Origin of the sequence: Nonomuraea sp. NPDC026600, assembly GCF_040638335.1 — a bacterium.
Classification (GTDB): Bacteria; Actinomycetota; Actinomycetes; order Streptosporangiales; family Streptosporangiaceae; genus Nonomuraea.
Genome location: NZ_JBEZYD010000018.1, coordinates 51,158 through 105,532, shown reverse-complemented (window position 1 = coordinate 105,532; position 54,375 = coordinate 51,158). Strand labels below are relative to the sequence as shown.

At 68.0% G+C, this 54,375-nt stretch carries 67 protein-coding genes (2 of these 67 only partly in view); 10 read left to right on the top strand and 57 right to left on the bottom strand.

Features of this window, described 5'->3' with window-relative positions; translation table 11 throughout:
• The 3 genes from AB0F17_RS34865 to AB0F17_RS34855 all read left to right on the top strand — a co-directional run.
• Window positions 1-1,331: the 3' portion of a fibronectin type III domain-containing protein gene (locus AB0F17_RS34865; protein ID WP_358031617.1), read on the top strand. Its footprint begins 1,150 nt before the window's first position; 1,331 of the gene's 2,481 nt are visible here — the last part of the coding sequence; its start codon lies beyond the left edge, outside the window; its stop codon occupies window positions 1,329-1,331.
• 19 nt (window positions 1,332-1,350) lie between these two features.
• Window positions 1,351-1,773, top strand: a complete 423-nt coding sequence (locus AB0F17_RS34860; RefSeq protein ID WP_358031616.1) for a hypothetical protein — start codon at window positions 1,351-1,353, stop codon at window positions 1,771-1,773.
• Between the two features lie 143 nt (window positions 1,774-1,916).
• A complete protein-coding gene (locus AB0F17_RS34855) occupies window positions 1,917-3,212 on the top strand; it encodes a hypothetical protein (protein WP_358031614.1) in 1,296 nt (431 codons plus the stop codon).
• A 154-nt stretch (window positions 3,213-3,366) separates the two neighbouring features.
• On the opposite strand, the gene AB0F17_RS34850 is transcribed toward AB0F17_RS34855, so the two are convergent.
• From AB0F17_RS34850 to AB0F17_RS34805, 10 genes are all read right to left on the bottom strand, one after another.
• Complete coding sequence (locus AB0F17_RS34850) at window positions 3,367-3,750, bottom strand: hypothetical protein (protein ID WP_358031613.1); 384 nt, start codon at window positions 3,748-3,750, stop codon at window positions 3,367-3,369.
• A gap of 613 nt (window positions 3,751-4,363) precedes the next feature.
• Complete coding sequence (locus tag AB0F17_RS34845; protein ID WP_358031612.1) at window positions 4,364-4,699, bottom strand: hypothetical protein; 336 nt, start codon at window positions 4,697-4,699, stop codon at window positions 4,364-4,366.
• A gap of 79 nt (window positions 4,700-4,778) precedes the next feature.
• Window positions 4,779-5,120, bottom strand: a complete 342-nt coding sequence (locus tag AB0F17_RS34840) for a hypothetical protein (RefSeq protein ID WP_358031611.1) — start codon at window positions 5,118-5,120, stop codon at window positions 4,779-4,781.
• A gap of 101 nt (window positions 5,121-5,221) precedes the next feature.
• Window positions 5,222-5,428 carry a hypothetical protein gene (locus AB0F17_RS34835; protein ID WP_358031609.1) on the bottom strand — a complete coding sequence of 69 codons (207 nt, stop codon included), beginning with the start codon at window positions 5,426-5,428 and terminating at the stop codon, window positions 5,222-5,224.
• A 106-nt stretch (window positions 5,429-5,534) separates the two neighbouring features.
• Entirely contained in the window at window positions 5,535-6,440 is a 906-nt protein-coding gene (locus tag AB0F17_RS34830; RefSeq protein WP_358031607.1) for an AAA family ATPase, read from the bottom strand.
• A 1-nt stretch (window position 6,441) separates the two neighbouring features.
• The gene (locus tag AB0F17_RS34825) at window positions 6,442-7,122 is read right to left on the bottom strand and encodes a nucleotidyltransferase domain-containing protein (RefSeq protein WP_358031606.1); all 681 of its coding nucleotides are present in this window, start codon (window positions 7,120-7,122) and stop codon (window positions 6,442-6,444) included.
• Complete coding sequence (locus tag AB0F17_RS34820; RefSeq protein ID WP_358031604.1) at window positions 7,119-8,318, bottom strand: RNA ligase; 1,200 nt, start codon at window positions 8,316-8,318, stop codon at window positions 7,119-7,121. Before AB0F17_RS34820 ends, AB0F17_RS34825 begins: the two co-directional genes overlap by 4 nt.
• Window positions 8,319-8,448: 130 nt before the next feature.
• On the bottom strand, window positions 8,449-9,132 hold the full coding sequence (locus tag AB0F17_RS34815; RefSeq protein WP_358031602.1) for a hypothetical protein: 684 nt from the start codon (window positions 9,130-9,132) through the stop codon (window positions 8,449-8,451).
• A gap of 63 nt (window positions 9,133-9,195) precedes the next feature.
• Window positions 9,196-9,618: a hypothetical protein gene (locus tag AB0F17_RS34810; protein ID WP_358031601.1), complete on the bottom strand. Its 423-nt coding sequence runs from the start codon at window positions 9,616-9,618 to the stop codon at window positions 9,196-9,198.
• Between the two features lie 204 nt (window positions 9,619-9,822).
• Entirely contained in the window at window positions 9,823-10,647 is an 825-nt protein-coding gene (locus tag AB0F17_RS34805) for a DNA adenine methylase (RefSeq protein ID WP_358031599.1), read from the bottom strand.
• A gap of 153 nt (window positions 10,648-10,800) precedes the next feature.
• Between AB0F17_RS34805 and AB0F17_RS34800 the strand changes: the two genes are divergently transcribed.
• Together AB0F17_RS34800 and AB0F17_RS34795 are read left to right on the top strand one after the other, a co-directional pair.
• Window positions 10,801-11,319 (top strand): hypothetical protein, encoded by a 519-nt coding sequence (locus tag AB0F17_RS34800; RefSeq protein WP_358031598.1) that lies wholly within the window; start codon window positions 10,801-10,803, stop codon window positions 11,317-11,319.
• A 240-nt stretch (window positions 11,320-11,559) separates the two neighbouring features.
• Window positions 11,560-12,177: a hypothetical protein gene (locus tag AB0F17_RS34795; RefSeq protein ID WP_358031597.1), complete on the top strand. Its 618-nt coding sequence runs from the start codon at window positions 11,560-11,562 to the stop codon at window positions 12,175-12,177.
• On the opposite strand, the gene AB0F17_RS34790 is transcribed toward AB0F17_RS34795, so the two are convergent.
• Window positions 12,174-12,410, bottom strand: coding sequence for a hypothetical protein (locus AB0F17_RS34790; protein WP_358031596.1), 237 nt, complete (start codon window positions 12,408-12,410; stop codon window positions 12,174-12,176). The two genes, AB0F17_RS34795 and AB0F17_RS34790, sit on opposite strands and share 4 nt — an antisense overlap.
• 199 nt (window positions 12,411-12,609) lie before the next feature.
• Here AB0F17_RS34790 and AB0F17_RS34785 point away from each other — a divergent pair, with 199 nt between their 5' ends.
• Window positions 12,610-13,731 carry an IS630 family transposase gene (locus AB0F17_RS34785; RefSeq protein WP_358031595.1) on the top strand — a complete coding sequence of 374 codons (1,122 nt, stop codon included), beginning with the start codon at window positions 12,610-12,612 and terminating at the stop codon, window positions 13,729-13,731.
• 238 nt (window positions 13,732-13,969) lie between these two features.
• On the opposite strand, the gene AB0F17_RS34780 is transcribed toward AB0F17_RS34785, so the two are convergent.
• The 3 genes from AB0F17_RS34780 to AB0F17_RS34770 form a co-directional block, all read right to left on the bottom strand.
• Window positions 13,970-14,893, bottom strand: a complete 924-nt coding sequence (locus tag AB0F17_RS34780; RefSeq protein WP_358031594.1) for a ParA family protein — start codon at window positions 14,891-14,893, stop codon at window positions 13,970-13,972.
• On the bottom strand, window positions 14,890-16,422 hold the full coding sequence (locus AB0F17_RS34775) for a hypothetical protein (protein WP_358031592.1): 1,533 nt from the start codon (window positions 16,420-16,422) through the stop codon (window positions 14,890-14,892). Before AB0F17_RS34775 ends, AB0F17_RS34780 begins: the two co-directional genes overlap by 4 nt.
• Before the next feature lie 292 nt (window positions 16,423-16,714).
• A complete protein-coding gene (locus AB0F17_RS34770) occupies window positions 16,715-17,515 on the bottom strand; it encodes a hypothetical protein (protein WP_358031591.1) in 801 nt (266 codons plus the stop codon).
• A 112-nt stretch (window positions 17,516-17,627) separates the two neighbouring features.
• Between AB0F17_RS34770 and AB0F17_RS34765 the strand changes: the two genes are divergently transcribed.
• A complete protein-coding gene (locus tag AB0F17_RS34765) occupies window positions 17,628-18,071 on the top strand; it encodes a hypothetical protein (RefSeq protein ID WP_358031589.1) in 444 nt (147 codons plus the stop codon).
• Window positions 18,072-18,195: 124 nt separating this feature from the next.
• Here AB0F17_RS34765 and AB0F17_RS34760 read toward each other — a convergent pair whose 3' ends face one another.
• The 3 genes from AB0F17_RS34760 to AB0F17_RS34750 are packed head-to-tail and all read right to left on the bottom strand — an operon-like array spanning window position 18,196 to window position 19,563.
• Window positions 18,196-18,615 carry a hypothetical protein gene (locus AB0F17_RS34760; protein WP_358031587.1) on the bottom strand — a complete coding sequence of 140 codons (420 nt, stop codon included), beginning with the start codon at window positions 18,613-18,615 and terminating at the stop codon, window positions 18,196-18,198.
• A gap of 25 nt (window positions 18,616-18,640) precedes the next feature.
• On the bottom strand, window positions 18,641-18,946 hold the full coding sequence (locus AB0F17_RS34755; RefSeq protein ID WP_358031586.1) for a hypothetical protein: 306 nt from the start codon (window positions 18,944-18,946) through the stop codon (window positions 18,641-18,643).
• A 59-nt stretch (window positions 18,947-19,005) separates the two neighbouring features.
• The gene (locus tag AB0F17_RS34750) at window positions 19,006-19,563 is read right to left on the bottom strand and encodes a hypothetical protein (protein WP_358031585.1); all 558 of its coding nucleotides are present in this window, start codon (window positions 19,561-19,563) and stop codon (window positions 19,006-19,008) included.
• Window positions 19,564-19,664: 101 nt separating this feature from the next.
• On the opposite strand from AB0F17_RS34750, the gene AB0F17_RS34745 reads away from it, so the two are divergent.
• On the top strand, window positions 19,665-20,294 hold the full coding sequence (locus AB0F17_RS34745) for a hypothetical protein (protein ID WP_358031583.1): 630 nt from the start codon (window positions 19,665-19,667) through the stop codon (window positions 20,292-20,294).
• A 20-nt stretch (window positions 20,295-20,314) separates the two neighbouring features.
• Here the strand turns inward: AB0F17_RS34745 and AB0F17_RS34740 are convergent, their stop codons facing one another.
• From AB0F17_RS34740 to AB0F17_RS34705, 8 genes are all read right to left on the bottom strand, one after another.
• The gene (locus AB0F17_RS34740; protein WP_358031581.1) at window positions 20,315-20,608 is read right to left on the bottom strand and encodes a hypothetical protein; all 294 of its coding nucleotides are present in this window, start codon (window positions 20,606-20,608) and stop codon (window positions 20,315-20,317) included.
• Between the two features lie 194 nt (window positions 20,609-20,802).
• Complete coding sequence (locus AB0F17_RS34735) at window positions 20,803-21,177, bottom strand: hypothetical protein (RefSeq protein WP_358031579.1); 375 nt, start codon at window positions 21,175-21,177, stop codon at window positions 20,803-20,805.
• Between the two features lie 309 nt (window positions 21,178-21,486).
• The gene (locus AB0F17_RS34730) at window positions 21,487-21,885 is read right to left on the bottom strand and encodes a DUF3307 domain-containing protein (RefSeq protein WP_358031578.1); all 399 of its coding nucleotides are present in this window, start codon (window positions 21,883-21,885) and stop codon (window positions 21,487-21,489) included.
• A 161-nt stretch (window positions 21,886-22,046) separates the two neighbouring features.
• Window positions 22,047-23,837 (bottom strand): DUF2637 domain-containing protein, encoded by a 1,791-nt coding sequence (locus tag AB0F17_RS34725; RefSeq protein WP_358031576.1) that lies wholly within the window; start codon window positions 23,835-23,837, stop codon window positions 22,047-22,049.
• Between the two features lie 248 nt (window positions 23,838-24,085).
• Window positions 24,086-26,146 (bottom strand): hypothetical protein, encoded by a 2,061-nt coding sequence (locus AB0F17_RS34720; RefSeq protein ID WP_358031574.1) that lies wholly within the window; start codon window positions 26,144-26,146, stop codon window positions 24,086-24,088.
• 49 nt (window positions 26,147-26,195) lie between these two features.
• Complete coding sequence (locus AB0F17_RS34715; RefSeq protein WP_358031572.1) at window positions 26,196-26,492, bottom strand: hypothetical protein; 297 nt, start codon at window positions 26,490-26,492, stop codon at window positions 26,196-26,198.
• A gap of 37 nt (window positions 26,493-26,529) precedes the next feature.
• Window positions 26,530-26,811: a hypothetical protein gene (locus tag AB0F17_RS34710; RefSeq protein WP_358031570.1), complete on the bottom strand. Its 282-nt coding sequence runs from the start codon at window positions 26,809-26,811 to the stop codon at window positions 26,530-26,532.
• Between the two features lie 20 nt (window positions 26,812-26,831).
• Window positions 26,832-27,233, bottom strand: a complete 402-nt coding sequence (locus AB0F17_RS34705) for a hypothetical protein (protein WP_358031569.1) — start codon at window positions 27,231-27,233, stop codon at window positions 26,832-26,834.
• An 88-nt stretch (window positions 27,234-27,321) separates the two neighbouring features.
• Here AB0F17_RS34705 and AB0F17_RS34700 point away from each other — a divergent pair, with 88 nt between their 5' ends.
• Window positions 27,322-28,080, top strand: a complete 759-nt coding sequence (locus AB0F17_RS34700) for a GntR family transcriptional regulator (protein WP_358031567.1) — start codon at window positions 27,322-27,324, stop codon at window positions 28,078-28,080.
• A gap of 575 nt (window positions 28,081-28,655) precedes the next feature.
• On the opposite strand, the gene AB0F17_RS34695 is transcribed toward AB0F17_RS34700, so the two are convergent.
• Together AB0F17_RS34695 and AB0F17_RS34690 are read right to left on the bottom strand one after the other, a co-directional pair.
• Window positions 28,656-28,901, bottom strand: a complete 246-nt coding sequence (locus tag AB0F17_RS34695) for a hypothetical protein (RefSeq protein ID WP_358031566.1) — start codon at window positions 28,899-28,901, stop codon at window positions 28,656-28,658.
• A 581-nt stretch (window positions 28,902-29,482) separates the two neighbouring features.
• Window positions 29,483-29,794 carry a hypothetical protein gene (locus tag AB0F17_RS34690; protein WP_358031564.1) on the bottom strand — a complete coding sequence of 104 codons (312 nt, stop codon included), beginning with the start codon at window positions 29,792-29,794 and terminating at the stop codon, window positions 29,483-29,485.
• Window positions 29,795-29,957: 163 nt separating this feature from the next.
• Between AB0F17_RS34690 and AB0F17_RS34685 the strand changes: the two genes are divergently transcribed.
• Window positions 29,958-31,277 carry a helix-turn-helix transcriptional regulator gene (locus AB0F17_RS34685; RefSeq protein ID WP_358031562.1) on the top strand — a complete coding sequence of 440 codons (1,320 nt, stop codon included), beginning with the start codon at window positions 29,958-29,960 and terminating at the stop codon, window positions 31,275-31,277.
• Between the two features lie 36 nt (window positions 31,278-31,313).
• Here AB0F17_RS34685 and AB0F17_RS34680 read toward each other — a convergent pair whose 3' ends face one another.
• The 30 genes from AB0F17_RS34680 to AB0F17_RS34535 all read right to left on the bottom strand — a co-directional run.
• Window positions 31,314-32,678 carry a hypothetical protein gene (locus AB0F17_RS34680; RefSeq protein ID WP_358031561.1) on the bottom strand — a complete coding sequence of 455 codons (1,365 nt, stop codon included), beginning with the start codon at window positions 32,676-32,678 and terminating at the stop codon, window positions 31,314-31,316.
• A gap of 102 nt (window positions 32,679-32,780) precedes the next feature.
• Entirely contained in the window at window positions 32,781-33,236 is a 456-nt protein-coding gene (locus AB0F17_RS34675) for a hypothetical protein (RefSeq protein WP_358031559.1), read from the bottom strand.
• A 150-nt stretch (window positions 33,237-33,386) separates the two neighbouring features.
• Entirely contained in the window at window positions 33,387-34,301 is a 915-nt protein-coding gene (locus AB0F17_RS34670; protein WP_358031557.1) for a hypothetical protein, read from the bottom strand.
• Window positions 34,187-34,900, bottom strand: coding sequence for a hypothetical protein (locus tag AB0F17_RS34665; protein WP_358031555.1), 714 nt, complete (start codon window positions 34,898-34,900; stop codon window positions 34,187-34,189). Before AB0F17_RS34665 ends, AB0F17_RS34670 begins: the two co-directional genes overlap by 115 nt.
• A gap of 296 nt (window positions 34,901-35,196) precedes the next feature.
• Window positions 35,197-35,949: a hypothetical protein gene (locus tag AB0F17_RS34660; protein ID WP_358031553.1), complete on the bottom strand. Its 753-nt coding sequence runs from the start codon at window positions 35,947-35,949 to the stop codon at window positions 35,197-35,199.
• Between the two features lie 305 nt (window positions 35,950-36,254).
• The gene (locus AB0F17_RS34655; protein WP_358031551.1) at window positions 36,255-36,893 is read right to left on the bottom strand and encodes a hypothetical protein; all 639 of its coding nucleotides are present in this window, start codon (window positions 36,891-36,893) and stop codon (window positions 36,255-36,257) included.
• 304 nt (window positions 36,894-37,197) lie between these two features.
• Window positions 37,198-38,640 (bottom strand): hypothetical protein, encoded by a 1,443-nt coding sequence (locus tag AB0F17_RS34650; protein ID WP_358031549.1) that lies wholly within the window; start codon window positions 38,638-38,640, stop codon window positions 37,198-37,200.
• Between the two features lie 93 nt (window positions 38,641-38,733).
• Window positions 38,734-39,195: a hypothetical protein gene (locus AB0F17_RS34645; RefSeq protein ID WP_358031548.1), complete on the bottom strand. Its 462-nt coding sequence runs from the start codon at window positions 39,193-39,195 to the stop codon at window positions 38,734-38,736.
• A gap of 215 nt (window positions 39,196-39,410) precedes the next feature.
• Entirely contained in the window at window positions 39,411-39,590 is a 180-nt protein-coding gene (locus tag AB0F17_RS34640; protein ID WP_358031546.1) for a hypothetical protein, read from the bottom strand.
• A 109-nt stretch (window positions 39,591-39,699) separates the two neighbouring features.
• Window positions 39,700-40,149 (bottom strand): hypothetical protein, encoded by a 450-nt coding sequence (locus AB0F17_RS34635; protein ID WP_358031544.1) that lies wholly within the window; start codon window positions 40,147-40,149, stop codon window positions 39,700-39,702.
• Complete coding sequence (locus tag AB0F17_RS34630; RefSeq protein ID WP_358031542.1) at window positions 40,146-40,319, bottom strand: hypothetical protein; 174 nt, start codon at window positions 40,317-40,319, stop codon at window positions 40,146-40,148. Before AB0F17_RS34630 ends, AB0F17_RS34635 begins: the two co-directional genes overlap by 4 nt.
• Complete coding sequence (locus AB0F17_RS34625; protein WP_358031540.1) at window positions 40,312-40,668, bottom strand: hypothetical protein; 357 nt, start codon at window positions 40,666-40,668, stop codon at window positions 40,312-40,314. Before AB0F17_RS34625 ends, AB0F17_RS34630 begins: the two co-directional genes overlap by 8 nt.
• Window positions 40,661-41,293 (bottom strand): hypothetical protein, encoded by a 633-nt coding sequence (locus AB0F17_RS34620; RefSeq protein WP_358031539.1) that lies wholly within the window; start codon window positions 41,291-41,293, stop codon window positions 40,661-40,663. Before AB0F17_RS34620 ends, AB0F17_RS34625 begins: the two co-directional genes overlap by 8 nt.
• Before the next feature lie 172 nt (window positions 41,294-41,465).
• A complete protein-coding gene (locus AB0F17_RS34615) occupies window positions 41,466-42,170 on the bottom strand; it encodes a DMT family transporter (protein WP_358031537.1) in 705 nt (234 codons plus the stop codon).
• Window positions 42,167-43,555, bottom strand: coding sequence for a hypothetical protein (locus AB0F17_RS34610; protein WP_358031536.1), 1,389 nt, complete (start codon window positions 43,553-43,555; stop codon window positions 42,167-42,169). The genes AB0F17_RS34615 and AB0F17_RS34610 overlap by 4 nt, the downstream gene beginning before the upstream one ends.
• Before the next feature lie 79 nt (window positions 43,556-43,634).
• On the bottom strand, window positions 43,635-44,615 hold the full coding sequence (gene hemB / locus AB0F17_RS34605; protein ID WP_358031534.1) for a porphobilinogen synthase: 981 nt from the start codon (window positions 44,613-44,615) through the stop codon (window positions 43,635-43,637).
• A gap of 187 nt (window positions 44,616-44,802) precedes the next feature.
• Window positions 44,803-45,660 (bottom strand): hypothetical protein, encoded by an 858-nt coding sequence (locus AB0F17_RS34600; protein ID WP_358031533.1) that lies wholly within the window; start codon window positions 45,658-45,660, stop codon window positions 44,803-44,805.
• The gene (locus AB0F17_RS34595; protein ID WP_358031531.1) at window positions 45,657-46,070 is read right to left on the bottom strand and encodes a hypothetical protein; all 414 of its coding nucleotides are present in this window, start codon (window positions 46,068-46,070) and stop codon (window positions 45,657-45,659) included. Before AB0F17_RS34595 ends, AB0F17_RS34600 begins: the two co-directional genes overlap by 4 nt.
• Entirely contained in the window at window positions 46,067-46,765 is a 699-nt protein-coding gene (locus tag AB0F17_RS34590) for a helix-turn-helix domain-containing protein (protein ID WP_358031529.1), read from the bottom strand. The genes AB0F17_RS34595 and AB0F17_RS34590 overlap by 4 nt, the downstream gene beginning before the upstream one ends.
• A gap of 62 nt (window positions 46,766-46,827) precedes the next feature.
• Window positions 46,828-48,414, bottom strand: a complete 1,587-nt coding sequence (locus tag AB0F17_RS34585) for a hypothetical protein (RefSeq protein WP_358031527.1) — start codon at window positions 48,412-48,414, stop codon at window positions 46,828-46,830.
• Window positions 48,411-48,665, bottom strand: a complete 255-nt coding sequence (locus AB0F17_RS34580) for a hypothetical protein (protein ID WP_358031525.1) — start codon at window positions 48,663-48,665, stop codon at window positions 48,411-48,413. Before AB0F17_RS34580 ends, AB0F17_RS34585 begins: the two co-directional genes overlap by 4 nt.
• The gene (locus tag AB0F17_RS34575; protein ID WP_358031523.1) at window positions 48,662-49,264 is read right to left on the bottom strand and encodes an HNH endonuclease; all 603 of its coding nucleotides are present in this window, start codon (window positions 49,262-49,264) and stop codon (window positions 48,662-48,664) included. Before AB0F17_RS34575 ends, AB0F17_RS34580 begins: the two co-directional genes overlap by 4 nt.
• A 236-nt stretch (window positions 49,265-49,500) precedes the next feature.
• Window positions 49,501-49,866, bottom strand: a complete 366-nt coding sequence (locus tag AB0F17_RS34570; protein WP_358031521.1) for a hypothetical protein — start codon at window positions 49,864-49,866, stop codon at window positions 49,501-49,503.
• The gene (locus AB0F17_RS34565) at window positions 49,863-50,255 is read right to left on the bottom strand and encodes a hypothetical protein (RefSeq protein ID WP_358031520.1); all 393 of its coding nucleotides are present in this window, start codon (window positions 50,253-50,255) and stop codon (window positions 49,863-49,865) included. The genes AB0F17_RS34570 and AB0F17_RS34565 overlap by 4 nt, the downstream gene beginning before the upstream one ends.
• Window positions 50,252-50,446: a hypothetical protein gene (locus AB0F17_RS34560; RefSeq protein WP_358031518.1), complete on the bottom strand. Its 195-nt coding sequence runs from the start codon at window positions 50,444-50,446 to the stop codon at window positions 50,252-50,254. The genes AB0F17_RS34565 and AB0F17_RS34560 overlap by 4 nt, the downstream gene beginning before the upstream one ends.
• A 212-nt stretch (window positions 50,447-50,658) precedes the next feature.
• Window positions 50,659-51,480 carry a phosphoadenosine phosphosulfate reductase gene (locus AB0F17_RS34555; RefSeq protein ID WP_358031516.1) on the bottom strand — a complete coding sequence of 274 codons (822 nt, stop codon included), beginning with the start codon at window positions 51,478-51,480 and terminating at the stop codon, window positions 50,659-50,661.
• Window positions 51,481-51,489: 9 nt separating this feature from the next.
• Window positions 51,490-52,071, bottom strand: coding sequence for a hypothetical protein (locus AB0F17_RS34550; protein WP_358031514.1), 582 nt, complete (start codon window positions 52,069-52,071; stop codon window positions 51,490-51,492).
• Window positions 52,072-52,137: 66 nt separating this feature from the next.
• Window positions 52,138-52,644 (bottom strand): VUT family protein, encoded by a 507-nt coding sequence (locus AB0F17_RS34545; protein ID WP_358031512.1) that lies wholly within the window; start codon window positions 52,642-52,644, stop codon window positions 52,138-52,140.
• An 808-nt stretch (window positions 52,645-53,452) separates the two neighbouring features.
• Window positions 53,453-53,680: a hypothetical protein gene (locus AB0F17_RS34540; RefSeq protein ID WP_358031511.1), complete on the bottom strand. Its 228-nt coding sequence runs from the start codon at window positions 53,678-53,680 to the stop codon at window positions 53,453-53,455.
• Between the two features lie 7 nt (window positions 53,681-53,687).
• On the bottom strand, window positions 53,688-54,375 hold the 3' portion of the coding sequence (locus AB0F17_RS34535; protein WP_358031509.1) for a hypothetical protein. The gene runs 419 nt beyond the window's last position; 688 of the gene's 1,107 nt are visible here — the last part of the coding sequence; its start codon lies off the right edge, out of view; the stop codon is at window positions 53,688-53,690.

The window sequence follows — 54,375 nt, the reverse complement described above, 5'->3', positions numbered from 1 at the left end:
CCGTCACCCTGGCGTGGGACGCCTCCACCGACGACAACGTAGGGGTCGCCGGGTACGGCCTGTGGCTGGGGTCGCGGCTGATCGCACAGGTGCCGTCGCTCGTGTTCACGTTCGTCGGGCTCAGCCCCGGCATCACGTACCCGCTGTCGGTGGACGCCGTCGATGAGCTCGGCAACAGGTCTGAGAAGGTGACGGTTCACGCCAGCACGCTGGAAGACACATCGGGGGCGGCGCCGCCGTACGAGTGCGTCTTCTACGACTGGTCGACGCACGAACCGATCGACTCGCTGCCGCTGCAGAACCTGTCGTTCGAGCTGACCTTGGGCGCAGGCGGCCAGCTCTCCGCGGAGATCCCCCTGTATGACGAGGCGTACAACGTTGGCCGGGTCGAGGCAGCGGCGCGCCCTGAGCGGACGATCGTTGTGGTGTACCGCGGTGAGCGGCCCGTGTGGATCGGCCGAGTCTGCGACCCTCAGGACTACGAATCCGACACCGGCGTTCTGCACATCACGGCCGAGGAGGTCGTGGTCATCTACGGCCGGCGTTTCGTGAGCTTCACAGGCGCCAGGACGGCAACGAAAGCGGACACGGAGATCGACTGGCTGCTGGATCTGGTGTCGCAGCCGGCCGACAAGCGGTGGCTTCGCACCGCTGGCGTGGCCGGCACGATTGCCGTGGACCGCGAATACCGCAGCGAAGACTTCGCCCCGATCCTGGACGCCGTGGCGGACATCGCGGGCGCACCGGGCGGGTTTGAATTCTGGTGCAAACCCGACTGGGACCAGGTCAACGACCGCCCTCAAGTTGAGCTTCGCCGCGTGGACCGCGACAACCCTCCCAATTCCGGCCTCGTCCTGGAGTACCCAGGCAATGTCCGCCGGTTCCGCCGGACTACCCGCAGAGCGATTGCGACGGTCGTCCACGGCAAGCTCTCCCTCCCGTCAGGAGGGGTGCTACTGGCGAAGGTTGTGCAGGACGAGTTACATGCGAACGGCTGGCCACGAATGGAGGAGGCCTACACCTACGACGGGCTCACGACCCAGGCGGCGCTCCAGGCGGAGACGCAGCGCGCCGCAGACGCCAGCCGCGGAGCAAAGCAAGTGTTCGAATTCCAACTGGCCATCTCGCCGGACGTGCGCTGGTGGGAGTGGGAACTCGGCAGCAACGCGCAAGTGGTGATCACCGACCACATGTACCCAGAGCGGTCGGACGGCTCCGCCGGCTTGGACCGGCTGATGAAGATCGTGTCGCTGAGCGTCGAGCCCTCAACGGACGCGGGCGAGCTGGTCACGGTCACCACCGCTGAGCTGACCACCACCGTGGACGCGTAGAGAACAGGAGGCATGCCAAATGTCACGGATCAACGCAGGTGACCTGACGCAGCAGACGCTGGTCGAGTACATCCTGGACTTAAGGGCAAGGGTCAAGGCGCTGGAGCTGCAGGTCGGCATGCGCGCAGTGGCGTTCTCTCCGCTGCTCACGTCCGTGTCGGGAACCACTTTCGAAGCCGTGGCCTTTACCGTGTTTCCCCGCTCGGGCTCCAGCCTGGCGGTAGACGTGAACGGCAGCGCCGCCCTGGAGGTCCAAGCGACCGTGGACGGCGTCCCCATCGGCCCCACGGCCACGACCACCGCAGCGGGCGCCGTCACCCTCCAGGGATTCCTGCCGGAAACGTGGGCATTCGGCGACCGCAAACGCGTGGAGATCAAAGCCCGCAGGCCGTCCGGAACCGGTAGCGTCACCGTGACCGTGTTGGGCGGTTGGCATCGGTAGCAGTCTGCCTGCCGGAGGTGGGACGGCAGATTGGGCTCTCCCAGCCGGGGCCGACCCTCGTGACACGACGCGGGCCGCTCCAGCGTTAACGCAAGGACAGCGCCGCGAGACGTAAGCCGCGTTCTCGTGTACGGTCCGCCGCCGTGACGTCCCCCACGATCAAGAACGCCAAGTCCAGAAAGCGCTGGCCGGCAGTCCGGGCTCCGCGCACGTGGAGCCCCGCCGCCGCGGTGAAGCTGCGGGAGAGCGGCTGGACGTATGCCGCGATTAGCCGCCACTACGAGGTGCCTCTCACTACGGTGCGGAACGCGATCGACCCGCCGCCTGTCCGCCGCGCCGATCGGCCGCCGTTCGACGTGGATGCCGCAGCCGTCCAGTACCGGTCCGGAATGACCATCCGGGAGATCGCCCGGGTATCCGGCTATTCACGGCAGCACGTGCATACCGCGCTAACCGGGGCGGGCGTGCAGATGCGGCCGCTGTCGGCGCCCCGTGCCTCCCGCATCTCGCCGGCGAAGCGGGCCGCCATCGTCGCGTTGTGGCATGAGGGCACGTCACCGCATCAGATCGCCACCCGGGTCGGCAGCACAGGCGAGACGATTCGCAAGGTTCTCACTGGCGAAGGCATCGACGTGACGAGCCGGATTCACCGTATCGACCACAATCGCGCGCGGGAGCTGCGGCTGGCCGGATGGACCCTGGAGCAGGTCGGCCAGGAACTGGGCACGTCGGCCCAGTACGTGTGGAACATCACCCGCGGCGTGAAGGGGGTACCTGACCGGCGCGGACGTGCCCGGATTGTTCCTGAGGTAGCCGTCCGGATGTATCAGGAAGGCGCGACGATGGAGCAGATCGGGCAGCGGTTCGCCACAGGCCGGTACGCGGTGCGAGCAGTGCTCGAGGAGAACGGGGTCGTTATTCGCCATGGCGGGCAGCAGCGGCTCAAGCTCAACTTGGATCATGCCCGGCAGCTGCTCGCTCAGGGAGCGTCGCTGCGGCAGGTCGGGCAGGTTCTGGAATGCAGCGCCTCGACGCTGAGCGCCCACCTGAAGGAGGCCGAACGGGGCAGTCAGCCTCGACCGTGTCCGGGAGGGGTCAGCTTGGCGAAGCGGCGGGCGATCGTACGCGCTTGGAAAGCCGGACGGTCGATCACCTACATTCGCAAGCATGTGCGTGTTTCGTACACGACGGTGGTGAGGGTCGTGCGCGAGCTCGGCGAGGATCCCGCTCGAGCGCGGCAGCGTGGTCAGCGTGGTCCGCGCCTTTCAGCTCGCCGTTTGAATCACCGGCGGATGGCCCGTCTGCACACGCGGGGCTGGTCGGCTGCCGCGATCGCGCGAGAACTGGGCGCGTCGCCTCAGTACGTCGCCAGGGTGCTGCGCAAGGCCAGGGAACGCCTCGGACAGGAGCGTAGCGGGGGCGTGGCCGCCTCCGCCTGAGGGCTGGCCAGCGAAAGGGCAAGCACGCTGGGTGGGGTGTCACTCCTGCCGCAGGCTCCGCTGGCGGGGTGGCCGTTGCGAAGGCTGGCGAGCGGGAGCGATGCAGCAGGAGGCGAGGAGGAGCAGGGTGTCCGCTCCTCCTCGCCTCCTCTCGTCATTCGTTGCTTTCGTCGTCTTCGTCCTCGACGGTGATCCTGCCGCCGAATACGGTCACGGTCGTGACTGCGCCAAGGTCGTCCCCGGCCATGATCAGTTCGCCGCTGAGGACATGCTCGGCGTGGTAAACGTCCATGAGGGCGCGCAGTTCGCCTTCGATGTCGCCCATTCTGCGCTGGTGGTCAGGACCAGCGGGGACGATTCGGGTGGCGACCGCTTCTCCGCCACTGGAGTCGATCTCGAAGAGCAGGTCGACGGGGTGGTCGTAGGGGGCGGCGTCGTTGTAGTTGGCGGGTAGGTGCGGGCTGTCAGCGGGGATCTTCGAGACGGGGATGGGATGGTCGAAGGTGAACCCGCCCTCGTAGGTGTAGTTGATGCCCATGTGTGCCGCTCCTGTGTAGTGAGTCAGGGGGCACCCTTGTTATTGTATGTAAATAGTACAGGATCATTAGTCAGTAGGCGAGAGTGCCGAGATCGATGACGCCTGGTCAAGGTGTCACGAGACCCACCTTCCTGCCGCATCCCAAGCGGGACGGTGGGTCTGCGTCCCGTGGCGGACCGCGTAACTCGCGGGGCCGCCTCTCAGCAACCGGCGTCCGCTTCTGGATTGTTAGGCGCTGCCGGTCTTTCTTTATGGTCGGAACAGCCGGGCCACCAGCCCCGGCAGTCGGTGGCGGCGCCGTGGCTGACGCGCGCCCTCTCGCCTTTGACGCACTTGGGAAAGGACCGCGAGCGCGTGCCCACCACCTGGCGGAAGACGCAGGTCCCGCATCGGCGTCCTTCGGCTCGGCGCTGGTCGTACGGCGCGGCCTCGGCATGAAGGCGAAGCGGGCGGGTGAGGACGAGCGTCAGCGGGTGCTGGCCGGCGACCAGCAGTTCCCTCTGTCGGCGAGTCAGCGAGCGCCCCTTTGATTCGCGAGATGGCGGATCGGAGGGTGTGGGGCCCTCGAAGAGGGCGAGCTCTGAGGGCGGTTCGCCGTCTCGCGCCTCGGGTGTCACCTGGGGCCGCCGCCGAGCTGGTCGGTATCCCAGCCGCGCTCGGTGGCTTCCTGGCGCAACCTGGCGGTGATCGGCAGGCCGAGCGCCTTGTCCAGGTGGTAGCGGTGCCGACGAGCCTCGTCGGCGAGGGCCTCACAGTCGGGCTCTCCGCTGTCGGCCGCAGTTGCGGCGCGACGTGCGGTGTTCTCCCACAGGAGGAACGCCGCGCGTACCTTGGCACGAACGGCGTCGGCGATGGCGACGTCAGCGCCGGGCGCCCGAGTCGGCTGCTTGCGCGCGATCGGGTTCATCTTGTGCACGGGCGGGGCGATGAATTCGGCGATGGCCGCCATGAGGGTGTCTCCTTGCGTTGTACGAGGTGGAAAAGGGAAAGGCCCGCAGGGCGGGCCGGTGATTTCGGAAGTGGCTGGTCTACTGCCCGGGCGGGTATGGCTTGCGGGGTGTGTCATCGATCGCGCCGAGGTCGCGGAGTATCCTGGCCACGTCGACGAGCCTGGCCGGCTGCCTGGCTGTGATCGCGTCGAAGAACTCGGGAAACCGTTCGACAGGCGTGCATTCGTCGCCGTGGACCGCCAGTGCACCGTGGACCTCAGCGGGGTCACTGCTGTCGCTCCCTTGCCGGATGCGGAACGTCCAATCGAGGCCCTGGTCGCTCTCGGAGGTGACATAGATGTCGGGTACGGGCACCACCTGGGCATAGCGCGCCTCGCTGGAGATGACAAAGGTGAGCCGGTGGCCAGGCTTCAGGTCCATGGGTGTCCTTCCCGGCGGGCTACCAGAACCCGCCATAGCGTTATAAAGAATACAGCATAGTTACTTTGAGTTGAGCGGGCATCTGTCCGCCGCGCGGAGCGTCAGGGCTTGCGAGTGCCTACCTTCCGGCGGATCGCAGCCGGCCCCCTGCCCAGCCAGAGCGCCGCCTCGGCGATGGAGGCGAACAGGGCGAGGAGCGCTACGCCCAGGCTGTACAGCACGACCAGTCCTCCGATGACCCCCCAGAGGGCTAGGAGGGCCATCATCATCCAGTAGAAGATCTGCTCCGGCAGGCTCACTTCGGTCACTCTCCATCCATCCCGTTAGCTACTAGAAAAGAGTACATGATGGTTATTTGTTTGGGAAGTCGGCGACCCTGATGACTCCCCTGACGCTCCGCCGACTCCCCACCTGTCAGAAGCCCCCCTCCCCCACCTGAAAGACCGGCAGGCCAAGGGCGCGCCACATCCTCACCACTTGATCCCTGTCGTCAAACACGTAGTCGACGTCGAACACATGACGCACGTGCTCGTCGAACAACCCCACCTTCACGACAGAGTCAGGGCGGCGATCTCCGTGACAGCGCATGAACGGGCCGACGAACGGCACGCGAAGATGCTCCTTCAGCCACAGCGTGGTGCCCTCCTCACACGCGGTCGTACGGGCCGACATGACGATCACCTCGCTGCCGTCGGCGGCCGCCGCACGTACCGCGTTGATCACCGGCATGTTGGGCCGGTCCTCCCCCACGCGGGACTCGTCGTACGGTGACCGATCACCCATCAGCGCCAGCGTGCCGTCCACGTCCGCGATGATGGCGCCCCGGCCGGTGCCAGGTTTCGTGTACGGCTCCAGCACCACGGCGGGCGCCTCCACCGCCGGGACGGGCAGCGGCAGCGTCCGCCCAGCGAGGAAGCGCCGATGCATGGAGCGGATGACGTCGGCGCCGACGCTGCGCTCGCGGGCCGCGTCACGCTCGATGCACACCCGCAACGGCACGTGGGTGAAGTCGTGCACCTCGAAGCCGGCGCGTGAACGCGCCGCCAGACGGGCCAGGTTGCGAACAATGCGAGCGGGCAGGTTCGTGTCGTCGCACGCCACGTCGATGCCCCGCCCAAGGAGTTCGGCGATGAGGTTGTCGCGGGCGGCCACCACATGCCGCTCGGTCACGTGCTCGACGAAGACACCGTTGTGCAGCATGGCGCGCAGGTCGTCGCGGTTCACGCGGGCGCGCTCCCCCACGTTCGCCGCCGCCCAGGATTTCGCCCACGTGGACTTCCCGGACCCGGGCAGGCCACGCGTGATACGCAAGACCGGCATGTCATACCTCCCAGTGAGCGATGCGGACGCGGCGCAGCCACTGTTCGGCGGCCTCTTCGCGGGGGTGGTCAGGCAACGGAGACCGGATGGAAGCGAACGCCTCGTCGGCTTCGGCGAGCAACTGCTTCGCCCGGTCGAGGCGGCCTTCGGCGACCTGCTCGCCGAAGGCCACATGCCGCGCCGGGTCCTGCAGGACGACGGTCAACCGGCCGCTCTCATACAGGCTGCGGCCCTGCTCGATGAGCCGTGACAAGTGGCGGGCCCGTTTGGCGACGCGCGCCCGCCGGTCAGCGGGGTCGTGGTCGCCGTCGTCGCCCAGGCGGCGGAGCTGGCTGACGGCGTATCCGAAGTAGGCGCTGCGTACACGCGGAGCCGACAGCAGCTCCGCGCGGATGCCGAGCAGCTCCGCCCCCAAGTTTGTGCGGACCTTATACAGGTGAGAGGGCAGCCACAGCAGTTCCGTGACCGTTGGATTGCACGACAGCATCAGCCGTATCGCCTTGGCCGCCTCGTGCACCGTGAGGTCCGGCTTCGTCATGACGATCGACTCCTTGGGGCGGTTCAGCCCCGTCAGGTCGATCGTCGGCGCGGCGAACACGCCGAGTCTGTCAACGTCGGAGCCGGCGTGCGCCAACCCATACGCGGTCGAGCCGACGACGCCGGCCAGCAAGACCTTGTTCATGCCACGTCCTCGCTGACCGTCAACCACGGCTTGTCGGCGTCGGGATAGACGGCCCGCCAGGCGTAAGCGGAGATGTCTGAGCCGTCGATCAGCTCGAACACCGCGCCGTAGTGCGGATGAGCGAGCACCTCGGCCGCCATCGCCTTGCGGTCGCCGTCGTAGACGTAGCTGGCCAGCTCGGCGAAATCGGTCACGTTGGCGACGATTGCGGCGACGTGCGCGTTGAGCGCGTCGATCACGGAGCGCAGCCAAGCATGGAACTCGTCCGGCACGCCCTCGACCAGCGTCGGCAGCCAGTCGTCGCCGTGGGCGAGCACCTCCTCGGCCCGTGCCGGGTCCAAGGTGAGAAGCGACGCCCATTCCTTCCGGTGGATGATCAGGTGCTTGCAGGCGTTGACGGCCAGGTACTCCCACACGGTGCGAGCCGTCACCATCGTGAAAATCTTGTGAAGTGCCTTGTAGTCCTCCTGCTTGATCTTCACGGTGGTCGGCTGGCCGCCGTCCTGCCACACCTGGACGACGAACCCTTCGGCGTCGGCGCGGGCGGGCGCGGTGAGCGCCTGGCGCAGCGTCGTGTACGCGAACACGGGCACCTTCGGCCCTGGCCAGTCGAGGCGCTCGGCCGGGACGTGCGCGCCTGTGAGGATGTCGACGCCGCCGAGCAACACCAGGTCATCCATGCCGTGGTAGTCGATGACGATCCGCCCGGCCGGGTAGATGATCTCGAACAGGTACGTGACGGCAGGGTCGACGGTGACGCGGGCGGCGTACCTGCCGCGCCACACGCTGGTGGCGTGCAGCGCCTGCGGCGAGGTGAACGAGCCGCGCGTGGCGATCGCGTACCCGCCCGTGTCGGCGTCCGGATAGAGAACGCCTAATGAGCCGTCCATCTTGTCCGTGACGGTTGCTGGCGCGTCCAGGTCGAGCTCCCCGTTGAGCGGGTCGCCGAAGTTGAAGAACTTCGGGAACGGCCTGGCGACGATGGAGCCTGCGTCGTCGGTGATGAGCCCACGGCAGGTGCGGGTGACGGGCGTCCACAGCCGGTCGTACTGTGCGACTTCGGTGTAGTTGTAGATGTGCAGGGGTAAGCGCGGGTGGCGCTGGCGGCGCACATGGCGCTCCTGCAGGGCATGCTCCAGCGCCGACAAGTCGAGCAGGTCGGACAGGCGAAGCTGGGCCACCGCGGCGGCGGGCATGGCAGGTCCTTTCAGAAGAAGGGCTAAGAGCAGGCGCACGCAGGGATGCGTGCGCCCAAGGGGGTGGAGCGGCTCGGCCGTCGGCTCTGGGCATCCGCGGGTGGATCCAGGCCAGGGAGGGGTGAACGGGTCAGGCGGACGCGGGGGCGCGGTCGCTGACGTGGACGACCGGGGTGCCCGCAACGGCCTGCACGACGACGTCCACGTCCACGCGTGCTCTGCCGCCGGTCAGCGCGGCGTCGTACCTGCCTGCGCAGATGAGCACAGGGCGGCCGTGAGCGGTGACCTTGCCGTAGACGGCTGCGTCATGTGTCGGCTCGTGCGGAACGTCGGGGGCAAGGTCGCGGACGGTGGCGGTGCAGGCGTTGCAGTACAAGCCGACGCCGCCGTGCGGGTAGAGGTCCGTCTGCCAGGCGTGGCCGGAGGTCTGGGCGGCGCACGCCGCCCGATGCGCCAGGCGCTCCTCATCGGTGGCCTCGCGGTACGCCATGAACGCGGCCGTCCAGCCGCCCGGGCTTCCTGGCGGGCACATGACGCTGTGGGTGCGGCATCGCTGGGTGGAGCAGGCCAGCCCGTCGCACTGGACGTGCTGGAACGTGTCCATGCAGGACGGGACGCCGCCGAGGAGCGTGAGTCCGTGGCGGCGCGCGTAGGCGTTGCCGCGCTCGTATACCTCCAGCGCGGTCGCGCCAGGCACGAGGAGGAACGTGTGATCCTCGTCCTCGAACAGGACGGGGCTGATGGGGGGCGAGAACAGCCACGGCAGGCCGGGCAGGGTTGCGGGCAGGGTGTCGCCCCACGTGGTGGAGGTCAAGGCAGGGGATCCTTCGATGACGGCGGCGGCACGCGTAGGGGTGCCGCCGCGCGGGTGTGCAGGTTAGGGGCGCTGGACGATGAGGCGGGTCAGATGCGCCGTTACCTCCGCGCAGAAGCGCGGTCCCAGCGTTCGCTGGCCCCACCACTCGAGCGAGATGTCCTTGTGGTCGAGGTAGGAGAGCAGGTCGGCGGCGGTCGGCTCCCAGTGGATGCTGCCGAAGACCTGCTCGTGCAGCTCAGCGAAGTCAGCGGGCGTCTTGCATGCCTGGAGCGCGTCGCATTTCGAGCAGGATGCCCAGCCGAAGGTGAGCAGTCCGAAGCGCCCGTCGTGGTGGCGGACGAGGCTGAAGGTGTCGCCTTCGCTGTTGGCGCCCTCGCTGACCTCGTGCAGCACGGTGATCGGCATGGTGGCGAGCAGCGACTCGTACGACCACTTGGTCACGTCGAGAATGTCGAGCGGTGCGGTGCGGCGGGCGCTGGTCATCGCTGCTCCAAGAGAGGGAAGTTTGGCGGGGCGACCCGAGAATACCCGGTGTCACGCAAATAAAAGTACAAGATAGTTAATTACAAGTCGAATCAGCGTTGGCCGTCGGCTGCGACGCTGCTCCCAACTGCGGACGAGCCAGCATTCGCGCCCGGCCACTCCCCTGCCGTGCAATGTGCAGAGCTGGGCGAGGCCATGGCGCTGTCACGCATCCGCCTCGGTGAACAGCGCGGGAGCGACGGCGGGAAACGGCCGGTTCGCCCACAGCACCTCGGTGCGAGCGTGATAGCCGGTGCTTTGCCCGGTCGCTGCGGCGATCTCCGTGCGGTGCCAGCCGTCGTACAACTCGCCGTACAACGGTGAGTTGTACCCGGACAGCACGACCGTTGCCCGGCAGCGCCGAACATGCTCGGCCAGCTCACGATGCTCGGCCTCGCTGGACATCTCGACCTTGTAGTTTCTGGCGCGCGTACTGCCCAAGTACGGCGGGTCCAGATACAGCAGCACGCCCTCGTGCCGCCCATAGGAGTCGATCAGGTCCAGCGCCGGCCTGGATTCCAAGCTGACGCGTGCCAGGCGCTCCGCAACGGCCGCCATCCTGCCGACGTACCCGGCCAGATATCCCGGCATCGACGAACTCGATCCTGCGGGGTCGCAGTAGTACCGCCAGCCGGTCTTGCGCAGCGTGCCGGCGCGGCCCTGCGTGAGCAGCACCCACACGCGGCGGGCCCGCTCCATCTCGTCGGCCTGGCCGCCGAGATCGTAGGCGCTGGCGTGTTCGGAGCGGCCGTGCGGCGTGAGCGCGCACACCCGGGCCAGCTCGGCGGGCCTGTCGCGCAGCACCCGCCAGAACGTCATCAGGTCCCGGTCGAGGTCGTTCACGGTCTCCATCCGCGACGGCGCTTTGGCCAGCAGTACCGACAAGCTGCCGGCGAACGGCTCAACATAGTGATCATGCGGCTGCAGAAGCCGCACGATCTTGCTGGCGATCATGACTTTCGCGCCGTAGTAGGCGAAAGGCGGCTTCACCTGCGGCCTGCCGTCAGGCAGGCGTACACGGCAGGCGAGTCAGCCGATTCGGGCCGGGGACTGTGAGGGGTCAAGAGCACGCCGCGACGTAAGCACAAGATTGTGCTTAGGTCTGGCGACACAGGGCGAACACATCCCGGGAAGGTGGGCACGGTGCCTCCACGCGCACGCAGGACCAGCCAGCCAGGCGCTGGCGAGCAGCCGAACGGCACACCCGACGCGCCCGCCCTCGAACCCGAGACGCAGCCAGACGATCAGCCCGAGCAGGCATCCCCAGCTCCGTCGGCGATCGTGCAGACGCCGGCGGCGCCCCTTACACCGCCCTCTCCCCCGGCCCATGCCCAGCCCGGCCCTGAGGGCGCCGACACCGACGGCGGCCCCGTTCTACCAGCGGCGCCCGAGGCCGACTTCATCGACCTGCTGTGGGGAGACGCCGATTCAGGCGAACCGCTCCCTCTGGCGGACCCGGACCACCTCTTCCATGACCCGGGCGACCAGTTCGGATTCGTGTTCGTCGCACGATCGCTGGTTGCCCGACGGCTGCTGCCCGGCACGACCGACAGGACCGGCGACCAGCTGATGGCGCAAAAAGGCCGGCGCATGGACAGGGACGCCGCCGAGCGGCTCCAGGACGTGCTAAGGGCGATCCGGGCCAGGCAGCAAGCCACCTGACTTCGCGGCCCGCCGGACTCCCAGGGCTCGGCCGGAGGTGATGATCGGCATGGGGGGCGAACATCACCCTGGTCAGGGAGACAGCGGGCCGCGATCTAGTCCTGGGCGTGCCATGAGCGCTCGCAGCGGACGTGTGCCGCGCGCTTGGTGGGGACCCTGCGCGGACACATCCCGCGGGAACGACGCGCATGGCACGCCCAGGACGAACCCCTGCTCTCACCCATCTCCTCGGGAGGCGCTATGGCGGACAGCATCACCGCGATCGTCAACGCTGACGAGGTCGCCGTCCGCGCCGGGCTCACGCTTCCGCTCGACGCGACCGCACGCGCCACCGTCGAGGTGGCGCTCGAGGACGCCTACGCCGAAGTGACCGCGTACCTGGGGCGGCCCCCGCTACCGGAGACGTTCACGCAGAAGGGCGTCCGCGCCGACGGGCGCGGCGGCTGGCTGCTCAACTACGACCCGGTTGTGGAAGTGCTGTCGGTTGTGCGAGAACCGGATGCGATGGATCCAGCGTGGGAGTATTCGCCGCTGAGGTTCACGATCACGTACCAGGCCGGTCTCGACCCGGCCGCCGATCCCCGGTACGGCAGGATCCTGGCCCGGTATCTGAAATGGGCAGCAGCAAACAGCCCGATAGTGCGTCGGCTGGCACAGCAGATCCCCGGCTCCCGGCTGATCGCGTCGGTCAACGTTGAAGGACAGGGCGTGTCCTACGAGAGCGCCGCGACGGGGCCGGACGCCGCCGGGACGCCGCCGACGCTGGCGTCCCTGGACGAGTGGGTGCGTCCCATCGTCTACCAGGCGCCTGGCCTTGGCCCGCACCCGGTCGAGACGGGCATGGCGTGGCAGTACTAGCTGCCGATGTCAGCCTCGGTGCTCGCCGTCGAACGCCGCCGGCCGAAGACGCCTACGGCACGCCCATCGCGGGCGAGCTCGGGCCGATGGTTGGGCCGCTCCCCGGTCGTGTCGTTGCCCGACCTGCCGTAGACGCCAACCTCGACACCGGGCCGGGCACGTGGGTGCTCGCCGTCGACGCCTCGTTGTGGCCGCTGGCTGCCGGCGACGAAGTGATCGAGCATGAGGGTCATGGCCGCACCTGGACAGCGACTGGGGCGGCATTGCGCACTTCGGCGTTCGATCCGTCCATCGACTACATCCGGGTCGAGTGCAGTCAGAATGCGCCCCTCGACTAGTGCTGTGACCGGAAACGATCACCGGGTTGGCGCGTAAGTCGCTCCTGCCGATTGGATGGTGCTGATCACGTTCGATCGGCGCTCAGGAGGCCAGGTGACGCAACCGGTCAAGGTCCGCAGGCTCACGGACCAAGAAGGGCAGAAGCTGCAGCGCATCGTGCGGCGCGGCACGATGAGCACGGTGCGCTATCGGCGGGCGATGATCCTGCTGGCCTCGGCCGGCGGCAACACGGTGCCGGTGATCGCCCGGCTGGTGCAGGCCGATGAGGACACCGTGCGCGATGTGATCCACCGCTTCAACGAGATCGGGCTGGCCTGCCTGGACCCTCAGTGGGCGGGAGGCCGTCCCCGCCTGCTGAGTCCTGACGACGAAGAGTTCGTCGCGGCGACGGCCACCACCCGCCCGGCCAAGCTCGGCCAGCCCTTCACCCGCTGGTCCATCCGCAAACTGCTCGACTACCTGCGCCGCCTGCCCGGCCGCGCCTTCACCCTCGGCCGGGAAGCCTTACGCACCCTGCTGGCCCGCCGCAGGATCACCTTCCAGCGCACCAAGACCTGGAAGGACTCACCCGACCCGGACTTCGAGACCAAACTCGACCAGATCGAGTACGCCCTGACCCAGCGGCCCGAGCGCACCTTCGCCTTCGACGAGTTCGGCCCGCTCGGCATCCGCCCCACCGCCGGCACGGGCTGGGCAGCGCAGGGCGAGCCGGACCGGCTGCCGGCCACCTACCACCGCACCCACGGCGTCACCTACTTCCACGGCTGCTACTCCGTCGGCGACGACCTACTCTGGGGCGTCAATCACCGACGCAAGGGCAGCAACAACACCTGGGCCGCCCTGAAGTCCATCCGCGCCGCCCGCCCGGACGGCGCCCCGATCTACATCATCCTGGACAACCTGTCGGCGCACAGGAACTGGCGCATCCGCGCGTGGGCCAAGAAACACAAGGTCAGACTGCTGTTCACCCCGACATACGCCTCCTGGGCCAACCCGATCGAGGCGCACTTCGGACCCTTACGCCAGTTCACCCTGGCCAACTCCAACCATCCCAACCACACCGTCCAGACCCGCGCCCTGCACGCCTACCTGCGCTGGCGCAACACCCACGCCCGCCACCCCGACGTGCTGGCCGCCCAACGCCGCGAACGCGCCCGCATCCGAAGCGAGAAAGGCATCCGCTGGGGCGGCCGACCTCTGACTTCCGCAGCCTGAAGCCCCGCCATCCAACCCGGTGATCGTTTCCGGTCACAGCACTAGCCGTCCTGGACGCCCAGACAGCACTTTACGTTTCGCCAGCGAAACGGTGAAGGGTTCGCATAGCGGCTCTCAACGCTTCCGGCCGAGTGACGGCAGCGCACAGGCGGACGGCCCACAGGGGTCGCCACCAAGACCAGCGGCGCCTCTCCCCTACTGGGTAAGGCGCCGCTGACGGTGCGGGGGAACGCTGAGGTTACTCCCAGAATTCAGAAATGGCCTTGCCGACTGCGGCGAACTCCTTGATGGGTTTAGCCTCAGGGTCTCTGCCCAGCCAGTAGTAGACCGGCTCCTGCGCCTTGTACGACTCGCCGATCGTAACCGCTTCGGAGATCGTCGGCAGAAGCATGTCGCCGTAGTATTCCTCGATGCTTTTGGCCTGATCCACGTAATACTGGCCGCGATTCTTGCTTACTCCGTTCATGAGCACGTACCGCAGGTCGGCGGCACCGCCCGAGAACTCATACGTTGCCTCCGCATGCTGAATGTTGGCGATCAACGTGGAGAGCGTGTCGTCGTCCTTCTGATCGGGCTTGAGAGCTCCAATCACGAAGTCGGAGCCGCCGAGCATCGTCGTCTCCCATGTGTCGTAAGAGCCGCGGAAGTCCATGAGGAGGACATCCAGCAGCCCCTTCTGCAGGCCGCTGACAGCACGCCGCAGCCAGCTTTCGTTCGCTCGCGGGAACCGGCTGTCCTTGATGTCGTGCGAGGCGTAGGCCAGGTCACGAGCACCTAGGACGAGATACAGGTTGGGGATCACCTCGAAGGAGTCGTCATCGTCGCCGTCTTTGCGGATCCGGGTCCGCGCTGGCACGAGCGCTTCTTGCAAGGACGCCTCGCCGTGCAGGACGTGGTACAGGTTCGTCATCTTCGCCAGCCGCGCGTAGACCGCGTCGGCCCGCTCGGGATACTTCTTCTTGTCGACGACGCCGTAACCGAGGTAGCAGCTGCAGTTCATGGAGGGGTCGCAGTCTGCGATCCCGACTTTTAGGCCATCGCGGGCCAGGGCCACGGCAAGGTTCACCGCGTCGGTGGTCTTTCTCGTTCCTCCACCCTCGTTGGCCACATCAGCTACCACGGGGCCGTCTGGATAGAGACGAGGACGGTCTGGTCTTTTCATGTCGTTACCTCTGCGGGGGTGGAGAGTTTCGCCAGCGAAACGCGGATGAAGTCTCTCTCCTCGGGGGTGGGCTCGTAACCGGTATCAGCGATCCGGCGAAGGTAGTCGGCTTCGCGTGGCGTCCATTCGGTCGCCGGGTGTGCGCGAAGGTGAAGTTCGGCCGCTGCGAACGTGGCCGCGTCGGCCAGCCGTACCAGCTCGGCGGCATCACGCGCGGCGAGCTCGTCAGGGGTGGCAGCGTCTTTAAGTGACAGCGCGGCGGCAGTCGACGCAATCTGTCGCTGCTCCGTCTGGGCCGTAGTCAGGACGGCGGCTGCCAGCCGGACGGTGATGTCGTGGGGGTTGCTGTAGTCGCGGCTGGCCAGTGTGCGCTGCAGTGCGGCCAAACGAGCAGCAGACGGTTTGCTTTGACGAGGTTTCGCTGGCGAAACCTCCGGCTGTGCCTCAGGGGTGGCGCCGTGGACCGCGCCAGACGCGGAGCTGGCCGGAGAATTCAGCTGGACGGCGTCGCCAAGTTCCCCAGCCGACTTGCCATCCTCTGGTCCACCCTCCTGCTTGTTCCCCTTCATCTGCGGCTCTACGGGTTTCGCTGGCGAAACCGGAGGTGTTGGATGCGGCTCGTTTCCTGCGCCGTCGATTGGTCCTGAGGAGGCGGGGTTGGACGCAGGTGGTTCCTGCACAAGGGGTGCCGATACGCCCATGAGGACGCGGGCAGCCTGCTTGGCTGGGATGCTGTCGCTCTCCATGAGCTTGTATGCCTGGTTGATCAGCGAGGGTTCTTTGAGGGTGGTGAGCAAGTGGTAGCCGCCTTCGGCCGGCAATTTGCCGGTGCGGATGGCCTCGCGCGCCTCTCCCTCGGGGAAGCGTGAATACAGGGCAATGAGCTTGGACACGCGGCTCTTGGTACCCATGCCCCCCTGCTTTGCGATGTCCTCGTAGGTGAGGCCATCTTCTTGGTGGGCGCGCCAAGCCACTAGCCCCTCCTGCAAGGGGTTCAGGGGGCGGCGGCGATTGTTCTCGCTGGTGAAGACAAAGTCACCCTTATCGAGGAGCGTGTTGCGCAAGACGACGGCCATCTTGGCGGCGCCTTTGGCCAAGTGGGCTCGCCAGCGCCCCTCGCCAGCCAGCAGCACAACTTCTGCTTCCGGATAGTCGCGGTGGAGCTCATCGGTGTACTGCGGGTACCTGCCCAGATACGCCTCAAGGGAACAGACGACAGGATCGTGAATCGTGCCGACCTCTTCGAGGTTGTCCGCAAAAGCTTCGAACTCCTCGCCGACCCAGTCGTCATCGTCGCGGGGATTGCGCGGGTTCGGAGCGATCAGGTTGAGCTCGATGTTGAACCGCGTGCCTTCTGGACGCAGACCTCGCGGGGAAATGCCCATGGCGCCGCCACTGGTGCGGGCGGCTTGGCTCTGGCTGAACGTCGGCTGCGGGGCAGCGGTGGTTTGCAGGGGGCCGCTGCCTTCTGCGGGGCCCTTGCCTTCGCCGGTACCAGCCCCGGGCTTCTTCCTCTCAGCTCGCGGCATAGTCAGCCCCCTCTCCGTGGCTAAGGCGGTCGCAGGTTTCGCTGGCGAAACGCGTGGAGGGTGAACGGGTGATGCCCGTGCTCGCGGGCGGGTGTGGCATGTGGACGTGCCTTTCGTTCCTGATGGGCTTCTAAAACACGATGATGGCAGGAGTTCACTTGAATGAGGTGCCTAACCGGCCGTCCGCGGGTGGATCGTTTCGCCAGCGAAACCTGGTTGGAGATCCTTCGGGCCATGGATGCCAGCGGCGACAACGAGGATGCTTCGGCGGGCGACCAGGTCAGATGCCTGGCTATGACCCGAAGCGTGCGGTGTATTGGCCGCGGACCAGCTGAGCCATCTCCGGTATCAGATTCCCGGCCTGGACGCGGAAATCCTCATACTCCTTCTCGAGGTCCTCGACAATGCTGGCCATCGTCTGTGCCATCCAGCGCAGCGTGGGAAAGCTGTCCGGTGTGAGTGGCCACACCATCTCCCGATGCGCCCGGGCAAGGTCGATGATCTGCTCTGCGAGATCGTCATCGATCAGCTCGTCGTGGTCCCGACGAAGTTGGATGAGCTTGCCGGCGGCGTCGTACAGCTTGATGGCGTTGCGGTCGTACCAGCGTGCCTCCCGGCTCGCGGCTGACTTGCTTGGGATGGCGGCGAGGCGATGGGCGCGCTCGATGCGCTCGTTGCGCGGCAGGTCCTGCAGGGCGGCCCGGGTGCGGAGGATGCGGTGGTCGACGGCTTGGGCCGAACGCAGGCCCAGCGGTTCGGCGAGACGAATGAGCGGGATCTTCAAGGCTCGCCCGAGTTCGAGAAGCTCGTGTTCCAACCGGTCGATGACTGCGGGCACGTGGGGGATGTTCTGGCTGCGGATGTAGCCGAGTGCCCAGAGTGCGTCGATCACGTCTTCGTCGGTGATCAGGTGGCGCCGCTGCTGCCGCTGCTGTAGGAGGTGCTTGATGACAGGGAGCGGATCTTCGACTGGGTCGTCATGGAGGAGATGGTCTGCGTCCGCGTCTCCTACCTTTTGACGGCGCGCAATGATCGCTTCAATAGCGGCCTGACCTGCGGCTTTGCTGACTTCTATCTGTGTCTTCGAGGGCACTTCCATACAGTATTGAAAGATCATCGCATTTGGAAGCTAGACAAAGTAAATAACTGTCCTGTACTATTTAATACGCAAGCAAGGGTATTCTTGCGGCTTCGGAGAGGCGATCATGGCGAACACCATTCAGTACGGCACCCGCAATCGCGACGGCATCATCAGCGAGCACCACATCGCGCGTGTTCCCTCGTGGGTGTACGCGCGCGGGATGACCTTCACGACTCGTGAGCCGTCGATCACGGTGTACCGCGTAGTCCGTGAGGACCAGTTCTCGAAGAACCACGCGGGTGAGGCGGTCACTGAATGGGCCGAACTGCCCGCCGACGCCGCCGTCCAGTTCGGCATCGCCGACGCCTCGGGCGAGGTGACGAAGACGTACAACCCCGACGAGGGCAACAACCTCCTGCTCGTCCTGCACGCCCACACGGGCGAAGGCCACGACCACGGGCACGGGCACGACGGCGGCCGTATCGTCTTCCGCGCGGTCACCGTCGATCACCGCGACCTCCCCATCGCTCCCGTCACCGAGTGGACGCCCCTCTACCCCGTCGCTTGAGCACCTGAGGGCGGCGCACTCGCGCCGCCCTCAGGGCGGTCCGAAGGACTTTGGTGGTCGAGGCAAGTCCTGGGCAGCCGACGGCGTGTTTCGCTGGCGAAACGGCTGAGGGGGAAAACCTGGTTCAGCCTGGGTGGGCGGCGATCTGCGCGTTGCCCACCCAGCGCAGACGGCCGTCCGCTTCAGGAACAGGTCCCCCTCCCCCAGAGCTCACTTCCGTGACGATCGGCTCCCCAGGGTCGGCATGCACGTCCGGAAGACCGGCCAATGCCGCGAGCGCCAAGTGGATGATGCGCTTGAGACGTTGCTCCCCCACCGGCCGCTCAAGACTGTCCAGCGCCTCCAACCGAAGAGGCACACCGACGCGGTGCGTACGCAGATCTTCAGTGCCGCCGACGCCTGGGCGGACCCGCAGCCGCGGGTACGGCGGGCGGTGCGATGCGCCGACACGGCCGGAGCCGCCGAGCTCATGCGTGAGTGCAGGGTCGGCGGACAGATGCGCAATGGCGGCCGGGATCGGGTCGGCGTCAGCGATGTGGCTCACGCTGGCCACGTCCTCCTCGTCTTGGCTACTCGCCGCTCGACTTGCGCCCTGGCTTGACCCCCGTGGGCTCGGGTGATGCAGCGGGCGCGTCCACGGGCGTCGCGGGAACCCGGCGAAGCGCTGAGCCAGGAGCGTCGAGCATGTATGTCTGCGGCTTCTGTGGGTTGGCGCCAGCGACGGCCCCAGCCGCGACCAGGCGCATGGCCTGGCCATAGTTGAGCTGGAGCTGCTCGCCGACGGCGTAGGTGCGGACGGGCAGGCCCACGGCTTCGGCGTCGATCGTTCGCAGCGGGTGCGCCAGGTTGAAGATCACGAACTGGTCGGTGGACATGCGCGGGCCTCCTGCAGGATCCGTCGTACCTTCGGCGCACATGGTGACCTGCGGGTGAGCTAACGTCGCGTCCGCGATCGGGCAGCGACCCGGTGCGCTGCCGCGGCGAGCCAGCCGCCTCCTTCGTCGGCGTACTCGGACTCGGCCACGCGCGGGAAAGCGACGGTCACCTTCGCCCGCACCAGGGATGCGGATACGCGAACCGGGTCAGCGTGGACGCCGGCAGCGATCGCCTTCGGCAGATCCACCGCCTGACATTGGCAGCCGAGCTGCTGATCGTCAGGCAGGCCAGGGTCGCGCGGTCGCATGGCTAGGTCCCAGCCGTCGATCGTCTTCCAGCCGCCAGACGAATTGACGGCCTTGCCGTCGGGGCCGCGCCCCTTGCGGATGTAGACCTGCCGCTTGAGGCGGAACGGCAGGTTCGCCGGGACGGTCTGGCCGTGGGCGTCGGCGTGCGCGGGCCGGTTGGCCCCCGGCTTGGTCATCCACACCTTCGCGGGCGGCGCCGCGTCACGTGCCGCGTCAGCCAGGTCGTCGGTGACGCGTTCGACAGCGCGGCGGGCGGGTCCGGCCGCGATGGCCGCCGCCAGGTTCGAACGCACTCGGGTGCGGGTCATAGCCGTTAAAGGTAGAGACCGGGCGCGCTTGGGTCGCTTCGCCCGATCTGCCAGGGCGACGTTAGCTGTGTTTCCCTGCACTCTCCGTGCCCGTGAGTTCCATGTCTGCGCCGCATGACCCCATTGACACGGCCCTGGTCGTCCGCCTGTACACAAGCGATCTGCTAACAGTGCGGCAGATCGCCGCCCGGGTCGGACGCTCCCACACAGCTGTTCACCGGGCGCTGATCCGTACGGGCACGCCGCGGCGGGGACGCGGCTCCACCGAGCGGCGCATCTCGGCGCAGGTACGCGAGCGTGTGCTGGCGAGCTACCTGGACGCCGCCCCGATGGCCGACATCTGCGCAGCCCAGCAGATTTCGGCGCAATCGGTCCGCAACATCGTCGCCGACGCCGGCTATGAGCTGCGGGCCGTCGGCGGACGCCGCCAGCTCGACCTTGCGCAGGTGGATGAGCTCGCTGGGCAAGGGTGGCCGCCCGTCGCCGTCGCGATCCTGACCGGGTTCTCCGAGGGGCACGTACGCCGGCAGATGCGCCAGCTTGGGCACGTGAGGCCAGCGCTTCCGGAAGGGCAGATGCTCGCTGGTCTGTTGGCTGAGCACGGGTCGGTGCGAGCGGTGGCGCGCGAGGTGGGCTGCAGCGCGCGGCGAATCAAGGGAGCGTTGGAGCGGGCCGGTGTCGAAGTTCCGGCCCGTCGCGGCCGACGGTCAGCTGAGCTGGTACAGGGCTGATCGGAGAGGGTGAATCCCGCCTACAGCAGTTCCACTGTGGCGGCGTCCGGCTGGCCGCCGCCGTACACGAGGCCTTGCAGAGGGCTGACAACGACGCGGTCGCCTGACACAGCTGCGTCACACGGGAGTTCGCCGCCTTCGACGGTGTAGCCGGTGGAGAACAGCCAGTCGACGATCTGCTCAAGTGCGGCCTGGACGTACGGGACGTCGTCAAGAGGGAAGGACCAGCCGCTGAGTTCCTCGCGCATAGGGCGACCGACCGTGTTGTGCAGGTGGAACGATTCCGAGCGGGCCTCGAGGGCGTTCGTGCCCATCTCGGGGGCGTCTCCAAGATCGCGCCCATGGGGTCGTCGCCCAATCTGATCGTGGGGGAGTGCTGGCTTTGTACGCTATATCGCGCACGTTCGCGTGTCCGCTGGATGGTTTCGCCAGCGAAACCTTGCGCGATTTGGCAGCGAAGGGGCGGAACCCGTGCCTGGGTTCCGCCCCTTCTGGTGTGATTGGCTGGTCAGCGCCAGTCGCGGGAGACGATGCACCGGTGCAGTTCGGCGGCGCTCATGGCGAGCACGTCGCCGGGAGGCCGTTCGTACTTTCCGTCTGATCCAAAGATGCCGTAGCTGCCGCCGTCGTTGATCACCATCTCGAGCGCCTCGACGCGCGCCGCATAGTCGAGCGCGGTGTCGTCGGCGTCGTGGCTTTTGGTAAGCCAGTCGTGGATCGCCGCAGCGTTGGTCTTGGTGTCCTGGAGCGACTCTGTGGAGTGCGTGGCCTTCTTGTTGGCGAATGCCGTGCGCAGTGCCGTGGCCGCCATGGCCTCGTCACTGATGAAGGGGAGGACAGCCTCATCGGACAGCGGACGGGCGAGATCGAGGTGACGCGTCATCAAGGAACTCCTAGCTCTGTTGCGCGCGACCGTAGAAGTCGCTCGCGGGGTCCGTTGTGTGGCTGCGATGGATGCGTCCTCCGGCGGCGTCCCACGGGTTGGAGGGATCGCCGTCGCTGAGGACAAGGGGGTCACCTGACCTGCTCGGGTGTCCGCATGCCGCGCGAATGTCTTGTAGTTCTGCATGGTCGCGTTCCTGTTGGCTCCTGCTTATCCACCCCATAAATGCTCTCCAATAGTACAGGATAGTTAATTTCTTAATATGGGGAGCCGTTTGGTCGGCGAAACGGCTCGGGATGCATGGTCCGCTCATCCGAGCCAGTACAGCGCGGCCACGTTGATCGCCAGATGGATCGTGTTGTCCGCCACGATGAGAAGCGCATGGGCCAGGCCGTGGGGCACTTCTTGCGGGAAGCCGTTGTTGTCCGCCGACTCCGACCAGGTGGGTCTGCTGGCGACCGGGGCGAGCTGGTTCTTGGCCCAGATGATGTACTTCGCCGCGCGCGTGCGGTCGAGCAGGATGTGCGTTCCGCCGATCACGGCCAGGGCCGGTAGCGAGTTGGTGAGGAACAGGTGGGGGAGCGTGTAGAAGAAGCCGTGGACGGTTGCCGGCCACCAGCGCTGGATCTTCTCGTCGGCCATCCAATGCGACTGGAGGACGTAGTCGCCGGCGAGGTGAGCGAGAAGGATGAGCAGCGGGTCGGGCATCGGGTGTCTCCTGTCGTGGGTGATGTACCTGCTCGACGGGTCCGGCGACGGATCGCAGACGGATGGACGGAAGGCGGCGGGTTAGGGTCGGCGGGTCGGCGGATGATGTGTCGGGGGGCGGGCGGAGACCAGCCCGAGGCGGCTGGTCTTCGCCCGCGCTGCTAGACGAGCGCTGGGGAGCGCTCGCCAGCGTCGCCTTCGGCGCCGTCGTCGGCGGACGAGGCAGCGCTGGCAGCGCCGTCGTCGTCGCTAACACGGGCGCTGGGAATGGCGCTCGCAGCGGCGGTCGTCAGCGCTTGTTCCGAGTTGAGGCGCTCTGCGAGCTCTTCGGCGGTCTCCTCGGGAACGTCGGCAGCGCCGCTGTCGAGCGCTGCCGCAGCGGGTTCCTTGATCCAAGCGGCTCGCCAGTTTCGCGCTGTGGAGGGCTTGGCACCGGACACCTGCATCAGATCAGCGGTCTGCGGCAGCGGCCCGCCGTCTGCGATGGCCTGGTCCCACTGAGCGCGGGCCCGCATCTGCATGCCGAGCCTGCCACCAGGGAAATCATCGTTCCCAGCGCCGTTCCCAGCGGCGCTGCCGCCGTTGCCGTTGCCGCCCTGGCCGTTGCTGGCAGCGCCGTTGCTGCCGGGATCGCCGGGCGGCGGCGTGGAAAGCGGGGGAGGGGGAGCAGACGCTGTAGCGCCCTGGCCGCCGCCGCTGCCAGCATCCCTTCGCAGCGGATCATCCGTCGCTGGCAGCGAGCTACCGCCCGCTGCCAGCGAGTCGTCATCTCCGCTGGCAGCGCCGTTACCGTCCGCTGGCAGCGGGGCTTCTGCCCGAGGCGGAGGCGCTGTCAGCGCCTCCGGCGGAGGCGCCACCATCAGGTTGGCGAGGAACTCCTCCGCCTCACGGGGAGTGGTGTAGTCGAGCATGGCCAGCTTCCGCGACTGTGTGCGCAGCTGCATGGCCCGGACGATGTCGACCATCACGTACGGGTCGGTGGCGCCGGCGCGGGTAAGCGCCTTCTGCGCGTGCTTGTCGGCGTCGTGCACTTTGCCGGCGCGGTGGCCCGCCCACCGCTTGCCCTCGTGGGCGATCTGCCGCTCGAGCGTTTTGGCGAGGATGTAGAGGCGTTTGGCTGCCTCGTCCACCCGCACGACCCGCGTCGCCTGCGCCGCCGTGAGGAACTCGTCGGTGCCGAGCTTGAGCAAGACCTTGACCCGCTCGATCGGGTGTAGCCACCGGGACAGGTCGAGCTTGCGGTCGGGGCGCGCGTGCTTGTCTCGGCGCTGCTCGGCCAGCACGAACTCGAACAGGACGGCGCCGACGACCGGGAGCAGGGCGTACGCGAGTGCGGCGCCGGGCTTGTCGGGGGCATGCGTGGCGTTGAAGTAGGCCGACGCCAAGATGAGGCCCCACACGGCCAGGCGCGGCCCGGTGGCGGTCTCATTGCGGCTGATGCGCCGGGCCTGCAGCACCGCGCACAGGCCGGCGGCGCCGTCCAGGGCGAAGAAAAGCAGGTACGGCCACGGGCCGGCCAGCTCCATGTTGTCGCGGCCGAAGCCGGTCAGGCCGTTGGCGGACAGGCCAGCGATGACGATGAGGAAGTACACCAGCAGCAGGCCCGGGACGACGCGAACCAGCCCGGCACGGGCGGCCTCCCACCTGCCGGTTGGCCGGGCACGGCCGCCTGGCGGAGGCGGCGCCGACTTGGTGTCGGCGACGACCTTGTCGGGCGCGGCCATCGGTTCGACGTACGTGACAAACCGGTGCCGCCAGAACGACCACGTGGGCGTGGTGTCGTGAGGTCCTTCGCCGGTGTCCCACTGGTGATGTAGCCGGGCTCTCGCGCGGCGGTAGCCGCGGCGGTCCCACCACCACACCAGCAGGCCAATGACCAGCAAAGCCGCCAGGGCGGCGCCGATCAGCGGCCACGGCCACTGCTGCAAAGCGTTCAAGATGTCGTCATACACGGCAGGATCCTTCGTCAGGTCGTACGGCAAGAGGGCAGGCGGGGGAGAAGTCGGCGGGTCGTGGCGGAACATCACAACCGGGCTGCGCGGCGGCTTTCCGGAGGAGTGCCGGTGATCCGTCCGACCCGCCGGGTCGGGACGTTTCCGCAGGCAGGAATACATTCGCATGCGTCGGCGGGATGCGTCGGGCAGGCGGATGCCACCTGTCGGCCTGGCGGATGCCGGGCAGGTACGGCGACGGGTGCATTTCACGCGGCACGGCGTACCGCCACTGCACCGCCGGAGACGATCCGGTCGACCGCGGCGTGCACGTCCGCGGTGGCGGGGCCGCGTACCTCGGTCCCGCTGATGGTCTGCTTGCCGACGGGGCACCCCCAGCTGGCAAGCAGGCCACCGAGGGCCTTCGGTGACATGTTCAGCTCGAGCTTGGCGATGATCGCCGTGGTGGACAGACGGGCGATCTGCTCACGCTCGGCCTGGGCGGCGAGCTCGGCGATGGCCGCAAGCACCGCCGGCACACGCTCTTGTGGATCGGGGGCGGCCGGCGCGTGAGCGCCGAAGCGCTGCTGCCCGGGCAGCGTGCCGGCCTGCTCGCGAAGTTCCAGGGCGCGCTTGACGACCTGGCGGGCGTCGCGCACATTGGCGAAGTCCGACCGGACGGTGAGAATGTCGCCACCCAGGTCCACGTCTTCGCCGCCGCGCAGGAACCCCCACCCCTGGTGGTGCCGCTCGAACTCGGCCGCGTTGTACCCGGCCTGGTAGGTGTTGGTACCGAGCCCAGCCTCGGATGCCTGCCACGTCATGGCGCGCAGCACGAACCGGGTGCCGAGCATGTCACGCAGCGACGACGGGATGGTGTCGGCGTCGGACTTCTGCGTGGCCAAGACGATGATGAAGCCGAGCGCGGGCCCGACCTTCGCAAGCTCGATGAGCTGCTCCAGGATGAGCTTGCCCCAGACGGGGTCCTCCAGGTAGCGCTGCACCTCGTCGATGATGATCAGCTTGAGCGTGAGGCCGTAGGAGGGGTCATCGAGCATGTCGCTCGTGATCTTGCCGTCGGGGCAGATGTCGTCGTCGAGCTCGTCCGTCCAGTCGTAGAGCGCGTTCATCTCGGCGACGAGGGCGCACAGCGTGTTGTAGAGGTCCTCGACAGTTCGGCCGCGCACGCCGCGGCCGAACCCTTCGGCGAGCGACTTGAACGGGCTGAAGTCCTTGCCGCCCTTGCCGTCCCACAGGTACAGGCGGACGCGGACGTCCAGCGCGGCCGCCATGGCCAGCAGCCGCAGCACGACGCTCTTGCCCATGCGCGGCATGGACGACACCAGCACCGAGGTGAAGATCAGCGGCAACGCGACGCGGCGGCCCCGAATGTCGGTGCCGAACGGCACAGGGTTGAATACGTCCCAGGCGTCGGCGCCGATGAGAGGCGAACGGTGCTCGGCGCGGTCGAACGGGTCGCGGTCGGCCAGCCACAGCGATACCTGCCGGCCGGTGCCGGGGACACGTTCGATGTCCAGCCATCGTTCGTCGATGTCGAGGGCCGAGGCCAGTGCCGCCTTCGCCGCGATGACCTGCTTGTGCGTCTTGCCGGCGGGCAGACGGACGATCACGATCAGCGCGGTGCCGTCGTGATGCGGCAGCCGTGCGGCATCCAGGTGCACCTCCTGGCCGGCCTTGATGATGCTGCCGGCGAGGAACGCCTCGGTGAGCTGAACGCTGGAGACGCTCGCGTCCACGGCGGGCGCGCTGGCGGCGGTGTCGCCGCTGCGGCCGTCGTCGGCAGCGCGGCCGAGCGCGCACAGCTGCTCAGGGGAGCGCCTGCCAGCGACGGCGGAGACAGTGAGCCAGATGGTCCCTGCGCCGGCTAGAACCGGCCAGGCGTTCAGGGCGAACAGGAGAACGCCGCCGGTGACGACGACACCGGCCACCTTCGCGGAGTTGGTGCGCCGCTGGGCCCGCAGGGCTTCCAGCGCGGAAAGGTCAGCGGGCGAGAAACGGCCCGCCTCGAACAGGCGGTTCTGCTCGTTGACCGCGTTGGACCACATCCACCATTGGCTGCTGAGGACACCAGTGCCGCGGATCGCGGCACCGAGCAGCCGGCCAGGAGTGCGGGCGAGGACGCGAACGGCGTACAGGCCTGCCAGCTTGGGGTCTCGGATGATCAGGGGAGCGGTGAGCGGCGCTGTCCACCGTGCGGGGGCGCCACCGGACACGTGTGCGAGATCCTCCCGCTTGATCACCTGACCGTTGAGGACGATGTCGTCGCCCGCGGCGTTCGCTGGCGTCGGGTCAGCGGGCGGGTGCTCCACCGGGGCTCCTTTCTGATCGGGCATGTGCTGGTCGTGCGAGGGTGTGGCGTTACGGGCGCGGGCAGGTGCGTGGCGGACGGTGATCTTGAGACGGATTGCGCTCGCCGGCCGCGAGACGGGCCGCCTGCGCGGCCGTGAGGTTGGCGCGGGTGCGCCTGTCCTCGCGGCGTATCTCCAGGGCGAGCGTGATGATGCGCATGAGCACCCAGCCGGTGCCGCCGACGGTGCCGACGATCGAGGCAGTCGTCGCCAGTAGGCGCACTTCATCGGAGGTCCCGGCGGCGATGATGAACGCGGCGAAGGCAGCGAGGGCGGCGGCGATGGTGATCACGATGGTCTTCTTCACGGCATGCCCCCGAGGGTTCGGTAGAGGTGAGAGGTGGTCATTTCGGCTGCAGTCCGAGGACGGTGGCAAGGTCGCCGGCCGGCAGGACGGGGACGCCGAGGAGAAGGGCGGCGGACAGAACGAGCACGGTAACGCTGACGACGGCAGCGATCAGGTTCGCGGCACTGATCACGAATGGGTGCCAGTCCCGGCATCGCCCGCGGCCTTCGCACGTCCAGCAGGTGAGGAGGAACGGCTTCTGGTCAGGGTGGCTGCTGTATAGATGCTCGCGGGCGCCGTGGCAGGTGGGACAGGTCAGAGCCGGGGGAAAGAGGATCATGGGCGGTTCTCCGCGCGGGGTCATAGGAAGGCGGGTCCTGCGGCGGGAGGCGCGGGGGTGGGCAGTAACGAGCTGAACTGCCAGACGAGATCGGCGATGGGCTGGCGCAGCTGGGCGGGAGTGGGCAGAGAAGCGCCCGAGATCGTCAGCAGCTTCCAGGCCAGCATGAGGAGCGCTGTCGTGGCGGCGGTGCAGGCGACGACCGTGAGGACGGCGGCCAGGCGGGCTAGGCGGTCGAGCAGGAAGAGAAACGTTCCCCCGAGCCCGTAGCCGAGGTTGGCGAGCGCCGCGATCTTGCCGGCGGCGGGGAGTTGGCGGAAGGCCGATGCGACTTCAGCCGCGCTGGCGTCGTCGGCGGTGGCGGGCCGACTGGTCAGCACGGTCACCATGACTGCGGCCCAGGCGATCAGTACCAGGTTCATCGCTCCTCCTTCAAGGACCCTCTTGGCTAACTTCCATATGAAAGCTAACTTACATATGGAAGTCGTGCAAGAGGGGAAGTTGACGGAGATGGCCCTGACCGATACCGCTGACGTGGCCAGGGCTGCCACCCTGGATGTCGCACACGAGCAACATCGGCACGCAAGATGGGTAGGCACGATGACGACAGCGCAGCAGCCGCCGTACGCCAGGATCGCCGCGGCGCTACGCGCAGACATCGACGCTGGCGTCTACGGCCCGCAGGACGCGCTGCCGAGCCAGCAGCAGATTGTCCAGCTGTATCAGGTGAGCCCTGTCACCGCACGAGAGGCACTGAAGGAACTGGTGCGGGTGGGCGCCGCCTACGCCGAGCAGGGCAGGGGCTATTACGTGCGTCGCTACCGGCGAACTCCTGCTGACGTGGAATCCCTCGTCGAGACGCAGGAGCTCAACGAGGTCGACGTGGACACCCTGTCGGCTCCGCCTCTCGTGTCCGATCTCATGCCGGACGCCGACACGGTGCTCGTCCGCCGGGTTTCCGCTGGCGCCACCACGTACTACGAGCCGTCGCTAGCCGACGTGATTCCAGAGGCGCGTGCAGTCGCGCCGTTGACGCATCCGACGGATCTCCAGCTCCTGCATGAGCGGGGTGTGACGTTGCGACGGTCCCGGACGCTGATCATCGGGCGCATGTCGACGCAGGATGAAAGCGACCGGCTCGACCTGCTTCCGGTCACGCCGGTGCTGGAGGCGGCCACGGCATTCGCAGACGCTGAGGGACGGATCAGGCTGATACGCGTGAGTGTGATGCCAGCCGACCTCTACACGGTGAAGATCGACTGGACGTAAGGCTTCCCGCGGGAGGACGAGGCACATGCCCGGTTCCGGGTCGGCGGCGCCAGCCGGGACGGTGCTTGCCCGGCCGGCCCGAGGTCAGGCATGGCTCTTGTATGCCGCCTGTGCCGTCAGAACCAGGACGGCGATCTCGGCGAACTCGAACACGGGTCGGCTGTGTGCCCAGCAACACGGTGACGAGGAGCAGGACGTGCAGGGCCACCCAGGCGAGCGACGCGAGAAAGGCTCTCCGATCGAGATCTTCGTTCACGCAAGAGTCGAGGGGATGCGTAGCCGGGCGGGGTGATGCCTCGCAGGGGCGACGATCAGTGAGAACGGCCCGGCACGATCAAGGCCAGGCAGCGGACCGGCAGCATGGTCCAGCTGATCGTGACGCTGAAGGGATCACCTCGTACGGCAACGGCGAGGAACATGATGCTGACGGCCGCCGCGCAACGTGTGCGACTGTCTGCCAGGAAGGCCCGTGAATTCTCGCTCATTCACTTCTTCAGCAGGGTCGATGGTTCGGGGAAGAGGGCCGGAGAGGTCGGTGGGCGGCCATGGATCCATGGCCGCCCACATCTGGACTGCTAGATGTTCAAACCGGCCTTGCGCAAGACGGCACCCGCGATGCGCGGCGCGACCTCGGGGTGGTCCTTGTCGCACAGCACCCAGAAGTCACCGGTGCCGGGAACGGGAGCACAAACCAGATTGGTTCCCTCGACCAGGGTGGAGAACTTGGCGTCGCCCAGGTCGTACTCGTAGGGGCTGCGCTCCTCGTCCGCGTCGTCCTGGACTTCGGCATTGCCTTCGATGGGAGCGTCCTTCTGCTGCATGAGTTCTCCTCGCGAGTTTGGCCGGGCGGAGGTTCGCCGCCCGATCACCGATGTGACCTTGTGTACGGCCGGGGGAGGACCCGCGCTGGTTCCCTCACCCCGGCCGTGTCCCTCCTGCCCCGCGCTGGGGTGAAGGGGTTGCGGGCGATGAGCCCGCGTCGGCAGTTCGGGAACTGCCGGTAGGTGATCCCATCCACCCGGAAGGACGGGATCGGGATCCGGCACAGGTGCCCGTGATGGGAGTGCCGGACGATCTGGGGGCATGACCTGTGTCCACCCGCTGGCGGGTGATGCGGTGGCTTGCCGCGCGATCCGTTCGACGGCGATCGCAGGCCTGGCGCGCGTTACCTGTGCAGAGGTGTCACTGGAGAGTCAGCGCGGACGCGAGCGTTTCGGGGTCGTCGTCCTCGATGAACTCTCCAACTCCGGCGTTCCGCAACTGCTTGGTGAGGGGCCGCCGCAGGCGAGCCGTCCACTTTGTCCACGCTCGATGTCGTGGGCCGGAAAGGTGGTGCGCAGGGCATGCAATTGTCGGGCGGCCCTCTCTTCGTCGTCAACACACAGGCAGGTGTCATCTGCGGTCACCTCGGGCCGTCCTCGAACGGTGCCAGCGAGGGGGGCACGGTGAGGGCCGTGACGGGGGAGCCCGCATATCGGCAGAGCTCTGCCATCGGCGGTCCGTAAACGTACGTCGGATTGTTGGCGCGCGGATCCACGCGTGCCGGACGCACCGTTCCCTCCAGTGGCACGTCCGCGGGCATGGCGTTGAGGGCGGCCGTGAGCATATTCACGGCGCGGTATCCGTTGCTGGTCACGCCGGTGGAGCCTCGGTCGCGGGCAGCGACATTCCACACGTAGAAGAAGATGTCCGCCCGCGTGTTCGGAGTCACCATTCCTCGCTTTCTCGCCCCGACAATGCCTGGTTTTCTCGTGGCCGTAAGCCCGTGCAGGAGTAGCGTTGCCATTACCAACGGTCAGGTCTAGTGGCGGCCCGTCCGCAGTGTGTCCGCTGTTTCGCAGCGGACATGGCGGACGCAGGTCAGACATGTGAGCGATATGAACGGCGAGACGTTCGGCCAGCTGTTGCACCGTCTGAGGGATCCTCTATCGATGCGCGAAGTCGCGCGTTTAGCGGATGTCAGCAAAAGCTACATTGGCGATTTGGAGCACGATCGGAAACGGCCGTCGCGTAGCGTTGTAGTAGCGTTGGACCGCGCTCTGGGTGCGAACGGTGAGCTAATTGCTGCTTATGACGTCGGTGGGGCGTCTGTTCCGATTGCCGACTTTTATCCCCCTGTCGCCGAGATGGGCTCGCTGCGTAATCTGGGATGGAGTGCCGAGTCGGACGATCAGGGGGAGGCCGCCACGAAACGCCGACAGCTGTTCCACCTTGCAGCCGGTCTGGGGGCCGCGGCTCTAACCCCGTCGTCGGAGGAACTGCGGCAATACTTCGACGTGAACCCGCTGGTCGATGCTCAAACCCTCGCCGACTGGGAACGGGCTTGCGCTGATCACCTTCACGCCGTGTGCACTCGACCTGCGGATGAGGCGCACCGCGACCTGGACGTGGATCTGAGAGCAGTGCTGCTCCGGGCGAAACTGATGGTCGACACATTCGGCCCCGACCACGCGAAGACGCGCGACATAGCCCGGGTGGTGTCGGCCATGTCCACCCTCAACGCCAACGTGCTGACCAGGCTGGGACAGCACGCTCGGGCGGGAAGCTGGTGGCGGACCGCCAGGCAGATGGCCGACGCCTCCGGAGACCTGCACCTAGCGCTGGGAGTACGGTCCACAGAAGCCGGCCACCTACTTTCTGCCGGCGAGTCCGACCCGGCGTCCGTCCTGAGCCTGATTCACGAAGCCGATGCGATCGTGGCCCGCTCTCCGAACTCCTACGGCGCCGCGCTCATAGAGATGACGCGAGCCAAGGCGCTGAGCCGCCTGGGCCGTCATGCCGAAGCGATCGCCGCACTGGAGGGAGTTGGCGATCAGCTAGAGACCGGCCATCTGCCGGTGACGATCATGCGGCGGTATTGGGCCAACCAGCAGCTCACGTACGCACGCATGGTGATCTACAGCGCGGCTGGGAAGGAGCCCCAATCCATCGACGCCCAGAACCAGATCCTGGCGGGCAACCGCGACTACCAGTACCCGATCATCGCCCGCCTGCATACAGCTTTGTGCATCGTGGTGCGCGGAGGTGTCGAAGAGGGGGCGAGGAGCGCCGTGGCGGTGCTCGCCGACGTCCCGTCTACCTTCCGAACCAACATGATCGACAGAGCTGGGCGCATGGTTATCGGTGCGGTGCCGAACGACCGGCAGGCCCGCCCGGAGGTGAGGGACCTGCGGTCGATGCTGGCCATCGAGGCGTGACCTTTCCTGGCCCGCTGAGATGAGGCGATTCGCGGTTCATGCCGCCGCGCGGCTGCCGTACAGGTCGTCGAGGTAGGCGTGTACGCCCGGCCGCCAGTCGATGTCGAGCACGGTGCCGAGCACGGCGGCTGCCACCATCGGTGAGATGCAATCGGCGGCCTGCAGGAACTGCTTGCTTCTGGAGCCCTGCCACGGATGGTCGTACGGCATGCCGACGAGCAGCCCGGCTTCGGCGGACGTCAGGCGCAGTCCGTCGGCTTCGCGTTCCCAGCCGCGCGCCTTCTCCGTCAAACACCACGCGATGCGGTCGCTGGAGAAGAAATTGCCGCCGCTGGTCCTGCGGTTGCCGCGGGTGCGGACGCGGTGGCCGGTTTCCCAGCCGAGCACGTGCGCCATCGTCGGGCGTGGAAACTCGCCCGGTTGCGGCGTGAGAGGGCGTGAGCGCAGGTCCGGGTGCTTGGTGCGGTGGGCGAGCAGGAACACGCGCTTGCGGTGGGAGGCGGCGCCATAGTCGGCGGCATCCAGTTCGACCACGTCGCTGTAGGCCCAGCCCATGTCTACGAGCGGGCCGCCGTCGTACAGTTCCTCGGCGAAGACTTCCCAGAGCGGCCGGGCGGCGGGGGTGAGCTCGGCGACGAGCCATTCAACGTGGGGGAGCCCGGCCGCCCATCGGAGTGGTTCTAGGGCGAGAGCGGTGCGTGGATCGGCGACCCGTTCGGCCAAGTCCTGCCAGAGGCAGCCGCAGCGTTGCGTGGACAGGCAGTCGGCTCCGTCGATCAGCTCGTTGAGGTCGCCGAGGGCGCTGCGGGTGCCGGAGTAGCTCCACGAAGGGCAGGGCGGCGCCAGTGCCGCGCCGGTCACGTGGGTGAACTTGGCCGGGTTCAGCTTGCGCACGTCGGCGTGGGTGCGGGCGAACCCGGCTGCGCGTCCGGTCGCGACGGCGTCCTTGTCGAGGTCGTAGCCGCCGATGAGGTGGTCCAGGCCGAGAATGCGGGCGCCGACTTCCATGCCGCCTGGACCACTGAACGGGGCGAAGATCGGCCGGGTCGGGTCTGGGTCCGGCGTAGCGTCGAAGAGCATCTGCTCGATGCCGTTGAGGGTGGGGTAGGCCAGCGGCCGTGCTCGGCATTCCCAGTGGTGGCCGGTGCCGTCGGGGTAGGCGCAGCCGTCGCAGACGTTCAGGCCGCGGCCGCGCAGCAGATGCGTGATGGCGTCCTGGTGGCGGTCAGCTTCGTCGGCTGCGCGCTGGAAGGTGGTGTTACCGGTGCTCCACAGGTCCTCGTAAGCGGCGTATTCGGCGGCTGACTGCGCCACGAACAGGGCGATCAGCTCGTCGGTGGTGTGGTGCTGGTACGTGATGGTGGCCAGGAGGGCGATGGCGGAAGGGGTGGTGTACGGCATGGCGAGACGCAGGCTCCGTGTAACGGGGGTGGGGGAAATGGGCTCGGCCCGGCCTTCGAGGTCGAAGGCCGGGCCGAGGTGGCCGGGGAGGCGCGGGGAGGGCTACCAGTCGTCGCGCGGGCGCTCCACAGTGAGGAGGTTGGCGCGGGTCTGGCTCAGCCTCGAACGGAGGTCAGCGCCGATGTAGTCGAAGGTTTCAGCGCCGTCCCAGTCGATGGCGCCGCTCGGTGGTGTCGCCGATATACGGCGGGTACAAGACCCGGGCGATGAGCGCTGGGTCAAGCAGCGCATCCAGACCCGGTGTATCGAGCCGTTGCGGGGGAGAGCACGGGTGTCGTACTCGATGGCCTTGTCCATGGAGACGATGCCGTCGGGGTTGGCGTGGGCTTCAAGCAGCCGTCGTCCGGGGCCGCGCAGGCTGACCGCGTATCGGTAGTCGCTGGTGTCGAGGTGGGCGTGCCGGTCAGCGAGCCAGTAGACCGCGGTGAAGGCGGAGTTGACCACCTCCATGTGGCCCTGGTCTGGGTAGATGTCGTTATCGATGCGTCGTGAGATCACAGGGGTCCGTTCGCTGAGGGAGAGGCAGCCAGCTCCCAAAGCTTCCGCCGCGCAGAAAAAACAATACAGGATAGTTAATTACGAAAGCGAGTTGCCGCTCTGGCGGGAAGCTGGGGGTCGCAAGCCCAGGGGGCGTGCGACCCGGGGCGGTCAGCGCTTCGGCTTGGATCTTTCGGCCAGGTTGGCGATGTCGGCCGCGGCTTGGCGGATCGTGTCCGCCAGGGCGCTGTGGCGGTGTCGCGAATCCGAGATGACCGGCGTGCCCTCTTGAAGGCTTTCCCTTAGGAGCGCCTGCAGCTTCGGAATGGAAGCCACGGTGTCGATGCTGGCCAGGTTTAGGCCGGCATCGAGCGAGAAGTGACCCGCTGGAGCGACACGCTCCGCCGGGTCGCCCTGTTCGCGGCGGCGCCGCACATCGATTTCCGCGACTCCTTGCCGGACGACGCCACGCTCGCCGGCCCTCACCCTGGCGTCGCCCGCGTCGGCCCCCGACGGCACAGCAGCCCGCGGGTGATCCTCTTCCGATCCGTCCGTGGAGGCAGCGGCACCACTAACCTCGTCTTCCAGGTCTCCGCCGCCCTGGCCGCGGACGGCTGGAGGGTCGTGTGCGTGGATGCGTCCGACGCAGCCCTGGCCACCGCCCTCACCGGCGATGATCGCCCCACCGGGATGGGCACGCATCGGGCCCGCGACGTCGTCGGTGCTGGCGTGCAGGTCGTTGTCACCGGCACCAGCCGTCTCCGACACCTCCTGCGCGGCCAGTTGGACACCGACTACGTCCTCGTCGACGCCGGCTCGGTGTTCACGGCGGGCCTGGAGGACCTCGACGGCGTCGACCTGGAGGTGCTGGTTACCCCGCAGCCGTACCTGGCGGAACGCTCCACTTTGCGAACTCCGGCGGGCGAACTGTACGCGACCGCAAGCAGCGCCGTGACGAGCTATCTCGACGCCTACGAGGACACCGTCGGCGCCTTGAAGGACGGCAACTTGGACGAGAAGGAGGAGGCCATCGCCGCCGCCGACGCTTGCATGGAGGCCGAATATGGCGCAGCCTGGGGTGAGCACCGGCGCACCTGGGCCGGATACCAGCGCTGGAGCTCGCTGACGACCCCGACGGGCGGAACCTCGGTGGTGCTCATGGCCACCTGCTCCACAGGGTGCAGGTTGCTGCGCTGCCACAACGGCTCCACGCCAGCGGGCAGCGAGTCCTCCCAGCGCTGCAGGTGCTGCCGCCAGTCGCGGCCTGGCTCGATCGTCACGCGGCCGTCGAGGCCGAGCCGTTCGATCACGTGGCGGCGTTCGCGCCGACGGCTACGGAGACCCGGCACGCCGGTGAGAGTTCCGTCAGGCATGAGCGCCGGCAGCAGGCGGGCCAGTGGTGGAAGCCCCCCGGCGTCGTTCACCCGCACGGTGATGTTCTGCTCTTCGGGGCTGACCTCGTAGATGCCGTACAGGGTGCCTTCTGCGGTTGGCGACCACGCGCCGATGCTGGTGGCCAACGCACGCAGCAGGCATGCCTCCAGTTCGGCCTGGGCAGGAGCAGCCGATGGGATGATCTCGTCCCTGTAGCGCTGCTTTTGAACACCGGCGAGGGCACGGGAGTGCGTTTCGCCTGTATACAGGACGCGGATGCGAGCCAGGCGCGTGTGCTTGGTGCGGCTCAAGGTGTCACTCCTCACGACCCGCTGCCTCGGCTTCAGCGCGTCGAAGGTTCACCTGTGCGCGCGTCGTTCAACCTTCGGGTGAGCCGGGCTCCTTCTGCGTCGTGTGCGCGTCACCTGTTGCCGAGGTGGTGATGCTGGACGCGGGCCGCCGATCAGCCGTGCTCATGATAACGCCAGGCCTGCCAGGCCTGCCAGGGCGACAGGCGTGGTGACCCAACGGCGGTTTCAGGCCGATGTTCTACCGGACGTCGTCGCCGTGCCCGGTGCCGCAGGCAGCGTCAGAGATCACGCAAACGTCAGCCTTCCGCGATTCTGCCGGCTTCCAGCAGCCACTCCCTGTATCGCCTTAGCGCGTTGCGATCTCTGGGTCCGCTGGCTGTGCGTTCGACCAGCCAGCGCTTGGCTGACGCATCCAGGGGATCGATGTCGTCTCTGACGAACTGAAGAACGACCCACGCCAGCCGATCGGCAGGCCCAAGGAGCGCGTGCCGAGGAAAATATTTGTTCGCGGTCTTCTCGCCGGGTATATGCCGAAATGTCACAACCCTGCGGCGCGACTGGTCTTTCAGGCCGACGACGCTTTCGCGATGAAGACAGCCTAGGGGGACGCGCCGTATCGCCACGCCCGATCGAAGACGTTGAGCGATGTCAACGGCCACTTTGCTGTCCGACAGCGCGGTCACTTGGCTGTCTGCAGGACATCCTCCTAGCCCGCGCTGGAGGGCTTCCAGCTCAACGGACAATGCGCTGGTGTGCTCGGCTCGATACCAGCCGAATCGGGCAGAACCATCCGCGTGAACTGCGGCCCACACTCCCACGCTGGGCTCGGCCTCGCTATCCCGGGCGCCGTCTGTTGCGATGACATCGGCGGGTCCGTCAAATCCTAGAAGTTGTAGCTCGTAGGGCCCATGGGACGACAGGATGGGAATCCAGCCACCCTCATCCTTAGTGACGGCACCTGGTTGCTGCGTGAACGATGTGTGCCCGCCGTCGTCGATGTGGCGTTGTAGTTCGGCCAAGTGCTCGGCGGAGATGGGCTGGTCGCTCAACTGATCTCCTCGACCGATTTCGCCTTGAGGGTCTTCACTTCACTTGTCTTCCCGAGCCCATAGCGTTCGTTCGGCTTGTCGCTGTTGGGGAGGCTCTCTGGATGGAAGGGAGGGAGGCCGACGCACTGCGGGCTTAGCACGGGCCAGCAACATTATGCGGCTGCTCGGCGGTAGTCGTCCGCTTGCCGGTGATAGTGCACCCGTCGTTATACCCTCCGGCCTCGCCTGGATCCGGTCGCCGGGCTCAGGGCGCTGTTCAGGGGGCTACGGCGCGGCTGGCCGCTCGATGCTTTACGGGCTGAGGTCTACCAGTCGCCGTCGGCGTGGTCGGAGCTCTGATGTTCGAGGTCGGTGTCCCACACGTGCGCAGACAGTTCCCACGGCAGCGCGAGCTTGCCGTCGCGGACGGTTTCTTCGGCGTGGGTGCGCGCTGGGGCGCTGGCACCCCAGTCGATGGCGCCGGTGGAAAGCACAGGCGCGCCGTACAGTGCGGGCCTGCCGTCGGGGTCGAGGTGCGGCCAGCACCAGGCGACGTGCTGAACGTGGGGGAGGAGGGCCAGGCGGTTGCGCCACCAGGGCGCGTCCGGCTTGGCGAGGTGCCTTTCCAGGGGCCGCTTTGCGAGGTCTGCGATGTATGGCGGGAGCAGCACCTTTCGTATCGTGGCGGGGTCATGGAGGGTGGCGAACGCTTGGGCGGCGGCCTCGTCGTGGTCGTCTGGGCGGACGTACTCGGTGACCTCATCGAAGGTGACGATCCCGTCGACGGCGGCGGCCTTCAGGAGGTGCTGGCCGGGCCCTTCAAGGGCGACGGTGTAGCTGGTGTCCGTCAGGTGCACTCGGGCGTGCCGGTCGCGTAGCCAGTAGACGGCGTCGTAGGAGGGGGAGAGGACGACCATGTGGCCGTGTGCCGGGTAGTCCTCCATGTCGAGGGGGCGTGTGGTCATGGGTTTCCGTTCCGGGAGAGGGGCGGGGTCCACGGTGGAACTGTACGCGGTTGACACATGGAAAGAGTACATGAAGGTTATCTTCGGATGTTTCATGCGCTTTGAGGGAGGCTGCTGCGGGCTCTGCGCCCGCGGCGTGGCGCGTTCCGCCTTGTTGGGCCAGCAGGTGCGCCGGCGTTGACCCTCCGGGTCACGGCAGCTGACGGTTTGGCCCGTTACTCTCGGTAGAGCGGCGAACATGGCGCACGCTTGGGTCGGTGTACGGCAGACCGCTGAGTCCGGATGGTGCCGACCGGGCACGACGTCACGGTGAGCGTCGGGTGCTACTGCGCCATGTGGCTGGCTCGCTGAGGATCGCGGTCAGCGGCAGGGGGTCATCCGAGACGCTGATGGACAGCTCGCCCGTGAAGCGGCCATCCATGCTGGTCGACGTGGCACGCCATTGGCCGACCAGATTGGACGGGGCAGGTGCCTGGACGACCAAGACGATGGGATCCAGACGAACACGCTCATGGGGGCGTAGATGCTCGGCCGGGAAAGTGATCGTGGTGGACCCGCTGTTGACGATCTGCGGTCGGGACATGTCCAGCCCGCTCTGCATGAACCCGTAAGTCGGGCGCAGTGTGCCGAGACCGGGTAGGGCGGCGGAAAGGATCGGGACCTTTTGGGGGCCGTACGGTCGGGGCGGCCGGGGCAGTCGCAGGAAGCGTTCATTGGCCTCTTGGGCGTGGGCCGGGCGGGGTTCAACAGCGCGGACGTCTCCCGGAATGTAGAGCTCCACCTCTACTCCGGCGAGGTTGGTCGGCAGAGCGTTGGCCAGTTCGAGCTCGACGGGGACGATGTGCGAGGCTGCGCCGGGCATCACGAGGTCGGGCCAGCATGCCGAGCACTGCTGCAGGTACTCCTCCACCTCGTGGCGATACTCATCAGGTGTCCGAGTCTCGGGCTTGGTGCGGAGCGCCTGATTCAGCGCCTGGTTCAGCGTCTTGCCGACGTTTGCCAGCTCGGCATGCGCCGTAGAAACATATGTTCTGATCTTGGGGGTGGCTGGCTCCGGTTGCTCCCAGGCGAGGAGCGAGGCCATGGCGTCGCGACGTCTGGCGGCGAGCCACCGCTCAGCGGCGTCCTCCCCGGTGTCGACCGGACGTACGGGTGTGCCCTCCAGCACACGGAGGTCGACCTTGACTTCCTGGGCACCTCGCCGGAACCGCCCGCCCAAGGCTTCAACCTCGTGGCTCTTTGGCGGACGTGTAGCGCCGTTCACCCGGACGAAGATCGCCCCGTCGGGGACGCCGTCGAACTCCTTGCACATGCAGAAGATCCGGTCGCCCCATCGAGGAGCGTCGACCTCGACGATGAGTACTTGCGCAGTCTGACCGGCACGCGTGAGCGTGACATAGGTCGGCCGCCAACGAGGTCCCCGCTTGCCCAGGTACGGGGTCAGCCCTTGATCCAGGTCGACCACATCGATCGGGGTGACGCCGGGCAAATGTCCCGGTGAGACGCCCACCACCAGGTAGGCTCGCCCTTCGGTGTAACTGGCCGCCACGTCGGGCATGCGGTTGGCGAAGCCGACGATCGCACGAGCGATGTGATGGCAGCCGTGTTTGCTCCGCAGATCCAGGGTGGACTTCCACTCCAGCCATGTGCTCTCGTCGGCCGCACTGGCGTCGAACACCGCGTCGGCCAGGGCCACGAATTCAGCTGGCCGGACCGGGGCCGTGCGGATGTCGAAGTTCAACGCCATGCTGTCCTCGCTTCGTGCGGTTCGAGGATCAGCATGCCCTACAAGACCGACAAGCCGCGCACGGTCTGAACACGGCTGAATCGTCTGCCGACGCTACCGTGTCAGCCACATCTTGATCAGCTCTGTCGGCGGGGGAACCAGTTCGTGCGGTGCGATCGCTTCGGCGATGACCTTGGCGAGCTGGTCGACGGTCGTCACGACGTGGCCGGGCGGGGTGATCCAGATCCGTGGAGCGGCGTCGCGATCGTCGGTGTTGCGGTACAGCTGGGCATACAGGTGTCCGAGGCCTTCCTCATACCCCCAGGTGCTGTATTGCTCCCAGCCCGGCATCGTGAATGCCCGGATCCCGTCGCCACCTGCCTGGCCGGAAGGGGGCACGGCGGTCTTCGGCCTGGTGTACGAGGGGCCGTAAACGATCTCCCAGACGCCATCGCTGTGCTCGAGCACGTCCATCGGGACGGCGGCCTTCAACTCGCGTAGCACGCTGCGGAACCGTTGAGCCCCCAGTCCAGCTTCGGCCGCGAGAGCTGGGATGTCACTGTCGTGGAGGTCCATCCCTATCACCCCGGGCTCGTCCCCGTCCCAAGCCGATGCTGGTGTGCGGTGGGCCAATGCCAGGAGCACCCGACGGGCGTCGAAATCGGCAAGAGAAAGCCCCTGTACGTACCTGACGGCGTGCCTATTCACGGCCTTGCCCTTCGCTCGTTGCACCAGTCAGCTGATCGTTTGCGGTGACGCTCGGACGGTCAGCGGAGGCGTGGAGGGCGGCGTCACATGCCGTCCTCGTTCGGGTCCTCCACCGTGAGCACGAGCATCGCCGGACCGTCACTCGCCTGCAGCCGATACCGGCCCGGCGAGACCTCGTTGCCATCGATGAGGAACTGGCCGTCAGCGGTGAACTCGATGCCCTCCAGCACGGTCAGAACCGGCGGCTCGTCGTCTGCTGCCATGCCCGCAGTGTGGCCTCTGGCAGGGGCGGTTGCCTCCGATTCCGCAGAATCCCGCAACTCGGCTCTGCACCGCAGGCCGCCGGGCCACACCCCCGATCAGGGCGCTGGGTTACGGGGTCAGGGCTGACTGTGCCTTCTTTCGCGCGTCGGCCGTGAGGGCGCGAAGGTGCTCGGCGAGTCGATCGGCGTCGTCGAGGCCCATGGCGGACTGGACGTTCGTCCAGTTGATGATCACGCGGTCGTTGCGGAACTGGGCGTCGCCGCGGAGTGCCGGCGGTGCGCTGGTGCTGCTTCTACGCCACGTGGAATGGACGAGCGCATAGGCGAGGCCGAGGGACCAGCCGACGAGCACCGCGGTCATGAGGGCGAGCGCGTTGCGAGGCCAGAGGTGAGCGGCCCAGGTCAGGGGGAGGAACGTGGCGGCCACCCCCAGGTAGACCCTGATGAAGTGGTCGAAGGCGCGCGAGTTCAGCATATGGATCTCCCGAAGGGGCTGCAGGGGTGTGGTTCGGCTGGCGGCCCGGGTGGGCGGCGCCGGGTCGGTTTTGGTGGCGGTCATGACGTCGACGTGACCGTCCACGTGCGGCCGCACCGATCGCAGAGCATGGCGACCGGCTCATGCGACAGCATTCCGTCGAGGATCATCGTCGTGTTGTGTCCGCTGGCGCGGCACTCGCGCCGGGCCAGTTCGGCCGCGGCCGACTCCAGTGTCCAGAGCTGTTCACCCATGTCCCACCTGCTCGCAGGCGCACGCCGAGGAGAGTCGCGCGGGATGGTCGTGGGTCCGTTCGGCGATCATGGCGGCGAGCTGTCTGTGGGAGGTGGCCGGTGCGGCGATCTTCCAGAAGCCAGGCACCGTGATGGCGGCGACAAGTTCACCGGCGCCGCCGTCGCACGCTGCAACGACGCGTGTGCATGGGTGCGAGGCGGCTGTCATGTGCTCCTGCAGCAGCCAGCCGGGTAACCAGCGTGTCTGGTAGCCGTCCTCGGAGTCGTTCACGAATACGAGCTGGCAGCCAGGCTGAGCGGGGAAGAAGCCGATGGTGTGCCAGCGGGGCGGCTGTTCATCGTCAGGCATGTCCGCTCCAGGTCGTTTCCGGTTTGGCGGGTGGGAGCGAAGCGGCGTGTGGAAATGCTCGCTTGGCGCGCCGGGCGGGGCCGAGGGCCGCCAGGTAGGGGACCGGCATTTGCCCGACCGTGATCGGGTCGGGGTGGCCTTCGAGGACGCTGATGGCGCGGCTGATGCCGTCGTGGTTGCTGTCGAACGTCTCGCCGAGCAGCACGGCGATGACTTTGGCCTCGTGTACGTCGCGCAGACCGCCGACCGCGACGTGCTCGGCGGGTGGAGGAACGGCGCCAGTGGCCCGCCCTTGTTGGACGAGCGCGGCCAGGAACCGTTGCGCGAGCTCGCCCGCGGTGAATGGTGCCTGGCCGTGCCACTTGCGGTTGTCCCAGCCGGTTCCGTGGCTGTTGGGCTGGTACGGCAGCGTCCCGTGGTCGTGGACGGCTTGCCATGTGCGCGGGCCTGTCTTCGTCACGGCCACGAAGGGGGCGTAGCGGGAGCGGCATTGCCGCCAGTGGTCGTGGTTGTGCTCGATCGTCACGCACACCTGCAACGCATTGTCGATCTCGGCGGCGCTCCATCCGCCGCGCTGGCACTTCTCCCACCAGGGGCGCCGGTCCGCGTCCAGGTGGATGGGCACGTCGGCGAGGACACCGTGCCACTGGCCGCGGCACCGGCATTGGCATTCGCTGTCGGTGTGAGGACCGGCTGCGATGAGGCACGCTGCCGTGCACTGGCCGCCGCTGATCAACTCGGAAGCGGGGATGGCCGACGGCGTCTCTATGCGACGGTTCCGGGCTGCGTGCGTGCTCTCATCCATGGTCATCGCTTTGGCCGGCTTCGATCCGGCCAACCCTTCGCCTCCAGAGTTCAACCGGCATTTGACGGCACATGTTGTGGATCCAGTGTCTTATAGCCCCGAGAACGTCATTGTGGCGGTGATGCTCATGGTGTCTCTGCTGCGGGAGGTCGAGGCGTCGGGCTGGTGACGAGCCCGCTGTTGGTTTCGCGGTTTGGACTGCGAGTATGAGAATCCCGACGATCGTGACGGCTCCCCCGAGCATGGCGCCGACGGTGAGCACATTGCCGAGCCAGATCACGCCGATGGCGGCGCCCAGCACGGGGATCAGGTTGAGGATGATGCCCGCCTCCGCGATGGGAACATGACGTACAGCGTGGTTGAAGGCCAGGCAAGAGGCGGCCAAGAGGAGGCCGCCGACGAGGGCAAGGGGCCAGGACGTGGGCGTGGCGGAGCCGACAAGAGTCACGATCGTGTCGGATCCGGTCTGGGCTTGGGTGATGGCGAAGGCGACCAGCCAGAGCAGGCCGAAGGTGAACTGCCAGGCCGTGGCGACGGCCACTTGAACGTGCAGTAGCGCCGCGACGGGCATCTGTTTGGTGATGGCCAACGAAGTGGTTGGCGTATACGCCGCCCAGCACCCGGCCGCCAGGTACAGCAGCGTGCGGGGACCGATCCCCGCCGACCCGCGCGCCGTCACGTCGTGGGTGAGGCTCACCTGCTCACCGCCGGCTCTCGGGCGGCCTCGGGGTACAGGCCGGCCGCCAGCTGGGCCAGCTCAACACGGCGCCCGGCCGCGTCGAGCGCCGCGTGGCCGGGGTCGTGCGTGTACAGGTTCTGCCGGATCGCACCGGTGGGGTCGCGCACCCAGGTGCGGCCCAGCGGATAAGAGCCGACCAAGGACAGGGTGCCCGCGGGCGCGACGTCGGCGAGCAGCGGACCCAGCTGATGGGCATGCCTTTGGATCTTGAACTCTTGGATGTTGTCGACCGCGACGGCCAGACGCGGCGCGTCCGGAGTACTGAGTCCTGCGCGCAGCTGAGCCGCGGCGTAGCTGAGATCGGCCAACGCGGCTGCGGTGGCCGGTCGCGTCGCCTCGATGAGGCGCCGCCAGAGCCGGTTCTGCTTGCCGGCGACGGTGACCAGCTCCTGCGCAGGGGGTACGCGTCCGTGGGCCAGGGCTTCGCGCAGGTGCGTGCCGACCGCCTCCAACTCGTTCGAGAACCTCACCTCGATCGAGCGGCCCGCCTGCGTGGCGCCGTAAGCGGAGCGCCAGCGCTGCGCCATCAGGCGTGTCAGTCGCTCGCACCGGTCGGTGACGGCGTCAGCGTCACACCAGCGCAGCAGCAGCTCCACCGGGATGTGCCCGCGCTGGCTGTCATCCAGCAGGTGCAGCATGGTGGCCACCTCGGGCACGTCGATGAGCTGGGTGACCTCGACTTCAGCGGGGATGCCTGCGGCTAGGCCCGCGCCCACGCTCGCGAGCCGCAGGCTGGTGTCGTGCTCGTACAAGGTGAGGGCCGGGTCGATCTCCAAGTCGATGGCCGGTTCGTTCAGCGGTTGGCGGCGCAGGTCGGCGATCGGTACGCGCCGGCCGCTTTTGAGGACCAGACGCGCCGCCTGCGCGCTGAACGGGCACGAGCCTGAGATGAGCGTGACTGCCTGTTGGTCGCGTACGCGCCCCGGCGGCGGGCTGCCCGCGCTGAACAGATGATGGAAGCTGCCCTTCAACTGCATCCCGCTGTGGATGGTGATCTGGTCGTGGCCGGGCCGGGTGTCTTGCGCGCTGATCGCGTCGGCTGGCGGCGGGGGTGGCTGGTTCCACAGGTAGCCGACGATCTGGCGCATCCGGTCGGCGGCGCGGGCGACGGGTTTGCGCATGGCCGCTGGGGCGCTGTCGTGCGGCAGGTGCCACCAGCCGCGGGTCAGGTGGCGCGGACGGTCGAAGGGGATCAGTTCGACGCTGCTCACACGCGGCTTCGCGTCGCGCCTGTCGTGGTGGAGCAGGTGAAGGAGTCCCGCGTTGGCGGCCACGTTCGCACTCCTGGCGGGCGTGGTGACGGTCGACGCGGCGGGGCGCTGGCGGGGTGACGGGTCAGACACAGAGGTAGTCCCTCAGCTCGGATAGGGCGCAAAGGCGCGCAACGGCAGCTCGTTCCGGTGACAGGTCAAGGGGTTTCGGTCACCGGCGCAGCCGCTCGGCGATTTCCACAGCCCAGTAGGTGACGACGCGGCTGGCCCCGGCTCGCCGGATGGCGGTGAGGCTTTCGGTGATGGCGCGCTCGCGCGGCAGCCAGCCACGCTCGGCGGCGGCCTCGATCGCCGCGTATTCGCCGCTGGTCTGGTAGGCGGCCACCGGTACCTGAACTCGATCGGCGATCTGCCGGATGATGTCCAGGTAGTGGCCGGCCGGTTTGACCATGACTAGGTCGGCGCCTTCGGCGATGTCCAGAGCCACTTCGCGCCACGCCTCGGACGCGGACCCGGCCGGGTCCTGCTGGTGGGTCGAGCGGTCGTCGGCCAGGCGGGACTCCGCGGCGTCGCGGAAGGGGCCGTAGAAGGCGGAGGCGTACGTGGCCGCATGCGCCAAGATCGGCATTTGGGGGTGGCCGGCCTCATCCAGGGCGGCGCGGATGGCGGCGACCTGGCCGTCCATCATCCCGCTGGGCGCCACCATGTGGGCGCCCGCGTCGGCCTGGGCGACGGCGACGTGGGCGTAGGCCTGCAGGGTGGCGTCGTTGTCGACGTCGCCGTCGGCTCCCAGCAGCCCGACATGGCCGTGGTCGGTGTACTCGTCCAGGTTGACGTCGCCGATCACGACCAGGGCATCGCCCACTTCGTCGGCGACATCGGATAAGGCGAGTTGCGCGATGCCGTCCGGATCCCATGCCCGGTGTCCGGTGGGGTCCGTGACGGCGGGAATGCCGAAGATCATGATCCCGCCGACGCCCGCTTCGGCGGCCTGCGCGGCGGCCTTGCGCAGGCTGTCGCGCGTGTGGTGCATGAGGCGTGGCATGGACGTGATCGGCCGGGGTTCGGCGGCGTTCTCGCGGACGAACAGCGGCTGGATGAGGTCGCTGGGCCGCAGGCAAGTGTCGGCCAGCATGGCGCGCAGGGCAGTGGTGCGCCGCAGGCGGCGCGGCCGCTCGATGGGAAAGCTCACAGTTGACCTCCAACGATCGGGGCGGCAAGGAGTTGTTCGGCGTGCTCGAACGCGGCGGCGGGCGGCTCGCCGCCGCCAGTAGCCCGACTTGCTGCGCGCCGCGACACCGAGCGCGCGCAGGTGGCACAGGTGCTCGGCCGTTTTGATGGCCAGCCCGCCGGGATCGGCCACGCGGTTGTCGTGGCGGTCACGACGTCATCAGCCTCAGGCCGCCGTACACCGCCGGGTGGCGGCTCATACTGGCGTGGCGCTCGTCCAGCGCCCCAGCGAGCGGTTCCACGCTGATCAGCGTGACCGGTACGCCAGCGCGGCCCGCTTGGGCGCACAGGTCGCACACAGCGTCAGCGTCGCCGGCCGCTGCCGCGGCGCGGTGCAGCTGGCACATCAGGACCGGGGCACGGTCGCAGCCATCCGCGCACGTAAGAGTGGCACGCCACCAGGCGCCGAACGTGCACCGTGACACCGCCGAGAGGATCCGCACCTGCACCTGGCAGCGGGCTCCATCAGCGACCGCGGCTCGTTGCGCGATCTCCCCCTCCTCGGCGTAGCGGGCCTCGATGAACGCCGCCTCGAACGCGCCCCGCGAGCTCGGGCGCGCCGGCACGTAATGCACGCTCGAGCGGCCGCAGCCGCACGTACCCGGGCACCCGGGGATCGCACGCGCCCAGCCGGGCGCCACATCGGCGATGCTGTCGATGACCACCAGGTCGTCGTCGGCCGCGTACGCGACAGCCGCATGATGCAGTTCGGTCGGCACGGTGCCGCGCACCAGCAGGAAAGGGCCGTTGCCGCTTTCCAGGAGCACCACCTCGCCGGTGCGGGCCCGCTGGCTCCCGTCCACGTACACGGCCCTCCACGTGGGATGGCATGGCGCGACGAGCCGCGGCTGCTCGTCGAAGCGCACCCGAAGGCGAGCGTCGCGGAAGCCGACGATGCGGCCGGGCCGCCCATCGACGACAACGCGGTCGCCGCGATAGGCGGGTACGCCGTAGTACAGGCGGACGTACTCGGCTGCGCCGCCTTTCCAGCGGTCCAGCCGGTTCACCTCGCCGCCTCGTCGTGCGCGATGCCAGGGGAGGGCGGAGAGTTGTGGGCGCTCGTCCGTTCCCGCCCGCACCCGCCGCATTCGCGGTTCGCTCGCTGCGGCGGCGGCACCTCGTCGTAGACGCCGGGCTGCGCTCGCCACAGGATCGGCTCCCAAGTGTTCAGCCAGCGCCGCCATGCCCGCTTCTGCTTGGCGTAACGGGCTACCCACCAGCAGCAGATGAGCAGGTCGCCGCGGCTGATGCCGTACTCGTCGTAGAGCACCTCGGGCCGCTCGGCCGCCAGGTACGCGCTGACGGAGACGGAGACGCCGCTGGCTTCGATGGTCGGTTTGCCGAAGTTCGCCGCGGGGTCTGCGACGATGCGCGGCCGGTTCATTTCCTCCGCGGCCGGCGTCTGCCTGGCGATCACCGGCCCCCCTCTTCCATTTCCTCGCCGGTGCGGGGAGACAGCCCGGCCAACTCGTCGATGGTGACGCCCAGCGCGGGCGCCAGCCGTACCAGCGCCGGCAGCGTCGGGTACATGCGCCCCTCCTCCAGGCGCCACAGCCGCGCCTCGTCGAGGCCGGCGGCCGCGGACGCCTCCGCTTCGGAGAGGCCGGCGCGTTCGCGGGCTGCCCTGATGCGGGCTCCCACGGCGAACGTCGTCAGCTTCACCGAACACCTGCCGTCAGCGGCAGCCAGCATGCTGGCCAGTTGGTGGCGCGCACCGGCGTCCAGGTGAGTGCGCAGCACCGCGGCGATCGCTGGAAGCGGCGGCATCCCCTGGGGACCGAACAGGTCACTGGCGGCCGGCTCAGCGGTGATCTCCTGGTGGCGGACAGCGTAAAAGTACTCCCACTCCGGGTGACAGAACCCGGGCGCGTCAGGATGGACCCGGCATCGCTGCACCAGGTACCTGCTGGCGGTCTCACCCTCCAGCGGCCCATACACGCGCACCGCGCGCCCGCCGATGAGCACCGTGGCGTACCCAGCTTCCTGGCCGTGCTCCCATACGCGGTTGTTGCAGCGGAGGTTCTTCTTCGTGCGGCCGGTGCACTGGCCGCCCTCCAGGTCGGGAAACACATATAGCCGCTCGACGTCGCCGGCGGAGATCAAGATGGGCATGTTTCGCATATCAGGTCCTTCTTCAACGGGGGGTGTCGCGGGGGTGGGGTCCGCGGCCAAAGTCATCCCGTCACATCCAGGTCTCGTTCGCCGCCGCCGTCTTCATCGTCGAGGGCACCTTCCAGGCGGAGCTCCCGCGCCTGCACGACCCGGGGGCCGTGCAGGTGCCGCTTGGGCATCTCCACGCCGTCGCGGTTCACGCACAGCGCACCGTCGTCGGCGCCGCACAGCCGTACCGGGCACATGATCTTCAACGCGTCGTCGAGTTCCCGGTCGCGCGAGGTGGCCGACTTCGGCCGCAACGCGGCCCGCGCCGCTTCGATCGCCGCCGACTTCACCGGTCGTTCCGATTCCTGCGGAGTCGACAGGAAGTCGGGCGTGACCGGGTTCGGCTCACGTGGCGGCCGAAACGCCAGCACTTCGCCCACGGGAGGTGCCGTAGGCGTCACTGCGGAATTCGGTCTGGCGGTGCTCACCATGGATCTCGCTTTCGCTCTGGGGTGCAACGGCACCACCACCGAACCTCCCTGTGGGTTGCTGGGCTGCGCGGCCGCCGCGCCCCCTGGGGGACGCGGCCCTCGTTCCCTGCACGCCGGGCACGTCGCGCCGCTGTCCAAGTCAGTGCCGTCCTCGCAGCGCACGTTGGCGCAGTGCTTCCGCTGCACGAGCGACACCGCGACAGCGACGGGGTCGGCGATCCGGCCGTGCGGGTTGAGCACCTTCCAGCCGTCCCAGCGGCGCTCCACGCGCGCGACAATCTCCGCCACCGTCCGCCCGTTCGCGTCGCCGATCTCCCGCGCGATCGCGCCCAGCACAACACCCTGCCGGTTGCGGCCGATGCGGCGCCGCACCTCATCTGGCAGCGCCCGGAACACCGTCAGCGCCGGCGGACCCGGCAACCCGGCAACGGTTCCTTCCACCGCAGCGGGTCGAGATGACGAATGATGATCTTCTTTCCCGGCCGGAACGGCCGCCTCCTGTGCGCCCCCACCTACAGGTAGTTCGCCTACGGCGGGAAGTGCCCCTTTTCCTTCTCTCTGCTTCTTCTCTCTTTTCTCCCTTAAGGGCCCCACGTTTGCGGTCCCCGGCCCGCCGGACCCCGGAATCTCTGGGTCCGGGGGAACCGGTCCCTCGGTTTCCAGGTCCGGGAAATCCGGTCCCTCAGCTTCCAGGTCCGGGAAATCCTCCTCCTGGAAGTCGTCGTGCTGGTCCTCGTCGTCTCCGAAGTCCTCCCAGTTGCCGAAGCCGTCGTCGGTGAGCTTCCCGTCCTTATGCCGTACGAGGAAGCTGCCGTCGGGCTGCTGTACGAGCGGCACGGGCTCCCCGTCGAACTCGGCGTTGTCGGCCACCCATTCCTCCACCGGCTCCTCGCTGATGGCGGTCCCCATGACGAACTTGCCGTTGAGCAGGCGGCGCCGCTCGAGCCGGTAGTAGCCGGCGGCGCGCAGCTGCGCCAGGGACTTCATCACCTGGCCGTTGCTGTTGGTGCGCTCCGCAGCGAGCGTCTCGCCGCGGACGCGCCATCCGCGCGGCTTGTCCAGCAGATGCACCAGGAGGCCGAGCGCGATGTAGTCGATCCCGGTGTCGCGGATCGTCGTACGAGGCACGAAGCGGCCAGGGCGCCGCCGGTGCCGCATGCCTGAGCTCAACGAGGCACCACCCGATAGCCGGTCCGGCGCAGGTTGTTGTCGTAGCGGGCTTCGGCGGTGACGAGGCCGAAGGCGATCAGCTCGTTGACGGTCGTCGTCAACCCGTCGCGCTTGTCGGTGAACGTCTCCATGAGCGAGGCGATGGTGAACCAGCCGTCCGGCAGCGTCAGTGCGTGCAGGTACACGCCATACGAGCGGGCCGACAGCCTCGGCTCGCTCGGCGGCTGCGGAATGGCGTACAGGTCGGTCACTCGTTCACCCCGAAGAACTCGTGCTCGTACGGCCGCGTCGCGCCTTCAACGACGCGCCAGTTCAGGCGGGACATCCAGGCGAGTTTCGACAGTGCGGCGCGGATCACGTCGCGACCGTCGTCGACGAGCTCGGCGACGTCGGCGAGCGGGTAGCGGATGTCCGCGTTCAGATGCGCGAGCACCGTCACCAGGCCGACTACTTTGAGGCTGTCGTCGCCCCACCGCGGGGCGACGCTGGCGCGGTAGACGTAGGTGGCGTCGTTCAGGTCGCCAGGCACCCATTCGTGCGGCCAAATGCGGCCGATCTTGCTGCTGTTGCACTGCTGGCAGGCGGGCACGACGTTGTCGGGCCCGTCGCCGCCGCCTCGGTTGGGCGGCGTGATGTAGCCGATCGTGGCGCCGTCGCGATGCCGCTCCCGCCAGAACGTGAGGGAGTCCATGCTGGCGGTGCACGGGCACTGCAGAGCCCGGTGACAGAACGTGCACGCCCAGGGGCCATCGCCGAACAGGACGTGCATGCGAATGTGGCTGGGGCCGGTGATCGCGGGCGTGGCGATCCCGGCTCGTTCCTGGCCGCGGGCAGTGTCCGATACGCTCACGGTGCCTCCCTCATCTTGCTGACCGGTGGGTGAGGTGGGGCAACCGCTCCAGGTGCTTCCAACACCGGAGCGGTCGCGGCGGCGGTTCCTCTGGGAACCGCCGTTGTCGTATGTGTGTTCGAGATCGAAATCTAGCCCGGCGTGGCCAGCCCCGGCGAATGTGCGTTCCCCCTGCGGCGGACGCGGCAGACCGAAGCAGCGGCGCCGCTCCGCGTCGCTGCCGCTGATGGCCACGTTCACGCCGGGATCCTGTCGGCCGCGCCGAGCACCGCGCCGGCTGTTTCCTCGTCGGCCGGCTGCTCGATGTACCGGGCGAGCGCGGCCTGGGCCGCCTCACGCAGATGACGTCCGGGACGTTCGCCGGTCCACGACACCACGAACAGGTCGTCGTCCTGGACCACCGTGATGCCGAACGGGGCGACCTCGTCTTCGGCCAGGCGGGCGGCCCGCTCGAGGGGCCCCTCATCCCCTGGGACGGGACGGTAGTGGAACCCGTCGCCGCGCCGCAGCGCGTGGACTATCGCGGCGCCGAGCATCACCTCCAGCGGCACGGCGAGCGCCTGAGCGGCCGGCGGCACAAGGGGGCGGGTGGTCAAGGTCATGCGTGAGCTCCGCAGGTACGTGTCGGGGCGGGCGAACGGGGGGCGGCTCGGACGCGCTGAAGCAGGCGGACGCCGCGCGCCTCAGTTGCGAGCCGGGCGAAGGTGTTGCGGACGTGCTGGGCGGCCTCCGGCTGGGTGAGGCCTGGCGGGCCGAGCCAGACGGCGAGCAGGCCGTCGCTCGAGCGGATGTGAACCGGCTGCGCGAAGCGGCCGCGGGTGAACCCCGCGGCGCGTCGCAGCGCGCGTCGCTGGCCGTCGCTGGCGTACGTGGTGACGTAGGCGCCACGGGCGCGCAGGTTGCGTTCGATTGTGGCGGCGGCCTGGTCGAGGTCCTGCGCAGGGTCGCGCGCCGGCTGGTGAACGCGCAGGCGGCGGTGACGGCCGCTCATCGCGCATCCGTGGCGGTGCTGGCGTACGGGGCGGGCTCCCAGGGCGGCTGAACCGGTCCGGGCTCAGGGTCAGGCTCGGCGAGGGAGGCGATCCACTGCTCGTGGTCGGCGTCCGGGTGCGAGCCGAAATCGGCCGCCGCGGCGGAGGCGTGGGCGCCGCGGTGCGTGCGGCGCAGCAGTGCGAACTTCATGATGGGGCTCTCTTCTCGGCGGGGACCGGGCCGCAGGATCTGAGCACATCCGTGAGTTAACGTCCAACCACCAAGATCGTTTAGCGTTTGCGCAGGTAAACGGCAAGCTGATCAGGGAATCCTGAGTGGTGAGTCAGTCGACGCTTTGGTGGCAGTCAGCGACGGGTTATCAACTCGTTGTCGAAGTCATGGAAGAGGGGGAACCCTTGAGGTCAGGTGAAGCAGTGGCCCGAGTCGCACATGCCGCCGTCGCTGTCGTCAGCGAAGGGCAGCAGGTCCACCCCGTCCGGGATCACCTTCCTCAACGGCTTGCCGAACCGCGTGAAGAACACGTGGTCCTTGCCGAGCTCGTCACGTCGCTCGTTCAGCAGGTCCTCCAGCTGCGCGGCCCGCTCGAACAACTCCGGTTCCTCCCGCCGCATGTCCTGCCAGGTGCTCGGCCGGTGATGCGGGCAGAACCAGCACGCTGAACGCGGCGGCCGAGGAAGCCCGGCGTCCGAGATGATCCGCAGGCAGTCGGTGCGCCGTAATTTCAGATCCAGCAGCGGGTAGACGATCTGCTCGTACGCCTCCACCCGGCGGGCGTTCGCGCGGTGGATCTCGTCCAAAGAGATGCCGATGCCGACGGTCGCCGGATCGTCCGCCGTCGCCCCATGCTCGCGCAGCCACTTACCTATGACCCTGATCTTGAAATCAGCCGTACAGGATCTCGTGCCGGGCGCTCCGGTGTCGCCCATCCGCACCGGGATCGGCAGCGACCGCGACCCCGGCTTCGTCAGTCGGCCATACAGCGTCTCCGTGCTGCCGTCGCGCCGCTTGCGGAACACGGTGCGCAAGTCGATGCCATGCCGCTTCGCGAACGGCTGCGACACCTGGCGGACATACTCCAGCGTTCCCGGGTGTTCGGAATCGTCGCCGACGTTCGCGAACAGGTAATGGCCGAATCCGCCGTCGGGGAGTCTGCCCTGAGCTTGAAGGACAAGCACAGCAGTGGACTGGACGCCACCGCCGAACGAGAACGTGCGAAGGCCCACGAAAGGCTCCTAAGAAGAAAGGGAGAAGAGGGCGTCCTGGCTGGTCACGTCACGGACCCAGCCGAGAAGAATGGGAAGGTTGCGATCGGGGCCGAAGGTGAGGAAAGTGCCGTCAGCGCTTCCGCAGCCGATCGCCTGCGCGTACCGCAACCGGGTGAGCGAGTTGACCCGCCCCATGTGCACGTGCTTGCCGCGGGCGATCGCCTCCGCGGTCAGCTCGCGCGCCGCCGCGCCGAGCTTCCAACCCGTCGAACCGCCGAGGAACAGCGCATCCAACGACGGCCACGGCACCTGCAGGTCCTCCAGGCCGTCCTGAGCGACCAGCGCGGCCCGGAACCCGGCGGCGCGGATCAGCGGCAGCATCGGCGCGGACCGCGCAAGCGTGGCCGCGGCGTCGCCCACCACGTCCGGCGCCGAAGCGAACAGGCAGTCCCTGACCCAGCGGCGCTGCCGATCCAGCCACGTCAGGTAGCCGACATCGCCCGGGTAGCCTTTGCCGAAACAGCCGTTGTCGGCCGCCCACACCGCGCCCGGCACATGCCGGTTGCCCTGCGCTGGCGTCGCCAGCAGCCCGATCTGCCGCGCTGCCATGGCCGCCCGTGCGCCCACGGTCGGGTTGGCTAAGTACCACACGGTCCGCTGGCGCGTCCGGCCCGCTCACGCGTCCCCGACGATCACACGGCCAGCACGCCTCCACGCGAGCACCGCGCTCACCACAAGCGCGGGCACGACCGTCAGCCACGCCTTGCCGATCAGTTGCCCCGGCAACGACGGGCCCACAGGGAACCCCGCCAGATACAGGAACAGAACCGAGTCGATGGCGACGCCGACAAGGCCGGACACGATGACGGCTCGCGTCCACCCCCGCCGGCGCAGCAGCGTGTACACCCCCATATCCGCCAACTCCGACACCGCGAACGCCACCATCGACGCCAGCGCCAGCGACCACGACGCCAACAGCGCCGACAGGCCCGCGCCGACCAGCACCGCGCAGACGGCAGCGCGCCGGTCGACCGCGTCCTGCAGCACGTCACGCAGCAGCAGCGTCAGCCCGGCCATGTACGTGCCGGCGGTCGCCATGAAGCCGAACCCGACGGCCACCATGCCGAACCGGTCGGTGAGCAGGTTCGCCGACACCAGCGCGGCCACGTACGCCGCGAACACGACCGGGCCGATCAGGTCCGTTGCGGGCCTACCTAGGCGATGGTCGTCGCCGGATGCGTCAGGCGGCCGAACCGGATGAGAGACATGCACGAAAGAGCCCCCTTCTCGTGCCAGATGAGAGAAGCGGGCGAAGCGAATCGAAGCGGCGACCTAAGGTCCAGCCGCACGGCATGCTCGACAAGCGCCAGGTCATGAGCACGGCACGCCAGGCGGCACGAACAGCCCGCGTGAGCGAGGAGGCGACCTCTTGCTGACCTGCGTCCGCCATGTCCGCCGCGGAGGAGCGGACACACAGCGGACAGGCAGCCTCTTGGCACCGGCGTAAGAGGCGGCAACGCTATTGCCGAGCCGAGACGCAGCATCCAGCAGGGCAGCAGCCCCAACACTCAAAAGGGGAAGAAAACGGCAGGCCACATGCCGATGCCCAGGTGAACGTCTCGGCCGCCGCCCTGCAACATGGGCGGCGGCCGAGAACACCCAGCCCCGCACTTCCGCAGCACTCACCCAAGCCTTACGGGAGGGCGGGGCTTCCACCAAGGCGAGCTCGCCCGGGTTCGCCACCGCGTTCCCGGACCGCCCAGACCCGCCTCCGCTCCTTGGAGACTCGGGAACGGAGAGGCGGAAAGGCCCGTGAGGCTGCGGGTGCCCCCATCCGCAGCCTCACGGCCACTCGCGCCCGCAGCTGGGCCACCTCAGCTCGCGACGCTATACCGGGCTTTCCCCGATCTGGTGGCGGGCGCCGCAGGCGCCAGCCACCTTCACCCAAAGGTTGTGCTGACGACGGCGCGGCGCCCGCACGCGGCGGCGGTCACTCCTCGTACGCCATGGAGTAGCCGTTGGACCAGCCGTCCAATTCGGCGAACGCCTCCGCCGCCGTCAACCCGCGCGAGACACGGAACGACTCGAACATCTCCCACGCAGACTCGGAGGCACCCACCGCGGAGTCGGCAGAAGCCGTGCCGTCGTCGGCGAGCACGATCGCCCCCAGCACCCGAAACGAGGTGCTGCTCTTGTAGATCAGGCGCCTGCCTGCCACGGTTCGTTCACATCCTTTCAGCGGCATGTTTGACCGCCTCATCCAATCGAGCCACTACGTTATCGAGCCAGTCGGCCCGCCCCAGCTCGATGAACCGGGGACGCACCTGATTGAGCCGCTGGCGAATCTGTGTCACCTCTGCGGCCGTCAAATCGTTGCCGTTCTTCCACGTCAGTTCGTCTGTGAGCAATCGGGCGATGAACACGTTCCGCACCCACAGCAGCCGACCGCCGTCGGACGGCGGCGGCTCAAACTTGGCGTTGCCGAAGTCGATCCCGGTCACCCGGCCGTCGGCGTACTTCCAGTTGCCATCGTTGCGGTCGCTGTTGGCGATGAGCACGTCCAGCAGCGCGATCCGCCACCCGTCTACGGTTGCCGCAGCGGACGCCCGCAGCGCGTCGACCTCATCGAACGGCCGGTCCATCGCCGCCGGATCAGGGGCCTCCTGAAGGAACAGCTCGCGCTCGCTGACACGATGGACCGCCGGCACACGCGCACCGACCACCCACCCCACCAGCGCGCCCAATTCCTCGGAGTCGGCCTGGTCCCGAGCCGACCGCCACCGCGTGTCCTTCACCCGCTTGCGATAGGCCGTGCCGCCGTTGGCGAACTCCACCCGATGCACCAGCGCCGTCGCCCCCGCCGACGGCGAACCGGCGAACTTCACGCCGCTGGCCACGTCGGCCGCCAGCGTT

Bases quoted from the DNA above. Each gene is read 5' to 3' on its own strand.
- AB0F17_RS34570 (WP_358031521.1), bottom strand. From the start codon at position 49,866: ATGACCTTGACCACCCGCCCCCTTGTGCCGCCGGCCGCTCAGGCGCTC.
- AB0F17_RS34625 (WP_358031540.1), bottom strand. From the start codon at position 40,668: ATGCCTGACGATGAACAGCCGCCCCGCTGGCACACCATCGGCTTCTTC.
- AB0F17_RS34685 (WP_358031562.1), top strand. From the start codon at position 29,958: ATGAACGGCGAGACGTTCGGCCAGCTGTTGCACCGTCTGAGGGATCCT.
- AB0F17_RS34710 (WP_358031570.1), bottom strand. From the start codon at position 26,811: ATGATCCTCTTTCCCCCGGCTCTGACCTGTCCCACCTGCCACGGCGCC.
- AB0F17_RS34820 (WP_358031604.1), bottom strand. From the start codon at position 8,318: ATGCCCGCCGCCGCGGTGGCCCAGCTTCGCCTGTCCGACCTGCTCGAC.
- AB0F17_RS34780 (WP_358031594.1), bottom strand. From the start codon at position 14,893: ATGAAAAGACCAGACCGTCCTCGTCTCTATCCAGACGGCCCCGTGGTA.
- AB0F17_RS34635 (WP_358031544.1), bottom strand. From the start codon at position 40,149: ATGACCGCCACCAAAACCGACCCGGCGCCGCCCACCCGGGCCGCCAGC.
- AB0F17_RS34750 (WP_358031585.1), bottom strand. From the start codon at position 19,563: ATGACCCGCACCCGAGTGCGTTCGAACCTGGCGGCGGCCATCGCGGCC.
- AB0F17_RS34705 (WP_358031569.1), bottom strand. From the start codon at position 27,233: ATGAACCTGGTACTGATCGCCTGGGCCGCAGTCATGGTGACCGTGCTG.
- AB0F17_RS34655 (WP_358031551.1), bottom strand. From the start codon at position 36,893: ATGACCACACGCCCCCTCGACATGGAGGACTACCCGGCACACGGCCAC.
- AB0F17_RS34795 (WP_358031597.1), top strand. From the start codon at position 11,560: ATGGCGGACAGCATCACCGCGATCGTCAACGCTGACGAGGTCGCCGTC.
- AB0F17_RS34790 (WP_358031596.1), bottom strand. From the start codon at position 12,410: ATGACCCTCATGCTCGATCACTTCGTCGCCGGCAGCCAGCGGCCACAA.
- AB0F17_RS34755 (WP_358031586.1), bottom strand. From the start codon at position 18,946: ATGTCCACCGACCAGTTCGTGATCTTCAACCTGGCGCACCCGCTGCGA.
- AB0F17_RS34650 (WP_358031549.1), bottom strand. From the start codon at position 38,640: ATGGCGTTGAACTTCGACATCCGCACGGCCCCGGTCCGGCCAGCTGAA.
- AB0F17_RS34850 (WP_358031613.1), bottom strand. From the start codon at position 3,750: ATGGGCATCAACTACACCTACGAGGGCGGGTTCACCTTCGACCATCCC.
- AB0F17_RS34810 (WP_358031601.1), bottom strand. From the start codon at position 9,618: ATGACCAGCGCCCGCCGCACCGCACCGCTCGACATTCTCGACGTGACC.
- AB0F17_RS34695 (WP_358031566.1), bottom strand. From the start codon at position 28,901: ATGCAGCAGAAGGACGCTCCCATCGAAGGCAATGCCGAAGTCCAGGAC.
- AB0F17_RS34645 (WP_358031548.1), bottom strand. From the start codon at position 39,195: ATGGACCTCCACGACAGTGACATCCCAGCTCTCGCGGCCGAAGCTGGA.
- AB0F17_RS34860 (WP_358031616.1), top strand. From the start codon at position 1,351: ATGTCACGGATCAACGCAGGTGACCTGACGCAGCAGACGCTGGTCGAG.
- AB0F17_RS34630 (WP_358031542.1), bottom strand. From the start codon at position 40,319: ATGGGTGAACAGCTCTGGACACTGGAGTCGGCCGCGGCCGAACTGGCC.
- AB0F17_RS34690 (WP_358031564.1), bottom strand. From the start codon at position 29,794: ATGGTGACTCCGAACACGCGGGCGGACATCTTCTTCTACGTGTGGAAT.
- AB0F17_RS34700 (WP_358031567.1), top strand. From the start codon at position 27,322: ATGGCCCTGACCGATACCGCTGACGTGGCCAGGGCTGCCACCCTGGAT.
- AB0F17_RS34640 (WP_358031546.1), bottom strand. From the start codon at position 39,590: ATGGCAGCAGACGACGAGCCGCCGGTTCTGACCGTGCTGGAGGGCATC.
- AB0F17_RS34730 (WP_358031578.1), bottom strand. From the start codon at position 21,885: ATGCCCGACCCGCTGCTCATCCTTCTCGCTCACCTCGCCGGCGACTAC.
- AB0F17_RS34775 (WP_358031592.1), bottom strand. From the start codon at position 16,422: ATGCCGCGAGCTGAGAGGAAGAAGCCCGGGGCTGGTACCGGCGAAGGC.
- AB0F17_RS34765 (WP_358031589.1), top strand. From the start codon at position 17,628: ATGGCGAACACCATTCAGTACGGCACCCGCAATCGCGACGGCATCATC.
- AB0F17_RS34565 (WP_358031520.1), bottom strand. From the start codon at position 50,255: ATGAGCGGCCGTCACCGCCGCCTGCGCGTTCACCAGCCGGCGCGCGAC.
- AB0F17_RS34845 (WP_358031612.1), bottom strand. From the start codon at position 4,699: ATGGCGGCCATCGCCGAATTCATCGCCCCGCCCGTGCACAAGATGAAC.
- AB0F17_RS34560 (WP_358031518.1), bottom strand. From the start codon at position 50,446: ATGAAGTTCGCACTGCTGCGCCGCACGCACCGCGGCGCCCACGCCTCC.
- AB0F17_RS34590 (WP_358031529.1), bottom strand. From the start codon at position 46,765: ATGCCCATCTTGATCTCCGCCGGCGACGTCGAGCGGCTATATGTGTTT.
- AB0F17_RS34550 (WP_358031514.1), bottom strand. From the start codon at position 52,071: ATGGCAGCGCGGCAGATCGGGCTGCTGGCGACGCCAGCGCAGGGCAAC.
- AB0F17_RS34735 (WP_358031579.1), bottom strand. From the start codon at position 21,177: ATGACGCGTCACCTCGATCTCGCCCGTCCGCTGTCCGATGAGGCTGTC.
- AB0F17_RS34830 (WP_358031607.1), bottom strand. From the start codon at position 6,440: ATGCCGGTCTTGCGTATCACGCGTGGCCTGCCCGGGTCCGGGAAGTCC.
- AB0F17_RS34745 (WP_358031583.1), top strand. From the start codon at position 19,665: ATGTCTGCGCCGCATGACCCCATTGACACGGCCCTGGTCGTCCGCCTG.
- AB0F17_RS34680 (WP_358031561.1), bottom strand. From the start codon at position 32,678: ATGCCGTACACCACCCCTTCCGCCATCGCCCTCCTGGCCACCATCACG.
- AB0F17_RS34740 (WP_358031581.1), bottom strand. From the start codon at position 20,608: ATGGGCACGAACGCCCTCGAGGCCCGCTCGGAATCGTTCCACCTGCAC.
- AB0F17_RS34825 (WP_358031606.1), bottom strand. From the start codon at position 7,122: ATGAACAAGGTCTTGCTGGCCGGCGTCGTCGGCTCGACCGCGTATGGG.
- AB0F17_RS34840 (WP_358031611.1), bottom strand. From the start codon at position 5,120: ATGGACCTGAAGCCTGGCCACCGGCTCACCTTTGTCATCTCCAGCGAG.